The organism is Streptomyces sp. NPDC090083 (genome assembly GCF_044747445.1).
Classification (GTDB): Bacteria; Actinomycetota; Actinomycetes; order Streptomycetales; family Streptomycetaceae; genus Streptomyces.
Genome location: NZ_JBIVED010000001.1, coordinates 230,117 through 287,061, shown reverse-complemented (window position 1 = coordinate 287,061; position 56,945 = coordinate 230,117). Strand labels below are relative to the sequence as shown.

The 56,945-nt window shown below is 71.7% G+C and carries 49 protein-coding genes and 1 tRNA gene (2 of these 50 running past the window's edge); 33 read left to right on the top strand and 17 right to left on the bottom strand.

Features of this window, described 5'->3' with window-relative positions:
* Positions 1-1,108: the 3' portion of a ribonuclease inhibitor gene (locus tag ACIPTO_RS01185; protein WP_401188335.1), read on the top strand. Its footprint begins 17 nt before the window's first position; only the last 1,108 of its 1,125 coding nucleotides appear in the window; its start codon lies beyond the left edge, outside the window; it ends in the stop codon at positions 1,106-1,108.
* Here ACIPTO_RS01185 and ACIPTO_RS01180 read toward each other — a convergent pair.
* Positions 1,086-2,924 (bottom strand): AAA family ATPase, encoded by a 1,839-nt coding sequence (locus tag ACIPTO_RS01180; RefSeq protein ID WP_401188334.1) that lies wholly within the window; start codon positions 2,922-2,924, stop codon positions 1,086-1,088. The two genes, ACIPTO_RS01185 and ACIPTO_RS01180, sit on opposite strands and share 23 nt — an antisense overlap.
* On the bottom strand, positions 2,925-4,328 hold the full coding sequence (locus ACIPTO_RS01175; RefSeq protein WP_401188332.1) for a hypothetical protein: 1,404 nt from the start codon (positions 4,326-4,328) through the stop codon (positions 2,925-2,927). It abuts the gene before it with no gap.
* A 90-nt stretch (positions 4,329-4,418) separates the two neighbouring features.
* On the opposite strand from ACIPTO_RS01175, the gene ACIPTO_RS01170 reads away from it, so the two are divergent.
* A tRNA-Trp gene (locus ACIPTO_RS01170) sits at positions 4,419-4,494 on the top strand.
* 25 nt (positions 4,495-4,519) lie between these two features.
* Here the strand turns inward: ACIPTO_RS01170 and ACIPTO_RS01165 are convergent.
* The 4 genes from ACIPTO_RS01165 to ACIPTO_RS01150 form a co-directional block, all read right to left on the bottom strand.
* The gene (locus ACIPTO_RS01165; RefSeq protein WP_401188330.1) at positions 4,520-5,368 is read right to left on the bottom strand and encodes a hypothetical protein; all 849 of its coding nucleotides are present in this window, start codon (positions 5,366-5,368) and stop codon (positions 4,520-4,522) included.
* A 73-nt stretch (positions 5,369-5,441) separates the two neighbouring features.
* Positions 5,442-6,416: an acyl-ACP desaturase gene (locus ACIPTO_RS01160; RefSeq protein ID WP_366311113.1), complete on the bottom strand. Its 975-nt coding sequence runs from the start codon at positions 6,414-6,416 to the stop codon at positions 5,442-5,444.
* A 215-nt stretch (positions 6,417-6,631) separates the two neighbouring features.
* Positions 6,632-7,408: a dimethylargininase gene (gene ddaH / locus ACIPTO_RS01155; protein ID WP_366311111.1), complete on the bottom strand. Its 777-nt coding sequence runs from the start codon at positions 7,406-7,408 to the stop codon at positions 6,632-6,634.
* A 133-nt stretch (positions 7,409-7,541) separates the two neighbouring features.
* A complete protein-coding gene (locus ACIPTO_RS01150; protein ID WP_401189656.1) occupies positions 7,542-9,161 on the bottom strand; it encodes an ABC-F family ATP-binding cassette domain-containing protein in 1,620 nt (539 codons plus the stop codon).
* Between the two features lie 360 nt (positions 9,162-9,521).
* On the opposite strand from ACIPTO_RS01150, the gene ACIPTO_RS01145 reads away from it, so the two are divergent.
* Positions 9,522-10,367 carry an isocitrate lyase/phosphoenolpyruvate mutase family protein gene (locus ACIPTO_RS01145; protein WP_401188326.1) on the top strand — a complete coding sequence of 282 codons (846 nt, stop codon included), beginning with the start codon at positions 9,522-9,524 and terminating at the stop codon, positions 10,365-10,367.
* 1 nt (position 10,368) lies between these two features.
* Here the strand turns inward: ACIPTO_RS01145 and ACIPTO_RS01140 are convergent, their stop codons facing one another.
* Positions 10,369-10,785 (bottom strand): SsgA family sporulation/cell division regulator, encoded by a 417-nt coding sequence (locus tag ACIPTO_RS01140; RefSeq protein ID WP_366311105.1) that lies wholly within the window; start codon positions 10,783-10,785, stop codon positions 10,369-10,371.
* A gap of 239 nt (positions 10,786-11,024) precedes the next feature.
* Between ACIPTO_RS01140 and ACIPTO_RS01135 the strand changes: the two genes are divergently transcribed.
* The 3 genes from ACIPTO_RS01135 (at position 11,025) to mmpA (ending at position 13,127) form a co-directional block, all read left to right on the top strand.
* Positions 11,025-12,119: an oxidoreductase gene (locus tag ACIPTO_RS01135; protein WP_401189655.1), complete on the top strand. Its 1,095-nt coding sequence runs from the start codon at positions 11,025-11,027 to the stop codon at positions 12,117-12,119.
* Positions 12,120-12,198: 79 nt separating this feature from the next.
* Complete coding sequence (locus tag ACIPTO_RS01130; protein WP_401188323.1) at positions 12,199-12,888, top strand: endonuclease V; 690 nt, start codon at positions 12,199-12,201, stop codon at positions 12,886-12,888.
* 101 nt (positions 12,889-12,989) lie between these two features.
* Positions 12,990-13,127 carry a morphogenic membrane protein MmpA gene (gene mmpA / locus ACIPTO_RS01125; RefSeq protein ID WP_366311101.1) on the top strand — a complete coding sequence of 46 codons (138 nt, stop codon included), beginning with the start codon at positions 12,990-12,992 and terminating at the stop codon, positions 13,125-13,127.
* 316 nt (positions 13,128-13,443) lie between these two features.
* Here mmpA and ACIPTO_RS01120 read toward each other — a convergent pair whose 3' ends face one another.
* Positions 13,444-14,622, bottom strand: a complete 1,179-nt coding sequence (locus ACIPTO_RS01120) for a saccharopine dehydrogenase NADP-binding domain-containing protein (protein WP_366311100.1) — start codon at positions 14,620-14,622, stop codon at positions 13,444-13,446.
* Between the two features lie 303 nt (positions 14,623-14,925).
* On the opposite strand from ACIPTO_RS01120, the gene ACIPTO_RS01115 reads away from it, so the two are divergent.
* The 3 genes from ACIPTO_RS01115 (at position 14,926) to ACIPTO_RS01105 (ending at position 19,615) form a co-directional block, all read left to right on the top strand.
* Positions 14,926-16,113, top strand: coding sequence for a CaiB/BaiF CoA transferase family protein (locus ACIPTO_RS01115; RefSeq protein ID WP_401188319.1), 1,188 nt, complete (start codon positions 14,926-14,928; stop codon positions 16,111-16,113).
* Positions 16,114-16,124: 11 nt separating this feature from the next.
* Positions 16,125-17,339 (top strand): acetyl-CoA C-acetyltransferase, encoded by a 1,215-nt coding sequence (locus tag ACIPTO_RS01110; protein ID WP_401188316.1) that lies wholly within the window; start codon positions 16,125-16,127, stop codon positions 17,337-17,339.
* A 98-nt stretch (positions 17,340-17,437) separates the two neighbouring features.
* Positions 17,438-19,615: a 3-hydroxyacyl-CoA dehydrogenase NAD-binding domain-containing protein gene (locus tag ACIPTO_RS01105; protein ID WP_401188314.1), complete on the top strand. Its 2,178-nt coding sequence runs from the start codon at positions 17,438-17,440 to the stop codon at positions 19,613-19,615.
* Positions 19,616-19,634: 19 nt separating this feature from the next.
* Here ACIPTO_RS01105 and ACIPTO_RS01100 read toward each other — a convergent pair whose 3' ends face one another.
* Entirely contained in the window at positions 19,635-20,366 is a 732-nt protein-coding gene (locus ACIPTO_RS01100) for a MerR family transcriptional regulator (protein WP_366324392.1), read from the bottom strand.
* Positions 20,367-20,446: 80 nt separating this feature from the next.
* Between ACIPTO_RS01100 and ACIPTO_RS01095 the strand changes: the two genes are divergently transcribed.
* Both ACIPTO_RS01095 and ACIPTO_RS01090 read left to right on the top strand, forming a co-directional pair.
* Positions 20,447-20,926: a macro domain-containing protein gene (locus tag ACIPTO_RS01095; RefSeq protein ID WP_401188312.1), complete on the top strand. Its 480-nt coding sequence runs from the start codon at positions 20,447-20,449 to the stop codon at positions 20,924-20,926.
* 110 nt (positions 20,927-21,036) lie between these two features.
* Positions 21,037-21,948 (top strand): PfkB family carbohydrate kinase, encoded by a 912-nt coding sequence (locus ACIPTO_RS01090; protein WP_401188310.1) that lies wholly within the window; start codon positions 21,037-21,039, stop codon positions 21,946-21,948.
* Between the two features lie 77 nt (positions 21,949-22,025).
* Here the strand turns inward: ACIPTO_RS01090 and ACIPTO_RS01085 are convergent, their stop codons facing one another.
* Positions 22,026-23,513, bottom strand: a complete 1,488-nt coding sequence (locus tag ACIPTO_RS01085; protein ID WP_401188307.1) for a M1 family metallopeptidase — start codon at positions 23,511-23,513, stop codon at positions 22,026-22,028.
* 222 nt (positions 23,514-23,735) lie between these two features.
* Between ACIPTO_RS01085 and ACIPTO_RS01080 the strand changes: the two genes are divergently transcribed.
* Complete coding sequence (locus ACIPTO_RS01080; RefSeq protein WP_401188304.1) at positions 23,736-25,685, top strand: Xaa-Pro dipeptidyl-peptidase; 1,950 nt, start codon at positions 23,736-23,738, stop codon at positions 25,683-25,685.
* 152 nt (positions 25,686-25,837) lie between these two features.
* Here the strand turns inward: ACIPTO_RS01080 and ACIPTO_RS01075 are convergent, their stop codons facing one another.
* On the bottom strand, positions 25,838-26,800 hold the full coding sequence (locus tag ACIPTO_RS01075; protein WP_401188302.1) for an FAD-dependent oxidoreductase: 963 nt from the start codon (positions 26,798-26,800) through the stop codon (positions 25,838-25,840).
* Between the two features lie 111 nt (positions 26,801-26,911).
* Here ACIPTO_RS01075 and ACIPTO_RS01070 point away from each other — a divergent pair, with 111 nt between their 5' ends.
* A complete protein-coding gene (locus ACIPTO_RS01070; RefSeq protein WP_401188299.1) occupies positions 26,912-28,555 on the top strand; it encodes an ABC-F family ATP-binding cassette domain-containing protein in 1,644 nt (547 codons plus the stop codon).
* Between the two features lie 176 nt (positions 28,556-28,731).
* On the opposite strand, the gene ACIPTO_RS01065 is transcribed toward ACIPTO_RS01070, so the two are convergent.
* Both ACIPTO_RS01065 and ACIPTO_RS01060 read right to left on the bottom strand, forming a co-directional pair.
* Positions 28,732-31,122: a Tex family protein gene (locus ACIPTO_RS01065; protein ID WP_401188297.1), complete on the bottom strand. Its 2,391-nt coding sequence runs from the start codon at positions 31,120-31,122 to the stop codon at positions 28,732-28,734.
* Positions 31,123-31,215: 93 nt separating this feature from the next.
* Entirely contained in the window at positions 31,216-32,085 is an 870-nt protein-coding gene (locus ACIPTO_RS01060) for an SCO6745 family protein (RefSeq protein ID WP_366324407.1), read from the bottom strand.
* A 113-nt stretch (positions 32,086-32,198) separates the two neighbouring features.
* Here ACIPTO_RS01060 and ACIPTO_RS01055 point away from each other — a divergent pair, with 113 nt between their 5' ends.
* Positions 32,199-33,149, top strand: a complete 951-nt coding sequence (locus ACIPTO_RS01055; protein ID WP_366324409.1) for a GlxA family transcriptional regulator — start codon at positions 32,199-32,201, stop codon at positions 33,147-33,149.
* A 121-nt stretch (positions 33,150-33,270) separates the two neighbouring features.
* Positions 33,271-33,906: a DJ-1/PfpI family protein gene (locus tag ACIPTO_RS01050; protein ID WP_401188293.1), complete on the top strand. Its 636-nt coding sequence runs from the start codon at positions 33,271-33,273 to the stop codon at positions 33,904-33,906.
* Here ACIPTO_RS01050 and ACIPTO_RS01045 read toward each other — a convergent pair.
* Entirely contained in the window at positions 33,896-34,654 is a 759-nt protein-coding gene (locus ACIPTO_RS01045; RefSeq protein WP_401188290.1) for an enoyl-CoA hydratase/isomerase family protein, read from the bottom strand. The two genes, ACIPTO_RS01050 and ACIPTO_RS01045, sit on opposite strands and share 11 nt — an antisense overlap.
* A 204-nt stretch (positions 34,655-34,858) precedes the next feature.
* Between ACIPTO_RS01045 and ACIPTO_RS01040 the strand changes: the two genes are divergently transcribed.
* A complete protein-coding gene (locus ACIPTO_RS01040) occupies positions 34,859-35,404 on the top strand; it encodes an ATP-binding protein (RefSeq protein WP_366324639.1) in 546 nt (181 codons plus the stop codon).
* 6 nt (positions 35,405-35,410) lie between these two features.
* Here ACIPTO_RS01040 and idi read toward each other — a convergent pair whose 3' ends face one another.
* The 3 genes from idi to galE form a co-directional block, all read right to left on the bottom strand.
* On the bottom strand, positions 35,411-36,004 hold the full coding sequence (gene idi, locus ACIPTO_RS01035; protein WP_366324415.1) for an isopentenyl-diphosphate Delta-isomerase: 594 nt from the start codon (positions 36,002-36,004) through the stop codon (positions 35,411-35,413).
* Positions 36,005-36,211: 207 nt separating this feature from the next.
* A complete protein-coding gene (locus ACIPTO_RS01030) occupies positions 36,212-37,150 on the bottom strand; it encodes a cation diffusion facilitator family transporter (protein ID WP_401188286.1) in 939 nt (312 codons plus the stop codon).
* A 173-nt stretch (positions 37,151-37,323) separates the two neighbouring features.
* Entirely contained in the window at positions 37,324-38,295 is a 972-nt protein-coding gene (gene galE / locus ACIPTO_RS01025; RefSeq protein ID WP_401188283.1) for a UDP-glucose 4-epimerase GalE, read from the bottom strand.
* A 277-nt stretch (positions 38,296-38,572) separates the two neighbouring features.
* Here galE and ACIPTO_RS01020 point away from each other — a divergent pair, with 277 nt between their 5' ends.
* The 17 genes from ACIPTO_RS01020 to dxs all read left to right on the top strand — a co-directional run.
* On the top strand, positions 38,573-40,363 hold the full coding sequence (locus ACIPTO_RS01020; RefSeq protein ID WP_366324421.1) for a DUF5941 domain-containing protein: 1,791 nt from the start codon (positions 38,573-38,575) through the stop codon (positions 40,361-40,363).
* Complete coding sequence (locus ACIPTO_RS01015) at positions 40,360-41,112, top strand: sugar phosphate nucleotidyltransferase (protein ID WP_401188279.1); 753 nt, start codon at positions 40,360-40,362, stop codon at positions 41,110-41,112. Before ACIPTO_RS01020 ends, ACIPTO_RS01015 begins: the two co-directional genes overlap by 4 nt.
* The gene (locus ACIPTO_RS01010) at positions 41,100-42,161 is read left to right on the top strand and encodes an iron-containing alcohol dehydrogenase family protein (RefSeq protein WP_366324424.1); all 1,062 of its coding nucleotides are present in this window, start codon (positions 41,100-41,102) and stop codon (positions 42,159-42,161) included. The genes ACIPTO_RS01015 and ACIPTO_RS01010 overlap by 13 nt, the downstream gene beginning before the upstream one ends.
* Positions 42,139-42,918, top strand: a complete 780-nt coding sequence (locus tag ACIPTO_RS01005; RefSeq protein WP_401188275.1) for a CDP-alcohol phosphatidyltransferase family protein — start codon at positions 42,139-42,141, stop codon at positions 42,916-42,918. Before ACIPTO_RS01010 ends, ACIPTO_RS01005 begins: the two co-directional genes overlap by 23 nt.
* Before the next feature lie 32 nt (positions 42,919-42,950).
* Positions 42,951-43,796, top strand: a complete 846-nt coding sequence (locus ACIPTO_RS01000; RefSeq protein ID WP_366324641.1) for a glycosyltransferase — start codon at positions 42,951-42,953, stop codon at positions 43,794-43,796.
* Positions 43,797-43,947: 151 nt separating this feature from the next.
* Positions 43,948-44,877 carry an ABC transporter permease gene (locus ACIPTO_RS00995; protein WP_366324428.1) on the top strand — a complete coding sequence of 310 codons (930 nt, stop codon included), beginning with the start codon at positions 43,948-43,950 and terminating at the stop codon, positions 44,875-44,877.
* A complete protein-coding gene (locus tag ACIPTO_RS00990) occupies positions 44,870-45,676 on the top strand; it encodes an ABC transporter ATP-binding protein (protein ID WP_401188273.1) in 807 nt (268 codons plus the stop codon). Before ACIPTO_RS00995 ends, ACIPTO_RS00990 begins: the two co-directional genes overlap by 8 nt.
* A gap of 387 nt (positions 45,677-46,063) precedes the next feature.
* Entirely contained in the window at positions 46,064-46,966 is a 903-nt protein-coding gene (hpnC, locus tag ACIPTO_RS00985) for a squalene synthase HpnC (RefSeq protein WP_366324432.1), read from the top strand.
* Entirely contained in the window at positions 46,963-47,913 is a 951-nt protein-coding gene (gene hpnD, locus ACIPTO_RS00980) for a presqualene diphosphate synthase HpnD (protein ID WP_366324433.1), read from the top strand. The genes hpnC and hpnD overlap by 4 nt, the downstream gene beginning before the upstream one ends.
* Positions 47,913-48,053 carry a DUF6380 family protein gene (locus tag ACIPTO_RS00975; RefSeq protein ID WP_401188269.1) on the top strand — a complete coding sequence of 47 codons (141 nt, stop codon included), beginning with the start codon at positions 47,913-47,915 and terminating at the stop codon, positions 48,051-48,053. The genes hpnD and ACIPTO_RS00975 overlap by 1 nt, the downstream gene beginning before the upstream one ends.
* Positions 48,050-49,480, top strand: coding sequence for a hydroxysqualene dehydroxylase HpnE (hpnE, locus tag ACIPTO_RS00970; RefSeq protein ID WP_401188266.1), 1,431 nt, complete (start codon positions 48,050-48,052; stop codon positions 49,478-49,480). The genes ACIPTO_RS00975 and hpnE overlap by 4 nt, the downstream gene beginning before the upstream one ends.
* Positions 49,480-50,607 (top strand): polyprenyl synthetase family protein, encoded by a 1,128-nt coding sequence (locus ACIPTO_RS00965; protein WP_366324437.1) that lies wholly within the window; start codon positions 49,480-49,482, stop codon positions 50,605-50,607. Before hpnE ends, ACIPTO_RS00965 begins: the two co-directional genes overlap by 1 nt.
* A gap of 112 nt (positions 50,608-50,719) precedes the next feature.
* Entirely contained in the window at positions 50,720-52,726 is a 2,007-nt protein-coding gene (gene shc, locus ACIPTO_RS00960) for a squalene--hopene cyclase (protein WP_366324439.1), read from the top strand.
* Entirely contained in the window at positions 52,726-53,367 is a 642-nt protein-coding gene (locus tag ACIPTO_RS00955) for a 1-hydroxy-2-methyl-2-butenyl 4-diphosphate reductase (RefSeq protein ID WP_401188262.1), read from the top strand. Before shc ends, ACIPTO_RS00955 begins: the two co-directional genes overlap by 1 nt.
* Before the next feature lie 5 nt (positions 53,368-53,372).
* Positions 53,373-54,395 carry an adenosyl-hopene transferase HpnH gene (gene hpnH / locus ACIPTO_RS00950; RefSeq protein WP_266766523.1) on the top strand — a complete coding sequence of 341 codons (1,023 nt, stop codon included), beginning with the start codon at positions 53,373-53,375 and terminating at the stop codon, positions 54,393-54,395.
* 4 nt (positions 54,396-54,399) lie between these two features.
* Positions 54,400-55,557, top strand: a complete 1,158-nt coding sequence (ispG, locus tag ACIPTO_RS00945; protein WP_366324443.1) for a flavodoxin-dependent (E)-4-hydroxy-3-methylbut-2-enyl-diphosphate synthase — start codon at positions 54,400-54,402, stop codon at positions 55,555-55,557.
* A gap of 26 nt (positions 55,558-55,583) precedes the next feature.
* Positions 55,584-56,945 carry the 5' portion of a 1-deoxy-D-xylulose-5-phosphate synthase gene (gene dxs / locus ACIPTO_RS00940; RefSeq protein WP_401188258.1) on the top strand. It continues 546 nt past the right edge of the window, so the window shows 1,362 of its 1,908 coding nt (coding positions 1-1,362); it begins with the start codon at positions 55,584-55,586; its stop codon lies beyond the right edge, outside the window.

Genomic DNA, 56,945 nt, shown 5'->3' with positions numbered 1-56,945 from the left:
GGCCGGCGAGCGCCTCGACTTCGCGGTCGGTACGGCGCTGCCCGACGGCCGACTCGACCTGTGCAAGCAGGAGCTGGGGGCCGAGGGTGCCGCACTGGTCTCGGCCGCGCTGGCCCAAGGACCCTCTCCCGTACGGCACTTGCTGCTGGGCACCGACGGGCTCGGGGACGCGGGGGCCGAGGCCGTGGCCGGGGTGAGCGGTGAGGTCGAGACGCTCTACCTCGGCTGCAACGGGATCACGGCCGGCGGCGCCTGCCGGATCGCCGACCAGCTGCGCGCCTCGCCGCAGGTCGTCACCGGTGTGTGGCTCAAGCGCAACCCGCTGGGCAGCGGAGGCGGCCGGGCGGCGGCCGAACTCATCGCGTCCGCACGGTCGTTGCGCACCCTCGACCTCGTGCAGACCGGGCTCGACCCGGCCGGGGCGGCCGTCCTCGCCGACGCGCTGCTCGCCGCCGCCGACAACGGACGCCGGATCGAGCGCCTCTTCATCGGCGGCAACCCGCTCGGCGCGGAGGGCACCGCGCCGCTCGCCGCCGTCGTCGCGGCCGGCGCCGTCGACGAACTCTACGTATCCGCAGCGCAGTTGGGGGACGCGGGCGCCCTTCTCCTGGCCGACGCCCTGGAACGCGCCCCCTACGGACGGCTCGTGCGGCTGTCGGTCGCCAGCAACGGCATCGGTCCGCGGGCCGCGGCGCGGCTGGTGACGGCGGCCACCGCGGCCGGGGTCGCGCTGCTGGACCTCGGCCGGGTGCGGGCGGCGGCCGTGCTCGGCGCGGCCGACAACCACGTCGATCTGCCCGCCGCCGAAGCCATCGCCGGGGCCCTCGTGGCCGCCGAGCACCGCCTCGGCCACCTCGTCCTGTCCCACACCGGGATGCGCAGCCGCGAGGCCCACCGGCTCCTCGACACGGCACCCCGCGCGCTCACCCCCACCCGCTTCGTCCTCGGCCAGGGCATCGCCGCCAGCATCAAACGCCGCCTGGAGACCCTCACCGCCCACGTCCCCCGGCCCGCGCTCGCCCCCGATGTGGCCGCCGTTCGCAGCGTGCACCGCACGGCGCGGCCGGGAGAGGGCGAGCACGGGGTCAGCGACGCGCCAGGCCGGTGAAGACGTCGGTCCAGAACCGCTGTTGCTGAGCCGACGCCCCCACCAGATACGTCGCCCGGAGCTTCGCCGGCAGCAGCGCCACCATGCGGGCCACCACCGCGCGGTGCTTCTTCAGCTGGGACAACTCGGCGTTCGCGAGGATCTGGTGGACCACGTCGCTGTCGTCGGCGCCCTCGTCGGTGTGCTCGGCCGCACGGCGCAGCCGGGCCTCCCAGGCGTCCGCGTCCCGCGCGAGTTCCCGCAGGCCCGTGACCGGGCGGCCCCTGAAGCGGTCGATCAGCGCGGTGAGCGGCACGGGCGCGTACTCGCCGTCGCCGAGGTAGACCGTCGCCATCTCCAGCGGCAGGCCCCGCCGGTGCAGCTTGATGAGCCGCTCCAGCGTGCGCTTGGTGATCCAGGCGCGGCCGTCGTCGTCGATGTCGTGCTTCCACCACTCCAGCACCGTCTCCGCGTCCGCGCCGTACCGCGCGAGCAGCCACTCGTTGGCCGGGATGTCCTCCGGCTCGACCGTCAGCGAGGCCGTGAACCGTGTCGCCTGGGCGATGTTGTTCCGCGAGACCAGGAGTTTGCGGCCCAGGTGGTACGGCGGGTTCTGGACGGCTATCTGCGCCCGGAGGTTCTCGATCCGCCGGCCGGCGAGCGACCACTCCTGGGTGATCTCCATGAGCTTGGCGAACGCGGCCTTGTCCTTGGGGCGGTTGTACTCGTCCCACACGATCGCCTTCGGCCCGGGGCCGGTGAAGTTCGCGGCCAGCAGGGTGTCCAGGGTGCCGTCCGCCGACGGGATCGGCGCGCACAGGTCCTCGACGTTCGTCACCGGCAGCGAGAAGTACAGCGGGTCCCGGCCCAGGCCCGCGCGCACGGTCTCCCTGACCAGCTCCGTCTTGCCGCATCCGGGCGGCCCCTGCAGCAGCACCGTCCAGCGGTTGCGCAGCGCGGCCCGGACCACCTGGCGCACCGGGTCGGGGATCGTGGCCGGGTTGGGTACGCCCAGGGCCTCGGCGACGCGGTCCAGGACTTCCGCCGTGCGGTTCTGTCCGGGTCTCCCGTCCGCGCCCGGCTCGGCGAGACGCAGCCGCTCGCCGTCGATCAGGGGCAGGCCCCAGCGGAGCGGGAGGCCCTCCTTCGCGTTGGCCAGGACGTGGTCCAGCGTGCGCGGGGAGAGCAGCTCGCGCAGCGCGGGCGAGAGGGAGGCCCAGACACCGAACACCGGACCGAGGTCCCAGGGGCGGTACTTGGCGGCCAGGTGCTCGCGCCAGGACGTGTCGTTCGCCGTGATCCGCATCGTGACCATGCGGTCGAGCAGCGCGAGGTCGCCGCGTCTGGCCGAGGTCTCGGACAGCGACTCGTTGTCCGTGAGGAAGACCCCGACGCAGCCCAGGGCACGCAGATCGTGCTCGCCGAGCGTCCAGTCGCAGGCGACCTGCATCAGCTGCGACTGGATGGTGTCGCCCGCCTGCAGCGAGTCGTCGATGAGCAGCACGAACGGCGTGCCCGGCTTCAGCTGGTCCATCACCAGCTGCCGCAGCACCAGTTCACCGGTCTCCGGGTCCCGCACCGGCGCGTTCACCAGCAGGTCGTCCGGCGTCAGGTTCGCCGCCGGGACGTACACCAGCGCGGTGCCCGGGTGGGCCCTGCCGATGTGCGAGAAGAACGTCGCCGTCTTGCCGATGCCGTGCTCGCCGAAGATCTGCCCGGTCTGCCCCATGTCGATCATCGCGTCGATGAACGACTCCAGACGCGACGGCTCGGCCCGCCCGCGCCCGGTCGCCGGGGCTGCCGACCGCTCTGTCTCCCGCGCTGTCTCCGTGGTCATCTACCGCGATCCTGTCGTGACGCGATGGCAGTCCATCGCGGGGTGGTGCGTCTCGGGCCAGTCGCTGCCGCCCTCGGTGATCAGCCAGATCCACTTGTCCGGCTCGGCGGGCGTGATCGGCGGGGCGTATCCGTCCGTGAGGACGACCACCGCGTCCGGGATGACGTCGAACCGCCGGCCGCCCACCTCCGCGCGTCCCTCCACGTAGTCCGCGACTGCCTGGAAGCTCGTGCCGCCACCGCCGTAGACCCGCTCGCCCGGCCGGAACGGCATCACCACCGCGTCGAAGGACAGCCAGTGCGCCTCGACGCCGTCGATGCGGCCGACGAGTTCGGTGAGCCAGGCGATCACCTGGTGGGGCATCGAACCCGAGGTGTCGTAGGCGATGACGAGGACCTTGTCGCGGACCGGGCCGCGGCGGGAGAGCATCGGGTCCTGGCCGAGGGCCGCGAGGAGGGCGCCGCGCTTCTTCGGGTACACCAGCCGCTCGCCGTCGCGCAGTTTCGAGCCGAGGACGTCGACCAGCCAGCGCTGCCACCAGTGGACCGTACGCGTGCGTGCCGTCTCGCCGCGCAGGACGCCCGCTCCGAGGTTCCCCCAGATCCGGCCGGCCCGCGCCGAGCCCTCCTCCGTACGGCCCATCAGGTCGAGCAGCTCCCGCTCCGCGCCCGTGTGTCCGCGCCGGGCCGCCAGCAGGGAGTTCAGCAGCGCGGACGACGTCACCGCGTCCACCGTCTCCTGGTCGGCCGGTACCAGGCCGTCCACCAGGTGCACGCACAGGTGCCGCTCCGGGACCGGAGGGTGCCGCATGCGCTTCAGCTCGCCGTACACCTTCATGTCGGTCGCGACGAACTCCTCATACGCCACCGGCTCCAGGTCGTGCGCGGTGAGGTCCTCGTGGTACAGCCGGTGGATCTCCCGGGGGTCGACGCCCGTCGGCCGGCCGTCCAGCAGGGGCAGGCCGGTGCGGCCGAGGCGGACCAGGGCGACATGGTTGATGGAGACCTCGGCGGCCAGCTCGAAGACCGGGTCGTCGCGCAACTCCGGATCGGCGAACAGATGGCGCTGCACCAGATGCCTGGCCTCGTGGAAGAGCACGAACTTCACGCCGTCCAGGCCGAGTCGGACGAAGAAGTCCGGGTTGAAGAGCAGCAGGCAGGAGCCGTCGCCCGAGGCGACCACGGCCGCCGTGTCCACCGCCGTCGTCGGGATCTGATGATGGCACTTCGCGTACAGCCAGGACGCCACCGCCGACTCCGTCAGCCCGAAGTCCAGCAGTGCCGCCTCTTTCAGCCGCCGCGCCTCGGCGACCGTCGCCGGGTCCGCGGGGCGGTACCCCTCCAGCGCCCTGCGGTCGGCCAGATCGACCACAGGGGCGCGCCGGCCCCGCTCCCCGTACGCCATGTCACGCCCCCCCGCGCCGTGTTTCCCCCGTGCCTCAATTGGTACCAGGCCGCACTGACATCGGGCCAAGGCATTACGCTCGCCTCAAGGGCGGGGCCGTAGCGCAGAGGCAGGCGCACTGGTCTCCAGAACCGGGACACGCTGGTTCGAATCCAGCCGCCCCGCCCCCCCTGCCGGTCGCCCGGCCCGGCTCAGGCGACCGCGCCCGCCGTCACCACCAGCTCCACCGTGTTCCCGTGGAACGTGTTGATCAGCTGCGCCAGCACCGACCAGGCGTCCTCGTGGCCGGCCAAGTGCTCGCGCACGAGCGGGCGCAGGGCGTCCTCGGCCTCGGACACGCGCGCGGGGAACAGCAGCCGACCGGTGGACAGCACCTTCAGGACCTGTGCGGCGGGGCCCCAGGCGGTCGCGTAGTCGGCGGGGCCGTCCAGCACGCCGGCCTCCTCCACGCGGCGGGTGAACTTGCGGTGGGTGCCGAACCGCGCGCGCAGCGCGGGTGGGCAGTCCGGGCGGACGGACAGCGCCCAGCGCGCGTAACCGGGCAGCGGGCGGTCCCCGTCCGCCTCCAGGACGGCCTGCCAGTCGGAGCGCTCCAGGACCATCGTCGCGGCCGTCCGCGCGGACTGCATGGAGGTGCCCTCGCGCAGGGCACCGACCAGGCCGAAGCGGGTGTAGTTCTCGGGGACCGGCGGTTCCGGTTCGCTGCCGAGGCCGTCGACCACGGTCAACGGCCCCTCGCGGCCGGGGCCGAACGGCACGCCTCGCAGGATGGCCCGGCGCATCGCGTTGTCCGCCGACACATGGCGCCAGACACCGAGGTTCAGGTCCGGATCGTCCTCCTCCAGAACCCACAGCAGCACGGAGGCCGGCACGGGAGTCCTCGTCCAGGACCACATCTCGACGTTGCGCCGTGCCTCGGGAGTCCGCTCGGGATCCGGCTCCGGGAGGCCGATCCGGCGCCGTATCCGCGCGGCGTCCCCGCTGTCGATCAGGCCGAGCAGGAAGCCGACCGCCGCCCCCGACGCGCTGTTGTCATGCATGGCGGCATGATGCCGCAGGCCGGCCGTGTCCCGCACCGGTGATTCGGTCGCCGGTGCGGGAGGCCGGGACGGGTCAGGCGCTCGCGCGGGCCGCCATGCGGGCCTTGCGGATCGCCAGCTTCTCGTCGAACCTGGCGGCCTCGGAGTCCAGGCCGCCCATGTAGAGGGCGATCTCCTCCTGCGCCTGGCGGCCCTCGGGGCCGAGACCGTCGACGTCCATGACCTTCAGGAAGCGCAGAACGGGCTGGATGACGTCGTCGTGGTGGATGCGCAGGTTGTAGACCTCGCCGATGGCCATCTGCGCGGCGAAGCGCTCGAAGCCGGGCATGCCGTGGCCGGGCATCCGGAAGTTGACGAGGACGTCGCGCACGGCCTGCATCGTGAGGTCGGGGGCCAGCTCGAACGCGGCCTTCAGGAGGTTGCGGTAGAAGACCATGTGCAGGTTCTCGTCGGTCGCGATGCGCGCCAGCATGCGGTCGCAGACCGGGTCGCCCGACTGGTGGCCGGTGTTGCGGTGCGAGACGCGGGTGGCCAGCTCCTGGAAGGCGACGTAGGCCACGGAGTGCAGCATCGAGTGCCGGTTGTCCGACTCGAAGCCCTCGCTCATGTGCTGCATGCGGAAGGCTTCCAGCTTGTCCGGGTCGACCGCGCGGGAGGCGAGCAGGTAGTCCCGCATGACGATGCCGTGCCGGCCCTCCTCCGCCGTCCAGCGGTGCACCCAGGTGCCCCAGGCGCCGTCGCGGCCGAAGAGGGAGGCGATCTCGTGGTGGTAGCTGGGGAGGTTGTCCTCGGTGAGGAGGTTCACCACGAGGGCGATGCGGCCGATCTCGGTGACCTTGGACTGCTCCTTGCCCCAGGCCTCGCCGTCCTCGAAGAAGCCGGGGAAGTTACGGGCGTCGCTCCACGGGACGTACTCGTGCGGCATCCAGTCCTTGGTGACCTTGAGATGCCGGTTGAGTTCGGTCTCGACGACTTCTTCCAACGCGTACAGCAGCTTGGCGTCGGTCCAGACTGCGGGGCTGCCGAGGTGCGGGGAAGTGATCGTCACGGGGACTCCAGGGGGACGCGGTGCACAACCGAACAAACCGGCGAGCGGGGCCGGTGGTTGCAGAACTTACGGAATCGTAGGCTACGAAACCGTAGGTTACGAGACCGTAGGTTAAGGGTGCTGTAAAGATCGCTGTTCAGGTCGCCTCTCCGGGGAATCCCGGGCCACCGCAGGAGTCCAGGTCCCGGCGCCGAACGGGCGGTTCGATCACCCGGTCAGGCGTACAGGTCCCGGAGCCGAACCGAGAGGCACGTCACACATCCTTCGAGTTTCTCGAACTCGCTGATGTCCACCACGACCGGCTCGTGGCCGAGATCGCTCAGCAGATCGGCCGTCTTGGGCGCGCTCGCCGCCATCAGCAGCTTGTCGCCGCCGAGCAGCACCACATGGGCGCCGGCCTCCTCGGGCACCGACAGGAAACGCGGGAAGAGCGAGGGCCGGTCCACCTTCGGGATGTGTCCCAGCACCGTGCCGTCGGGCAGCGCGGTGACCGCCGACTTCAGGTGCAGCACCTTGCTCACGGGCACGCTGACCACCCGTGCCCCGAGCGGCTCGAACACGGCCCGCAGCTGCTGCACGCCGGCCGCGTTCGTCCGCCCGCCCCGGCCGACGTAGATCGTGTCGTCGACCTTGAGGACGTCACCGCCCTCCAGGGTGCCCGGCTCCCAGACCCAGTTCACCGAGCAGCCGAGCCGGGCCACCGCCTCCTCGACCCCGCCGGTCTCCTCGCGCCGGGACTCGGCGCCGGGCCGGGCGATCAGCGCCACGTTCCTGTACATGACCACCGCGTCCTCGACGAACACGGAGTCGGGGCAGTCGTCGGCCGGGTCCACCTCGACGGTCTCCCAGCCGTGCACCCGCAGCGCGTGCGTGTACGCCTCCCACTGCTCAAGGGCCTGCTCGACGTCGACCTTCTCCCGCTCGATGTGCGTGACCAGGCCTTCGGCCAGGCGCGGGCTGGGGCGGCGGACGAGCGCCTTCTTGCTGGGCACGAGCGGGACTCCGTATCGGCGGGATCGTTTCGGTGCCGTTGTCGCGGCACCGGTTGGCCATCATGCGTCACCCGTCCGTGCCGACAAAACCCCTGCCGTGAGGATGTGGCCCTCCTGAGATGCGCCCGGGACCTCAGGCCGGGTCCGCCACCTCCTCCGGTGTGATCGTCCGCAGCTCCCCGTCCAGCAGCAGCCAGCGGGTGATCCCGATCGACTCCAGGAACGGCAGATCGTGACTGGCCACGACCAACGCCCCCTCGTACGACTCCAGCGCCGAGGTCAGCTGCCGCACGCTCGCCATGTCGAGGTTGTTCGTCGGCTCGTCCAGCATCAGCAGCTGCGGGGCGGGCTCCGCGAGCATCAGCGCGGCCAGCGCGGCCCGGAAGCGCTCGCCGCCGGACAGGGTCGCCGCCTGCTGGTCGGCGCGGGCGCCCCGGAACAGGAAGCGGGCCAGCCGCGCCCTGACCCGGTTGTTGGTGGCACCCGGCGCGAAGCGGGCCACGTTCTCCGCCACGCTCAGCCCGTCGTCGAGGACGTCGAGCCGCTGCGGCAGGAAGCGCAGCGGCACATGGGCCACCGCCTCGCCCGCCACCGGCTCCAGCTCACCGGCGATCGTGCGCAGCAACGTCGTCTTGCCCGCGCCGTTGCGCCCGATGAGCGCGATCCGCTCCGGCCCGCGCAGATCGAGACCGCCCGCCCGCGCGCCGTGGGCGAGTTCGAGGTCCATGAGGGTGAGGACCTGCCGGCCCGGCGGCACGGCGGTGTACGGCAGGTCGACGCGGATCTCGTCGTCGTCCCGTACGGCCTCCACCGCCTCGTCGAGCCGCTCCTTCGCGTCGGCGAGCCGCTCCTCGTGCAGGATGCGGTGCTTGCCCGCGGACTCCTGGGCGGCCCGCCTGCGCGCCCCCATGACGATCTTCGGCTCGCGCTTCTGCTCGAACATCTTCTGTCCGTACTTTCGGCGCCGGGCCAACTTGACCTGGGCGTCGGACAGTTCGCGCTTCTGCTTGCGGAAGTCCGCCTCGGCGACGCGCACCATCCGCTCGGCGGCGTCCTGTTCGGTACTGAGGGCCTCCTCGTAGGCGGAGAAGTTCCCGCCGTACCAGGTGATCTCCCCGGCCCGCAGATCGGCGATCTGGTCGACCAGGTCGAGGAGTTCACGGTCGTGGCTCACCACGATCATCACGCCCGGCCAGGACGCGACGGCCGCGTACAGCCGCTTGCGCGCGTACAGGTCGAGGTTGTTCGTCGGCTCGTCGAGCAGCAGGACGTCCGGCCTGTCGAGCAGCAGCGCGGCCAGCCGCAGCAGGACCGACTCGCCGCCCGACACCTCGCCGATGGTGCGGTCCAGGTCGATGTGCCCGAGGCCGAGTTCACCGAGGGTGGCGAGCGCCCTCTCCTCCACGTCCCAGTCGTCGCCGAGGGTCTCGAAGTGCTCCTCGGAGGCGTCGCCGGCCTCGATGGCGTGCAGCGCGGCGCGCCGTGCGGCGATGCCGAGGGTCTCGTCGACGCGCAGGGCGGTGTCGAGGGTGACGCTCTGCGGGAGGTGTCCGACCTCGCCCGCGATCCGCAAGGTGCCTTCGGCCGGGACGAGTTGACGGGCAATCAGTTTCAACAGGGTCGACTTGCCGGACCCGTTGACGCCGACCAGTCCCGTTCGGCCGGGACCGAAGGCGACGTCCAGGTCCTCGAAGACAGAGGTGCCGTCGGGCCACGCGAAGGAGAGGGAGGTACAGGTGACGGAGGTATGCATGAGGGCCTCGCGGTGCTTGATGCGGTCGGTGGCGGACGCGTAGCGAGACACCGCGAGGCGGGAGAGAGGTCCCGGGGGCAGAGGGAAAGGCCCTGTTCCGGAGGACGGCTCGTACGCCGAGGTCGTACACGACGGACACACCTCAGGGGTGTGTGACGCGGTGTCTCAGAACCTCAGACGAGCAACGTCCTACTCCTATCGACGGCAACAGAACCGACGCCAACGCTACGGACGCCTCCGGAAGCCTGTCAACGCATTAAACGGGCGCCCCCGCCCCTCCGCGCGGCAGCGCGCGCCCCGCCACGTCGATGTCGCATTCCTGCCAGCCCGAGGGTGCCGGAGGCTGCTTGAGTGGGCCGTATGACGAACCAGAACACCCTCCGCGACCGCGCCCTCGCCTTCCGCGCGCTGCATGTGCCGGGACGTCCGCTCGTCCTGCCGAACGCGTGGGACGCCGCGAGCGCCCGCATCGTCGAGGACACGGGCGCGGCGGCCGTGGCGACCACCAGCGCGGGCGTCGCCTGGGCGCTCGGCGTCCCGGACGGCGACCTGCTGGGCCGGGAGCGGGCCGTGGCGGCGGTCGCCCGGATCGCCGCGAGCGTCGCCGTACCGCTGAGCGCCGACATCGAGAGCGGCTTCGCCGAGGACCCGGCGGGTGTCGCCGACACGGTCCGCGCGGTGCTCGCCGCGGGCGCGGTGGGCGTGAACATCGAGGACGCGCTCTACGGGAGCGATGCCGACGCCGTGGGCGCCCTGCGGCCCGTCGCCGAGCAGGCCGAGCGCATCGCCGCCGCCCGCGAGGCCGCCGACGCGGAGGGAGTGCCGCTGTTCGTCAACGCGCGCATCGACACGTTTCTGCGGGGCGCCGGGGGAGTGGACGCGACCCTGGAGCGGGCCGCCGCGTTCCGGGCCGCGGGAGCCGACGGGATCTTCGTCCCCGGGACCGTCGAACCGGGAACGGTCAAGGAACTCGCCGACGGGATCGACGCACCGCTCAACGTGCTCGTCGGCCCGGGAGCGCCGCCGGTCGCCGAACTGGCCGCGCTGGGCGTCGCGCGCGTGAGCGCGGGCTCCAGCGTCGCGCTGGCCGCGTACGCCGTGGTGCGCCGTGCCGCGCGGGAGCTGCTGGACACGGGAACCTACGGCGAGCAGACCGGAGGACTCGGCTACGGCGAGCTGAACTCGCTGCTGGAGCAGGGGCGTTAGCTCAGCAGGCGTCCCGCATCAGCTCGGCGAGGTCGTGGTCCAGGTCGAGCTGGAGGTGTTCGAGACCGGCGGGCACCAGCTCGCCGGTGGCCTGGAGGAAGCGGCGCACCTCCGACGAGTGGATGTGCACGACGGCGGTGCCCTCCGGGGCGTGGAACTCCAGGACGGTGCGGTCGAAGCCGTAGGGCCGCACCCGGACGTCGCCCTGGCCCTCGGGGCGGTGCAGGCCGGCCGCGAGGAGTTCCCTGGCGAAGGTCCAGCAGACCTCGACGCCCTCCAGGGTGGCCGGCGCCGGGAAGGTCATCCGGACGGCGAACGGGTCCCGCCGGTCGTAGTGCAAGGTGGCGGGGATGCTCGGCATCCGTGGTGCTGCGGCGACGAGACGGGCCTCTACGGGCTGCTCGATGACGATGGACAACGCCTTGCTCCCTTGTGTGACGCGGTGCTGCTGCGGTGACGGCCGGACGGTCTCCCGAAAAGATTCCGGAACGGACCCCGGAGTGGATTGGTCCGCACTGGAAGAGACGCCGGAACGGGCCGATCCGTGCACATGAATTTCGAGTGACCTCTGTCACCGCCGCCCATACACGCCCAAGGCGGACGCGGGCAGCTGGACGGCCCCCGGGGAGTGGGCTAGCTTCGCCCGCCATGAGGCGCATGGGGATGACGCGACGGACGGGACGTACGTACCGGGGCATGGCGGTGGCCATGGCGTGCGGGGCGGCACTGGCCGCGCTGACCGCCGTACCGGCGCAGGCGCGGGACACGGCGCACCGGGCTCCGCACTGGGAGCCGAAGGACAGCGGGGCCGCCGGCGTGCGGTTCCGGGGGCTCTCGGCGGTCAGCCGGAACACCGCGTGGGTGGCCGGCACGGCGGGCACCGTGCTGCGCACCACCGACGGCGGGGCGAGCTGGCGGAACGTCTCGCCGCCCGGCACCGCCGACCTCCAGTTCCGTGACGTCGAGGCCTTCGACGCGCGGCACGCGGTCGTCCTGGCGATCGGCGAGGGCGAGACGTCCCGCGTCTACCGCACCGACGACGCCGGAGCGACCTGGACGGAGTCCTTCCGCAACACCGACGCGAACGCCTTCTACGACTGCATGACCTTCTTCGACAGCCGCCACGGCCTCGCGATGAGCGACCCGGTGGACGGCAGGTTCCGCATCCTGTCCACCGGCGACGGCGGACGCTCCTGGACGGTGCTGCCCACCACCGGGATGCCGGCCGCGCTCGACGGCGAGGCGGGCTTCGCGGCGAGCGGGCAGTGCCTGGTGAGCTCGGGGCCCCGGGACGTGTGGCTGGCCACCGGCGGGGGCGCACGCGCGCGTGTCCTGCACTCCGCGGACCGCGGCCACACCTGGACGGCGTCCGACACGCCGATCCCGGCCGGTGACCCCGCGCGCGGGGTGTTCGCCCTCGCCTTCCGCGACCGTACGCACGGCCTCGCGGTCGGCGGCGACTTCACCGCGGGCGCGCCGTCCCCGCGGGCGGCGGCCGTCACCGGCGACGGGGGCCGCACCTGGCGTCCCGCCACGACCCCGCCGCCCGCCTACCGCTCCGGCGTCGCCTGGCTGCCCCGCAGCCGCACCACGGCCCTCGCGGTCGGCCCCACGGGGACGGACCTCACGACCGGCGCGGGCCGCACCTGGAGGACCGTCGACACCGGCTCGTACGACACCGTGGACTGCGCGCCCGACCGGGGCTGCTGGGCGGCGGGGGAACTCGGCCGCGTGGCGCGGCTGGAGAACTGAGGAGCGGGGACCGGGCGGGGTCACCACGGACCCCGCCCGAGCATCCCGTCCCCGGGCTCCCCGTACGCTCGGCACCACCATGACGACCGTAGACATCCCCGCGGGCTGGCCCGCGACCGAGGAACAGGCCCGCGCCGTGCAGGACGAGTTGCGGGAGCGGGTGGTGACGGACGAACCCGGGCCGCCGCCGGGCACCGGACACGTCACGGGAGTCGACGTCGCCTACGACGACGAGCGGGACGTGGTGGTGGCCGCGGCCGTCGTGCTGGACGCGGCCGGCCTCGCCGTCGTCGCCGAGGCCACAGCGGTGGGCCGGGTCTCCTTCCCTTATGTACCGGGGCTGTTGGCCTTCCGCGAGATCCCCACGGTGCTGGCCGCCCTGGAGGCGCTGCCCTGCCCGCCGGGCCTGGTCGTGTGCGACGGCTACGGTCTCGCCCACCCCCGCCGCTTCGGCCTCGCCAGCCACCTCGGCGTCCTCACCGGCCTGCCCACGATCGGCGTCGCCAAGAACCCCTTCACCTTCACCTACGACGATCCCGGCAGCGCGCGCGGCTCCTCGTCGCCGCTCCGCGCGGACGCCGGGGAGGTGGGCCGGGTCCTGCGCACCCGGGACGGTGTGAAGCCGGTGTTCGTCTCGGTCGGCCACCGGGTGACCCTGGACAACGCCTGCGCCCACACCCTCGCGCTCACTCCGGAGTACCGCCTCCCGGAGACGACCCGCAGGGCGGACGCGCTGTGCCGGCGGGCGCTGCGGGAGGCGACCGCGTGAGCCTCCGGGAGCGGGTCTCCGCGTACGTGATCCGAGTACCTGGCGCGATCTGAGTACCTGTACGGATGCGACGACAGCCGCGTGGCCGACAGGCTGTCCGCATGACAACTCACCGTTCCCCGAAGCCCGTTGCCCACCCGAGCCAGCCCGTCGAGCGCGCCGTGACCATCGCGCTCGTCCTGTCGGTGGCGGCGGGCTTCGCCTGGATCGGCGGCATGATCTACACGCTGTGGCCGTGAAGCCGGGGTGCGCGGCCTAGGGAAACACACGAGCCCCACACCGCAACGAAGGGTGTGAGGCTCGGACTTGAGCGCCGGGCAGGCCTTGCACCTGCATTTCCCCGCGGGAAGCGAGGCGTCTTTCCTTGGACCACCGACGCGCGACCCGACTCCGGATGTTCCGGCGACCGGCTCATGATCCAGCATATCCCATGCCGGAGACCAGTCCGAACTCCCTTGCGGGAGGGGCCAGTACGGGGTCCGGCGCAACTCCCGCCGGGTGAACGGCGTCCAGTCGATGCCGCGTCGCGCGGTCAGGCGCGGGCGGCCGGCAGTCTCACCGGGTCGCGGCCACCCGGAACGTGATGCCGGCGGCGCGGAGCCGTTCGATCAGGGTGTTGCCCATGGCCGCCGCTGTCGTCACCTGGCCCGCGGTGGGCGGGAGTTCGTCGAGGGCGAGGGAGAGGGCCGACTCGGCGAACATCTTGGCCGTCTCGTCGTAGCCGGGGTCGCCGCCCGCGACCTCGGTGAAGACCCGTCGGCCGCCGCCCTCGCCGACGAACTTCACGGAGAACCAGCTCTTGGCGCGCTTCTCGGGGCTCGGTCCGTCGCCGGGCTTCAGCCGGCCGGACAACCAGCGCCGGGCGGGCGGGAGTTGGGCCGCGGTGAACAGGGCACCGGCCGCCGTGACCCCGCCGAGCGCCATCGGGAGGTGCCGTGCGGCCGCGTAGTGGCGGTAGCGGAAGTCGGGGCCGTAGCGGTCCAGGGCCTTCGCGGACCGCTGGACGATCTGCGGGTCGATGGTCGGCAGGGGGACCGCCCAGGAGCCGATCTCCCCGGCGAACCGCGGTGCCCCCATGGGCGCTTCGGCCCGGCGGCCCACCAGGCGCGGTTCGTGGCGGCGCCGCTCCCGGGCCGCGGCCAGCAGGTGCCGGCCGCGCGCGAACTGGTTCAGGGCGCTGCCGAACGTGCCGCCGGAGAACATCGCGTCGGCGGTCACGAAGCCGTCCACCGTCAGGGGCACCCCTTCCGGAAGCTGCTGGACCGTGAAGTACGCGCCCAGGTCGTGCGGGATCGAGTCGAAGCCCGCGCAGTGCACCAGCCGTGCCCCGGTCTCCCGCGCGCGTGCGTCGTGGCGGACGTAGGTCAGGTCGACGAACTCCGGCTCGCCGCTGAGGTCGAGATAGTCGGTGCCGGTGTCCGCGCAGGCGGCGACGAGGTCCTCGCCGTAGGTCACGTAGGGGCCGACCGTCGTGGCCACCACGCGCGCGTGCTCGGCGAGTTCGCGCAGCGAGGACGGGTCGGAGACGTCGGCGCGCAGGACGCCCGCGGCCGTGCCCCGGGGCAGCCGTTCGCGCAGCCGCTTCAGTTTCAGCTCGTCCCGGCCGGCGATCGCCCAGCGCAGGCCCTCGGGCGCGTGCGCGGCGAGGTACTCCGCGGTGAGCGCGCCGACGAAGCCCGTGGCTCCGAAGAGCACGATGTCGTAGGGACGGTCCGTCCTGTTCAGCCTGCTCATGACACTCCTGTCCCGCAGCTCGTGCCGCTGTCGGTGGCTGAGGCTAGCGTGAAGGGCGCGGAGTTCGACGACGAGCCCGGAGGTATGAGGTGGCCGTGCGCAGGAACGCCTTGGAGAAGCGGGCGAAAACACGCGAGTTCGCCCGCGGGCTGCCCGGCGGGTGGCCGCCGGCGTCGGCACCGGCGGTCGCGGGTGACGGCGGGTACGGTGGCTAAGCGCTTGCTCGCCCAGGTCTTGTGCCGAGCGGAACGCGTTCTTTAGCATCATCGGTGTTACATCGGTTGTGTCACAGCTGGGGGCTGGATGACAGCGGCAACGACGCCCGGGCACGGCCCGCTCTCCGGCGTGCGCGTCGTCGAACTGGCCGGGATCGGCCCCGGCCCCTTCGCGGGCATGCTCCTCGCCGACCTGGGCGCCGACGTCGTCCGCGTCGACCGGCCCGGCGGCCCCGCACTCGGCGTGGCTCCCGAGTACGACATCACCAACCGGAACAAGCGCTCGGTCCTCGTCGACCTGAAGTCACCCGAAGGCCCCGCGCGCGTGCTCGACCTCGTGCAACGCGCCGACATCCTCATCGAGGGCAACCGCCCGGGCGTCACCGAACGCCTCGGCGTCGGCCCCGACCCCTGCCTCGCCCGCAACCCCCGGCTCGTCTACGGCCGGATGACCGGCTGGGGCCAGGACGGCCCCCTCGCCCGGCGCGCCGGGCACGACATCGCGTACATCGCGCTCACCGGCACCCTCGGCATGATCGGCAGCCCCGGAGAGCCCCCGCCCGCCCCCGCCAACCTGCTGGGCGACTACGCGGGCGGCGCCCTGTACCTCGTCGTCGGCGTCCTCGCCGCCCTGCACCACGCGCGCGCGACCGGCACCGGCCAGATCGTCGACGCGGCCATCGTCGACGGCACCGCCCACCTCTCCGCGATGATCCACGGCATGCTCGCGGCCAGCAGCTGGCAGGACCGGCGCGGGGCCAACCTCCTCGACGGCGGCTGCCCGTACTACGGCACCTACGAGACCGCCGACGGCGGGCACATGGCGGTCGGCGCCCTGGAGCCGCAGTTCTACGACCGGTTCGTCGACCTCCTCGGCCTCGCCGACCTCGCCGACGCCCGCCGGGACTGGACCCGCTGGGGCGAACTGCGCGAGGCGGTCGCGGCCCGCTTCCGCAGCCGTACGCGAGACGAGTGGACGGACGTCTTCGCGGGCACGGACGCCTGCGTGGCGCCCGTGCTGTCGCTGCGCGAGGCCCCGCACCATCCGCACCTCGCCGCACGCGGCACATTCACCGAGCACGGCGGGATCACCCAGCCCGCCCCCGCGCCCCGGTTCTCCGCCACGCCCACCGCGGTGCGCGGCGGACCCGCCCAGCCGGGCGCCGACACCTCCGGCGTGGCCCGCGACTGGGACGTGCCCGGACTCGTCGACGCCGCGGAAGACTCCCGTCGAGCCGCAGAAGATCTTCACCGAGCCGTCGAAAACCCTCATTGAAAGGCTTGTCAGTGAGCACCGAAGCGTATGTCTACGACGCGATCCGCACCCCGCGCGGGCGCGGCAAGGCGAACGGATCCCTGCACGGCACGAAGCCCATCGACCTGGTCGTCGGACTCATCCACGAACTCCAGGGCCGCTTCCCCGACCTGGACCCGGCCGCGATCGACGACATCGTCCTCGGGGTCGTCAGCCCTGTCGGGGACCAGGGCTCCGACATCGCGCGGACCGCGGCCATCGCCGCCGGACTGCCGGACACGGTGGCCGGCGTCCAGGAGAACCGCTTCTGTGCCTCGGGTCTCGAAGCCGTCAACATGGCCGCCGCCAAGGTGCGTTCGGGCTGGGAGGACCTCGTCCTCGCCGGTGGCGTCGAGTCGATGTCCCGGGTGCCGATGGCCTCGGACGGCGGGGCCTGGTTCAACGACCCGATGACGAACCTCGCCGTCAACTTCGTGCCCCAGGGCATCGGTGCCGACCTGATCGCCACGATCGAGGGGTTCTCCCGGCGCGACGTGGACGAGTACGCGGCCCTCTCGCAGGAGCGCGCGGCCACCGCCTGGAAGGAGGGCCGCTTCGACCGGTCCGTCGTCCCGGTCCTCGACCGCAGCGGCCTCGTCGTCCTCGACCGGGACGAGCACCCGCGCCCCGGCACCACCGCCGACTCCCTCGCCGGGCTGAAGCCGTCCTTCGCGGACATCGGCGAACTAGGCGGCTTCGACGCCGTGGCCCTGCAGAAGTACCACTGGGTCGAGAGGATCGACCACGTCCACCACGCGGGCAACTCCTCCGGCATCGTCGACGGCGCCTCCCTCGTCGCCATCGGCTCGAAGGAGGCCGGCGACCGCCACGGCCTCACCCCGCGCGCGCGGATCGTCTCCGCGGCCGTCTCCGGCTCCGAGCCGACCATCATGCTCACCGGACCAGCGCCCGCCACCCGCAAGGCCCTCGCCAAGGCCGGGCTGACCATCGACGACATCGACCTCGTCGAGATCAACGAGGCCTTCGCCGCGGTCGTCCTGCGCTTCGTACGGGACATGGGCCTGTCCCTGGACAAGGTCAACGTCAACGGCGGCGCCATCGCGCTCGGCCACCCGCTCGGCGCCACCGGAGCGATCATCCTCGGCACGCTCGTCGACGAACTGGAGCGCCAGGACAAGCGCTACGGCCTCGCCACGCTGTGCGTCGGCGGCGGCATGGGCATCGCGACGATCGTCGAGCGCATCTGAGACCCCGGCGGCCACCGGAGCCCTCCCGTGGACACCGGAGCAGCTCCGGGCCACCCGAGGCCCGCGCGGCCATCAGAGACTTCTACGGAGAACCCCTCATGACCGAGAGCACCACCATCCGCTGGGAACAGGACGACACCGGCGTCGTCACCCTCGTCCTCGACGACCCGAACCAGTCCGCGAACACCATGAACGCGGCCTTCCGCGACTCCCTCACGGCGATCGCCGACCGCCTGGAGGCCGAGCGCGACTCCATCCGCGGCATCATCGTCACCTCCGCCAAGAAGACCTTCTTCGCCGGCGGCGACCTGCGCGACCTGATCCGTGTCACCCCGGACACCGCCCAGGAGTTCTTCGACGGCGGCCTCGCCGTCAAGCGGAACCTGCGCCGCATCGAGACCCTCGGCAAGCCCGTCGTCGCCGCGATGAACGGCGCTGCCCTGGGCGGCGGTTTCGAAATCGCCCTCGCCTGCCACCACCGCGTCGCCCTCGACGCGCCCGGCTCCAAGATCGGCTGCCCCGAGGTCACCCTCGGCCTCCTCCCCGGAGGCGGCGGAGTCGTCCGCACCGTACGGCTGCTGGGCATCGCCGACGCCCTGCTGAAGGTGCTCCTCCAGGGCACCCAGTACAGCCCGCGGCGCGCCCAGGAGAACGGCCTCGTCCACGAAGTGGCCGCCACCCCGGACGAGTTGATCGCCAAGGCCCGCGCCTTCATCGACGCCAACCCCGAGTCGCGGCAGCCCTGGGACACGCCCGGCCACCGCATCCCGGGCGGCACCCCCGCCCACCCGAAGTTCGCTGCCAACCTGCCCGCCTTCCCGGCCAGCCTGCGCAAGCAGACGGGCGGCGCGCCCTACCCGGCACCGCGCAACATCCTCGCCGCCGCCGTCGAGGGCGCCCAGGTCGACTTCGAGACCGCCCAGGTCATCGAGACCCGCTACTTCGTCGAACTGGCCGTCGGCCAGACCTCGAAGAACATGATCCAGGCGTTCTTCTTCGACCTCCAGGCCGTCAACTCCGGCGCCAACCGCCCCCAGGGCGTCCCCTCGCGCCCGGTCCGCAGGGCCGCCGTCCTGGGCGCCGGGATGATGGGCGCCGGCATCGCGTACGCGTGCGCCCGCGCGGGCATCGACGTCGTCCTGAAGGACGTCACCCCGGAGGCGGCGGCCAAGGGGAAGGCGTACTCCGAGAAGCTCTGCGCCAAGGCCGTCTCCCGCGGCCGTACGACACAGGAGAAGGCGGACGCGCTGCTCGCCCGCATCACGCCCACCGCCGACCCGCAGGACCTCGCGGGCTGCGACGCGGTGATCGAGGCCGTCTTCGAGGACACCTCGCTCAAGCACAAGGTGTTCCAGGAGATCCAGCACATCGTCGAGCCCGACGCGCTGCTCTGCTCCAACACCTCCACCCTCCCGATCACCGCCCTCGCCGAAGGCGTCGAGCGGCAGGGCGACTTCATCGGGCTGCACTTCTTCTCGCCGGTCGACAAGATGCCCCTGGTCGAGATCATCAAGGGCGGGCGCACCGGCGACGAGGCGCTCGCGCGCGCCTTCGACCTGGTCCGCCAGATCAAGAAGACCCCGATCGTCGTCAACGACTCGCGCGGCTTCTTCACCTCACGGGTGATCGGCCAGTTCATCAACGAAGGCGTCGCGATGGTCGGCGAGGGCATCGAGCCCGCGTCGATCGAGCAGGCCGCCGCCCAGGCCGGCTACCCGGCCAAGGTCCTGTCCCTGATGGACGAGCTGACACTCACGCTCCCGCGCAAGATCCGCAACGAGTCCCGGCGGGCCGTCGAGGAGGCGGGCGGCACCTGGCCCGGCCACCCCGCCGAGGCCGTCATCGACCGCATGGTCGACGAGTTCGGCCGCCCCGGACGCAGCGGCGGCGCGGGCTTCTACGACTACGACGAGAACGGACGGCGTGCCGGGCTGTGGCCGGGCCTGCGCGAGCACTTCACCCGTGACGGCGCGGAGATCCCCTTCCAGGACATGCAGGAACGCATGCTGTTCTCCGAGGCGCTCGACACGGTCAGGCTCCTGGAGGAGGGCGTGCTGACGTCCGTCGCGGACGCCAACATCGGCTCCGTCTTCGGCATCGGCTTCCCCGGCTGGACCGGCGGTGTCCTCCAGTACATCAACGGCTACGAGGGCGGCCTGCCCGGCTTCGTGGCACGCGCGCGTGCGCTCGCCGAGCGCTACGGGGAGCGGTTCACGCCGCCCGCGCTGCTGGTGGAGAAGGCGGAGAAGGGGGAGGGCTTCAGCGACGCGCGCTGAGGCACGTGCCGCGAGTGGCTCAGCCGTCCCGGTCCTCCGGCGACTCCTTGAGCCACTCGCGGAGCTCCTCGCGCAGCGACCGCTGAAAGGTCGTCAGAAGAGCCTGCACGACCAGGGGTTGCATGTGCGCGGACAGCGATCTCACGTCCTGCGCGGCCCGTTGGGAGACCTCCCCGCGCAACACCTCGGACAACGCGCGGGCCGCCGCCCGGGAATGCTCGATGAGCACGTTCCGGGACGCGAGGATCGCCTCCTGGGAGACCGGTACGTCGAGCAGCTGCACACCGAGCCGCAGCAGCCCCGAGTCGACACGGTACGAGGCCCCGTCGGCCTCGCCCTCCGCCCCGGCCTCGACCACGCCCATCGCGACGAGCCGCTCCACGTCCTCCTCGCCCAGCGTCCGCCCCGCCCGCCGCTCCAGCTCCCGCCGGTCCAGCGTCTCCGTGCCCTCCGGCGCCCACGACGCGACCACCGCGCGGTGGATCGCGAGGTCGTGCGCGCTGAGATCCGGCGGCAGCTGTGCCACGTAGCGCTCGATCGCGGCGAGGGTCATGCCCTGCTGCTGCAACTCCTCGATCAGCGCGAGCCGCGACAGGTGCTCCTGCCCGTAGTGCCCGACCCGCCGCGCTCCGATCACCGGCGGCGGGAGCAGCCCCTTGGTGCCGTAGAACCGGACCGTGCGGACCGTGGTACCCGCCCGCGCGGCCAGTTCGTCGATCGTGAGCGTCGGCTCCCCGGTGTCGGTCGTCATGTGCAGCAGTATCGCTGTCTCACCACCACTGTGAAACCACGCCGGGGCCGTTGTCAGTGCCGCCGTCTACGGTGGTCGGCATGGGGGAGATCAACTATGTCCGGGGTGACGCGACCGTTCCGTCGGTCAAGGGCGTCAAGGTGATCGCGCATGTCTGCAACGACATCGGCGGCTGGGGCAAGGGCTTCGTGCTGGCCCTGTCTCGCCGCTGGCCGGAGCCGGAGAGGGCGTACCGGGCGTGGCACCGGGACCGCGCTTCCAACGACTTCGGCCTGGGCGCGGTCCAGCTCGTCCGGGTCGAGCGCCACGTGTGGGTGGCCAACATGATCGGCCAGCACGGGACGCGCACAGGCAGCAAGGGCGTCCCCGTGCGTTACGAGGCGATCGGCACCGCGCTGACGGACCTCGCCGAGCGGGCCGCCGGACTCGACGCGTCCGTCCACATGCCCCGCATCGGGTGCGGGCTCGCGGGCGGCAGATGGTCACGCGTCGAACCGCTGGTCACCGAGAGACTGGTGGACCGGGGGATCGCGGTGACCGTGTACGACCACGGGGACTGACGGGCCCGAACCGGCGTGCGCGGGACGGGACTTGCGGGGTTTTCTGCAAGTGCTTGCACCGCGCCGCCGGTGACTGCTTGACTCGCTGCCCGTATCCGAGAGGGAGAGCCATGAGCCGCGACATCGACGTCCTCGTCCTCGGCGGCGCCGGAGTGGACACCATCGTCCACGTCCCCCAGCTACCGCTCCCGTACGCCGACAGCTACATGATCGACCCCGGCATCCGCACCCGCGCCGGACAGACCGGCGACTTCGTGGCCCTGGGCCTCGGCGCGCTCGGCCTGCGCACGCACCACCTGGACATGCTGGGCGCCGACCCCGAGGGCGACCTGGTCCGCGCGCTGCACCGCGACCACGCCATCCCGCTCACCGACGTCCCGCAGCCGGCCGGCACCAAGCGCGCGGTCAACCTCGTGGGCCCCGACGGCCGACGCCTCTCCCTCTACGACGCGACCCGCACCCACCCCGACGACCGCCTCCCGGAACCCACGGTCCGCGCCCTCGCCACGCGAAGCCGGCACGCCCACGTCTCCATCACCCAGCCCTGCGCCCACGCCCTCCCGCTGCTGCGCGCGTCCGGCCTGACGATCTCGACGGACCTGCACAACTGGGACGGCAAGGACCCCTACCAGGAGGAGTTCGCGCACGCGGCGGACATCGTCTTCCTCTCCACCGCCGCCCTGTCCGGCAGCCCCGAGCGCACCATGCGAGCCATCGCCGAACACGGCCGCGCCGACCTGGTCGTCGCCACCGCCGGAGCGGAGGGCGCCTACCTCCTCGCCGACGACGAGCTGACCCGCGTCCCACCCGTCACCCCGCCCTCCCGGCCCCTCGACTCGAACGGCGCGGGAGACGCCTTCGCCGCGGCCTTCCTCTACGGCTGGCTCAACCGCGAGACCCCGCAACGCGCCGCCCTGTACGGCGCGGTCGCGGGGGCCCATGCGTGCACGGTGCCGTCCACGGAGACGGCCCCGATCACCCGCGGCGAACTCCTGTCACGGGCCGGGGGCGGTGCCGTCTAGGGGCGCGGGGAACCGCGAGACCAGCCATGATCGGCCCGCGGTTCCCGCACCACTGCATCACTGCACCACGCGGACGGTCAGTGCACGTCGTTCGTCGCCGCGATCTTCTTCCACGACCTGGGCTGCACCGGAACCCCGGAGGTCTGCGCGACGGCCGCGCTCCGGGCCGCCGGAGCCGCGGGCTTGGACGGCTGGAACAGCCAGGTGTCGAAGAGCGCGGCGAGCGACTTGCCGGAGACCTGCTCGGCGTAGGCCCGGAAGTCCGCCACGGACGCGTTGCTGTAGGCGTGCTCCGTGGGCCACCCCTTCAGAATGGCGAAGAACGCGTCGTCACCGACCTCGTTGCGCAGTGCCTGGATGGCCAGCGCCCCCCGGTCGTAGACGGGCAGTTCGAACTGGTCGTCCGGACCGGGGTCGCCCGGCGCGATCGTCCAGAACGGGTCGTCCGCCGGATGCGAGGCGTACACGTAGTCGGCGAGCTGCTGCGCCGTCCCCTCGCCCTCGTGCTCGGACCACAGCCACTGCGCGTACCGGGCGAACCCCTCGTTGATCCAGATGTCCTTCCAGCCCTTCAGCGACACGTCGTCGCCGTACCACTGATGGGCCAACTCGTGCACGACGACCGAGGTGTTGGCGCCGTTCGCGAACTGCTTCGGGCTGTAGTAGACGCGGGTCTGGGTCTCCAGCGCGTACCCGGTGGTCGTGTTGGGCACGTACCCGCCGGCGGTGCTGAACGGATACGGCCCGAAGTAGCCGCTCAGCCAGTCGACGATCTCTCCGGTCCGCTCGACACTCGCCCGCGCGGACCCGTCGTTGTCGCCGAGGTCCTTGCTGTAGGCGTTGATGACGGGCACACCGCCGTCCGAGGTGCTGGTCGTGATGTCGAACCTGCCGAGGGCCAGCGTGGCCAGGTAGGTCGCCTGCGGCTTGTTCTGCCGCCAGTTGTAGCGGGTCCAGCCGAGCTGTGAACTCGTCGACTGGAGCGTGCCGTTGGAGATCGCCTGGGTGCCGTCCGGCACCGCCACCGACACGTCGTAGGTGGCCTTGTCGCTGGGGTGGTCGTTGCTCGGGAACCACCACCACGCCGACTCGGGCTCGTCCGCCGCCACCGCGCCGTCCGGCGTGCGGTGCCAGGTGGTGAAGCCGTACGCGCTCTTCGTGGACGGCACCCCGCTGTAGCGGACGACGACCGTGATCGGTGTGTCCTTGGGCAGCGGGATCCTCGGGGTGATCTCCAGCTCGTGCTGGCCCGAGGTCGCGAAGGTCGCCCCGGCGCCGTTGACCCGGACCTCGCTGACGTCGAGGAGGAAGTCCAGATCGAACCGCGACAGGTCCTGCGTGGTCTTCGCGAGGATCGTCGCCGTACCCGTCAACTCGTCGGTGGCGGGCTGGTACCGGAGCCGCAGATCGTAGTGCGAGACGTCGTATCCGCCGTTGCCGTAGAACGGGTAGTAGGGGTCGCCGATGCCCGGAGCGCCGGGGGAGTAGCTTGCCGCCGATGCCGGGATCGCCAGCATGAGGGAGGCCGCCGCGAGGGCGCCCGGCGCGATGATTCTGCGGTGCACGAGAACTCCAAGTCGTAGGGCTCCGGTACGAGATGAGGAGCCATGGGGGGCCACGAAGGTCGAAGTGCCGTAGGTTTCGGTCCACCGAGTCTGTCCGGAGGCTATTCACTCCCTGTGCCCCCGCGCCTGTCCACGGCCCCACCTGTCACACGATCGCCATTCGGCCGTCACGACCCCGAGTGCCTCTTCCTGCACGGGAGTTGGCCGATGTACCGTCCGCGCATGCCGAAACGCACGAGCTTCACGATCTGGAGATCGCTCGCGACCGCGGCGATCGCCGCCCTCCTGGCCGCCTTCCTCACCCCGGCGACGGCCCAGAGCGCCCCGCAGGAGAGCCGGCCCGTCTACTCCTACGCGAACGCGGTCCGCGAGGCCGTCTGGGTGGACACCGGACTCGACGGCGACGGCGACGGGAAGACCGACCGGGTCGCCGTCGACATCGTCCGGCCGAGCGAACCCGCCCGCCAGGGCCGGAAAGTCCCCGTCATCATGGACGCCAGCCCCTACTACTCCTGCTGCGGACGCGGCAACGAGAGCCAGCTGAAGACCTACGACGCGAGCGGCAACGTTGTCCAGATGCCGCTGTTCTACGACAACTACTTCGTGCCGCGCGGCTACGCCTTCGTCGGCGTCGACCTCGCCGGCACCAACCGCTCCGACGGCTGCGTCGACGTCGGCGGACGCTCCGACATCCAGTCCGCCAAGGCCGTCGTCGACTGGCTCAACGGCCGCGCCAAGGCGTACACGACCCGCACCGGAACCGTGCGCACACAAGCGAGTTGGACCAACGGCAGGACCGGCATGATCGGCAAGAGCTGGGACGGCACCATCGCCAACGGAGTGGCCGCCACCGGCGTCAAGGGCCTGAGGACGATCGTCCCGATCAGCTCCATCTCCTCCTGGTACGACTACTACTTCGCCCAGGGCGCCCCGCTCTACGACTCCGGCCCCGACTGGCTGTCCGACGCCGTCGAGAGCCCCGGCGCACAGGCCGGCTGCGCGGCCGTACAGCGGAAACTCGTCGACGGCGCCCCGCGCACGGGCGACTGGACCCCGCTGTGGACCGAGCGCGACTACGTGAAGGACGCGAGCAAGGTCAAGGCGAGCGTGTTCCTCGTGCACGGCATGCAGGACCTCAACGTCCGCACCAAGAACTTCGGCCAGTGGTGGGACGCCCTCGCCAAGAACGGCGTCGAGCGCAAGATCTGGCTCTCCCAGACCGGCCACGTCGACCCCTTCGACTACCGGCGCGCCGACTTCGTGGACACCCTGCACCGCTGGTTCGACCACGAACTCCTCGGCTACGACAACGGGATCGACCGCGCGCCGATGGCCGACATCGAACGCCACCCCGACCAGTGGGTCACGTCGGCGACCTGGCCGCCGCGCGGCACCGCCACGATCACCCTCCACCCGGCGCAGGGCAGCCGGCCGGGCGTCGGCACACTCGGCCTGCGCACCGGCTCGGGCACCGAGACGTTCACCGACAACCCGCGGGAGAGCGAGACCGACTGGGCCGCCGCGATCGACCGGCCGACGTCGGACAAGGCGGGTTTCGTCACCGGGCCCCTCACCGGGGACCTGCGTCTGTCGGGCTCCTCGAAGGTGACGGTCACCGCCACGCCCACCACGTCGACGGCCCATCTCTCGGCCGTACTCGTGGACGTCGGACCCGACACCATCCGGGACTACGCCGACTCGGCCGAGGGCATCACCACGCTCACGAACCGCACTTGCTGGGGTGAGAGCACCGCCGGCGACAGTGCCTGCTTCCTCGCGACCCAGACCAAGACCGAGGCCGTCGACTACAACGTCGTCAGCCGCGGCTGGGCCGACCTCGGCCACTACGCCTCCGCGACGAAGGGCGTACCGCTGACCCCGGGCAAGGCGTACACCATCACCCTCGACCTCGCGGCGACCGACCACGTCGTCCCGGCCGGCCACCGCCTCGCCCTGATCGTCGCGGGCACGGACAAGGACCTCATCGACCCGCCGTCCACCACCCCGACCCTCGCCCTCACCCTGTCCCGAACCTCGGCCCGACTCCCGCTCGTCGGCGGCGAATCGGCGTTCAGGAAGGCCACGGCGGGCACCCGTTCCGCGGCCCCCGCGTCCACGCCCCTGGACGGCGTACGAGCACCGCGATCCGCACAGCGGGTACCGGGGAACTGACCGGCGGCGGTACGGCAGTACGGCAACACGGCAGTACGGCTTGACGGTTTGACCGGAACGGCGGAGCGAAGGTGCTCCGCCGTTTCGCGTTCCGCGGGCGGGAGTGATGGCGTGCGGGGCCTACGGGCGGAGCGGAGCGGGCCGCGCCGGGTTCATCGGCCCGCACTCACTCCCACCAGGTCCGCCGCCTCCCGCGCACACCCCCACGCGACGGTGATCCCGGCCCCGCCATGACCGTAGTTGTGCACCAACGCCCTTCCCCCGCCCAGTACTTCACGCTCCAGCCGGACCGAGGGCCGCGTCGGCCGCAGCCCCACCCGGTGTTCCAGGACGCGGGCCCCGGCGATCTCCGGACGGAAGGCCGCGCAGCGGGCGATGATCGCCTCGGCGGTCGCGGGGTCGGGCGTCATCGACCAGGCGTCCTCCTCGGCGGTGCCGCCCAGGATGAGACCGCCCGGCTGCGGGAAGAAGTACGTGGACGTGTCCGCCGAGTGGCCGACCGACGTCAGCCAGGTCGTGATCCCCGGGTTCTCCACGACGACCAGCTGCCCGCGCACCGGCCGCACCGAGTGATCGGGCACCAGGTCGAGGGAGTCCAGCCCGGTGCAGTTGACCACGACGGACGCCGGCACCTCCCTGAGATCGGCCACCGACGCCTCCTCGACGGTCCCGCCCAGGTTCAGGAACCGGTCGCGCAGCCAAGGGAGATGGACCGACATGTCGATCAGCGGCAGCCGGGCCCACAGCCCGCCGCCCGCGAACTCCTCGGCCCGCGCCTCCCGCAGCCCCGGCACCCGGGCCGCCCACGACCCCAGCTCGTCCAGCCGGGTCTCACCCTGTACACCCTCGACCAGCCGTACGCCCGTCTCCTCGGGCCGCGCCGCCAACTCCTGGTACACGACGAGCGATTGGAGCGCCCACTCACCGACCAGCGGCTCCGGCTCGATCCGGTACGGCCACCACAGCGCGCCCGCGACCGCCGAGGTCGTCAGCTCGACCGGCTCCCGTGTCCACACCCGCACCCGCGCCCCGCGCTCCGCCAGTACGACGGCCGTCGTCAGTCCGATGACGCCGCCGCCGACCACGATCACATCGCCACTCATGCCGGTCTCCATGCGCGGACGGTAGCGGACCGGGCCGTGCGCTGCCGAGCCCCCACCGCTCCCGGGCCCGCGAGCTCACCTCGCGGTGCCGGGTGCGCCGGACCGATTAGGATCGGCGGTCTGATGACTGCCACTCTCGTCGCCAAGAATCTCGCCGCCGGACACGGCGACCGCGCCCTCTTCACCGGACTCGACCTCGTCGTCGCCCCCGGTGACGTGATCGGCCTCGTCGGCGCCAACGGCGCGGGCAAGTCCACCCTGCTGAGGATGCTCGCCGGTCTGCTCGCACCGGAGGAGGGCGAACTGCGTCTCTCCCCGCCGGCCGCGACCGTCGGCCATCTCCCGCAGGAGCCGGAGCGCCGCCCGGGCGAGAGCGTGCGCGCCTTCCTCGCGCGCCGCACGGGGGTCGCCGAGGCCCAGCGGATCATGGACGAGGCCACGCAGGCACTGGTGGACGGCGCACCCGGCGCCGACGACGCGTACTCGGCGAGCCTGGAGCGCTGGCTCGACCTCGGCGGCGCGGACCTCGACGAACGGGCCGAGGAGACCGCCGACACCCTGGGGCTCGCCGTCGACCTGGACCAGCCGATGACGTCCCTGTCCGGCGGCCAGGCGGCGAGAGCGGGCCTGGCCTCGCTGCTGCTCTCCCGCTACGACGTCTTCCTGCTCGACGAGCCCACCAACGACCTGGACCTCGACGGCCTGGAGCGCCTCGAACGCTTCGTCTCCGGCCTCCGCGCGGGCACGGTCGTCGTCTCCCACGACCGCGAGTTCCTCACCCGCACGGTCACCAAGGTCCTCGAACTCGACCTGGCCCAGAACCGGATCAACCTCTACGGCGGCGGCTACGAGGCGTATTTGGAGGAGCGGGAGGTCGCGCGGCGGCACGCCCGCGACGACTACGAGGAGTACGCCGACAAGCGCTCGGCGCTCCAGGACCGGGCGCAGATGCAGCGCGGCTGGATGGACAAGGGCGTCAAGAACGCCCGCCGCAAGGCGAACAACGACAACGACAAGATCGGCCGCAAGTTCCGCAGCGAGGCGAGCGAGAAGCAGGCGGCGAAGGCCCGGCAGACCCAGCGCATGATCGAACGCCTCGACGTCGTCGAGGAGCCCCGCAAGGAGTGGGAGCTGCGCATGGAGATCGCGTCCGCGCCCCGCTCGGGCTCGGTCGTGGCGAGCCTGCGCGACGCCGAGGTACGGCGCGGCGACTTCGGCTTCGGACCGGTGTCCCTCCAGATCGACTGGGCGGACCGGGTCGCGGTGACCGGCGCGAACGGCGCGGGCAAGTCGACGCTGCTCGGCGCGCTGCTCGGCCGGATCCCGCTGGACGCGGGGCACGCGACGCTCGGCTCGGGCGTCCTGGTCGGCGAGGTCGACCAGGCCCGCCAGTTGTTCCACGGCACGGAGTCCCTGCTCGACGCGTTCTGCGCGGCCGTCCCGGACACCGAACCGGCCGAGGTCCGCACCCTGCTCGCCAAGTTCGGCCTCAAGGCGCACCACGTGATGCGCCCCGCCGCGACCCTGTCACCGGGGGAGCGGACGCGCTCCGCCCTGGCCCTGCTCCAGGGCCGGGGCGTCAATCTCCTGGTCCTGGACGAACCCACGAACCACCTCGACCTGCCGGCGATCGAGCAGTTGGAGTCGGCGCTCGACGCGTACGAGGGGACGCTGCTGCTGGTCACGCATGATCGGCGGATGCTGGACGCGGTGCGGGTGACCCGGCGGCTGGAGGTCGCGGACGGGAAGGTGACGGAGGCGCGGTAGCGCTTCGGTCGCGCCGTTCCCCGCGCCCCTGTTTCCAGGGGCGCGGTCCGCGGGGTGTCGTGATTCCGACGGCTCCTCTTCGTCGCCGCCGAGCGTCTTCACCCCAGGGGCCCGGGGAACCGCGCGACCAGCCACAACGGACCCGCAGCTCCCCACCACCTCACCGGCACGAACCGTCAGCGCTTGCCCTTCTTGCCCTGGTCCAGCAACCCGGCCTTCCGCAGGGCGTCGGCCATCGCGCTGTTGGCCGGCGGAGCAGCCGCCTGCCGCGAACCGCCGCCGCCCTGGCCGCCCTGACGCTGCTGGCGTTGCTGCGGCGGACGCCCACCGCCCTGCTGCCGGCGTTCGCCGCCGCCCTGCTGGCGCCGCTCCCCGCCGGAGGCCGCCGCCTCGTCGTCCAGGCGCAGGGTCAGGGAGATCCGCTTGCGCGGGATGTCGATGTCGAGGACCTTCACCTTGACGATGTCGCCGGGCTTGACCACGTCACGCGGGTCCTTGACGAACGTCCTGGACAAGGCGGACACGTGCGCGAGGCCGTCCTGGTGGACGCCGATGTCGATGAACGCCCCGAACGCGGCGACGTTCGTGACGACGCCCTCCAGGACCATCCCCGCGGTCAGGTCGGAGATCTTCTCGACGCCGTCCTTGAACGTGGCCGTCTTGAACGCGGGCCGGGGGTCGCGCCCCGGCTTCTCCAGCTCCTTGAGGATGTCGGTTACGGTGGGCAGACCGAAGGTCTCGTCCACGAACTCCGTCGGCTTCAGCGAGCGCAGCACCGACGTGTTGCCGATCAGCGACGCCACCTCGCTGCCCGCGCTCTTCACCATCCGCCGGACGACCGGGTACGCCTCGGGGTGCACGCTGGACGCGTCGAGCGGGTCGTCGCCGCCCCGGATGCGGAGGAAGCCCGCGCACTGCTCGTACGCCTTCGGGCCGAGCCGTGCCACGTTCTTCAGCTGCGTGCGCGAGGTGAACGGGCCGTTGGTGTCGCGGTGCGACACGATGTTCTCGGCGAGGCCGGAGGTGATGCCGGAGACGCGGGAAAGCAGCGGCGCGGAGGCGGTGTTGACGTCCACGCCGACGCCGTTCACACAGTCCTCGACCACCGCGTCCAGCGAGCGCGACAGCTTCACCTCGGACAGGTCGTGCTGGTACTGGCCGACGCCGATCGACTTGGGGTCGATCTTCACCAACTCGGCCAGCGGGTCCTGGAGTCGGCGCGCGATGGAGACCGCGCCGCGCAACGACACGTCCATGTCCGGCAGTTCCTGCGAGGCGAACGCGGAGGCCGAGTACACGGACGCGCCGGCCTCCGACACCATCACCTTCGTGAGGTTCAACTCCGGGTGCTTCGTGATGAGTTCACCGGCGAGTTTGTCGGTCTCGCGGGACGCCGTGCCGTTGCCGATCGCGATCAGGTCGACCGAGTGCTGGGCGGAGAGCCGGGCCAGCTTGGCGAGGGCGTCGTCCCACTTGTTGGCCGGCACGTGCGGGTGGATCACGTCCGTGGCCACGACCTTGCCGGTCGCGTCGACGACGGCCACCTTCACGCCCGTACGGAAACCGGGGTCCAGGCCCAGCGTGGCGCGGGTGCCGGCCGGGGCGGCGAGCAGCAGGTCCCGCAGGTTCGAGGCGAAGACGTTGACCGCCTCGTCCTCGGCGGCCGTGCGCAGCCGGAGCCGCAGGTCGATGCCGAGGTGCACGAGGATGCGGGTGCGCCAGGCCCAGCGGACCGTGTCCTGGAGCCACTTGTCACCGGGGCGGCCCCGGTCGAGGACCTGGAAGCGATGGGCGACCATCCCCTCGTAGGACGAGGGGCCCTCGGTGGCCTCCTCGGGCTCCAGGACGAGGTCGAGGACCTCCTCCTTCTCGCCGCGCAGCATCGCGAGGATGCGGTGCGAGGGCAGCGCGGTGAAGGGCTCCGAGAAGTCGAAGTAGTCGGAGAACTTGGCGCCCGCCTCCTCCTTGCCGTCCCGCACCTTCGCGGCGAGCCGTCCGCGTCCCCACATGCGCTCACGCAGTTCGCCGATGAGGTCGGCGTCCTCCGAGAACCGCTCGGTGAGGATCGCGCGGGCCCCGTCCAGGGCGGCCTGCGGATCGGCGACGCCCTTGTCGGCGTCGACGAACGCGGCGGCGGCAGCCAGCGGTGCCACGCTCGGGTCGCCCAACAGGCCCTCCGCTAGCGGCTCCAGACCGGCTTCGCGGGCGATCTGCGCCTTGGTGCGCCGCTTGGGCTTGTAGGGGAGGTAGATGTCCTCAAGGCGCGCCTTGGTCTCGGCGCCCCGGATCTGCGCCTCCAGCTCGTCGGTGAGCTTGCCCTGCTCGCGCACCGATTCGAGGATCGCGGTCCGCCGCTCCTCCAGCTCCCGCAGATAGCGCAGCCGCTCCTCGAGCGTGCGCAGCTGCGCGTCGTCGAGCATCTCGGTCGCTTCCTTGCGGTAGCGGGCGATGAAGGGCACCGTCGACCCGCCGTCGAGCAGCTCGACGGCGGCCTTCACCTGCCGCTCCCGTACGCCGAGCTCCTCGGCGATCCTGCCTTCGATGGACCCTACGAGGGGTGTCGTCACGCCCGTACCGCCTTCTCCACTGAGGTTGCGCGGCAATTGTGGCAGGTGGCACCGACAACCGGGGATCAGGGCGCTGTCCTGCGGGTCCTTTCGCTAGCTCTTGCCGAGCAGATCCCGGGGAAACGCCCCGGCGGCGAGCGCGTGCCGCGCGAACCCGGTGGCCAACTCGGTCAGACGTACGACCCCTTCGGCGCCCAGGTGTGCGTACGGCGCCCGGTCCAGCCGGTCGGTCTCCGACTCGATCCCGGCCCGCAGGGCGACCCCGGCCTCGGTCAACTCGCCGTCCCCGTCGAGCAGTCCGCGCGCGCGGAGCCGTTCCGTGGTGGCGTCCCATTCCTCCTGGTTCCAGCCGCGGGTGCGGAACACCCACTTCGGGGTCGTGCCCCTGCCCGTCGCGGTGTGGGTGACCACGGCCTCCAGGCCGTCGAGTCCGGCGGACAGCAGGGCGGCCAGATGGCCGTCGCCGCGGTGCTCGCGCAACAGCGTGGCCGCGTGGAAGTAGGCGAGGTGCGGCTCCTCGGGGACCGGCAGGTCGGCGTACGCCGCGTACAGGGGGCGGGCCGGGCGGGTGCACGCCTCGGTGGCCCGCAGCGCCAGCCGTGCGGCCTCCGCCATCTCCTCCGACGCCACGACGTCCTCGCCGAGCAGCCGCCGAAGGGTCGCGTCGACGGCACGCGCGCGTGCGTGAAGGCACTGCTCCGGGGAAGCGGTCTCCCAGACGGCGGGCACGTGCCGGGCCACCAGGTCGTACTTGTAGTTGTAGAAGGCCGCCGTCAGGGTGCCGGGGCCGACCGCGCCCATGGCCGCCGCGCGGACGGCGAAATTGACGGCCCCGGGGTGGGTGATTCCGAGCGCGCCGAACTCCTTCCCCAGGTCGGGCGAGAAGTAGAGCGTGGCGTGCAGGGAGTTGAGCGCGTTGTGGCAGCGGCGCCCGGCACGGGGATCTACGGCGGCAGTAGTCATGCCCCTCACGTTACTGACTGGTCGGTAAGACATGGAAGCGCGGATACCGCATGGCAGGAAAGGTGGGGTATCTGTCGTTGCGGCCATCACCCGGGGCACGAAGAATCGACGGTATGCGAACCGTCCTGATGGTCCTCTTCGACGACGTCCAGAGCCTCGACGTCACGGGTCCCGCGGAGGTCTTCGCGGGCGCCGAGGCGCAGGTCCCGGGGACGTACCGCATCCGTACGGCCTCCCTGGACGGCGGCCCGGTGCGCACCTCCGGCGGTCTGACCGTCGTACCGGACTCGTCCCTCGCCGACGCGCCCGCCCCGCACACCCTCCTCGTCCCCGGCGGCCCGGGCACCCGCGGCCCCGACCCGCGCGTGACCGGCTGGCTGCGCGCGCACGGGCCGCGCGCGGAGCGGCTGGTCTCCGTGTGCACCGGGGCGATCCTGCTCGCCGAGGCGGGCCTCCTGGACGGCCGCCGGGTCACCACGCACTGGGCGTACTGCGCGAAACTCGCCCGCGACCACCCCGCCGTCGAGGTCGACCCCGACCCGATCTACGTCCGCGACGGCCACGTCTCGACGTCGGCCGGCGTCACCTCGGGCATCGATCTGGCCCTGGCCCTGGTCGAGGAGGACCTCGGCCGTGACACGGCCCTGGCCATCGCCCGCCACCTGGTCGTCTTCCTGCGCCGCCCCGGGAACCAGGCCCAGTTCAGCGCCCAGCTGGCCGCGCAGACGGCCCACCGGGAACCCCTCCGGGAGGTCCAGCAGTGGATCACCGAGCATCCCGGCGGCGACCTGAGCGTGGAGACCCTGGCCGCCCGCGCCCGCCTCTCGCCCCGCCACTTCGCCCGCGCCTTCCGGTCCGAGACCGGCATGCCTCCCGGCCGCTACGTCGACCGCGTCCGCCTCGAACACGCCCGCCGCCTGCTGGAGGACACCGCCGACGGCATCGAGGAGATCTCCCGGGCCAGCGGCTACGGCACCCCCGAATCCATGCGCCGGGCCTTCCTGAAGGCCGTCGGGACACCTCCGGCGGAGTACCGCCGCCGCTTCCACCCGGCCACCGGCTGAACGCCGGACGGGGACAGCGCCCCGTCAAGGACGCGGGGAACTGCGCGGCCGGCCGCGACGGGCCCGCAGTGCGTGAACCACCTGAACCACATCCGGCATCCACCGAACAGGAAAGGTCCTGATGCAGATCGCCATCGTCCTCTTCGACCGCTTCACCGCCCTGGACGCCGTCGGCCCCTACGAGACCCTCGGCCGCCTCCCGGACGCGGAGACCGTCTTCGTCGCCGAGCGGACCGGCCCCGTCCGCAACGAGAGCGGAAACCTGGCACTCGTCGCCGACCGCACCCTCGCCGACGTGCCCGCCCCCGACATCGTGGTCGTCCCGGGCGGCCCGGGGCAGACCCCGCAGATGGAGAACGCGGCCCTCCTGGACTGGCTGCGCACCGCCGACGTCACCAGCACCTGGACGACCTCGGTCTGCACGGGCTCCCTGCTGCTGGCCGCCGCCGGGCTGCTCGACGGGCGCCGGGCGACCTCCCACTGGCTCGCTCTGGAGCAGCTGAAGCGGTTCGGTGCCGAGCCGACGGGGGAGCGGGTCGTGACCGACGGGAAGTACGTCACCGCGGCCGGGGTCTCCTCCGGCATCGACATGGGACTCACCCTGCTCGGCCGGATCGCCGGTGACGAACACGCCCAGGCCGTACAGCTGTTGACCGAGTACGACCCGCAGCCGCCCTACGACGTGGGGTCCCCGCAAAAGGCTCCCGCGCACCTCGTCGAGAGGTTCCGGGCGAACAGCCGGTTCCTCATGACGTAGTCCCGGAACCGGTCCAGGTGAAGCGCGGCTCCCGGCGCTCCAGGAACGCGGCGACGCCCTCCGCGGTGTCGCCGCTGCCGCGTGCCTGGGCGGCCCAGTAGGCGTCCCTGTCCGTACGGCCGTCGGCGAACTCCTTCGCCGACGCCTGGGTCAGCTGCGAGCGGGAGACCAGCACCCGGGTGAACTCCGCGACCCGCTTGGCGAGTTCGCCCTCGGGCAGCAGCTCGTCGACGAAGCCCGTGCGCAGCGCCCGCTCCGCGTCGATCAACTCGCCCGAGAACAGCAGGTACTTGGCGGTCCCGGGACCGACCAGCGACACCAACCGCCTGGTCGCGGAGGCCGGATACACGATCCCGAGCTTCGCCGGGGTCACCCCGAACAGCGCGCCCTCCTCCGCGAACCGCAGATCGCAGGCCGCCGCCAACTGCGCCCCGCCGCCCACACAATGCCCCCGCACCGCCGCCACCGTGGGCTTCGGGAACGCCGCGAGCGCCTCCTCCGCGAGCACCGACAGCGCCTGCGCCGCACCGGGCTCCGAACGCAGCGTCGAGATGTCGGCCCCGGCGCAGAACGTCCCGCCCTCACCGGTCAGCACGAGCGCCCGTACGGCCGGATCGGCGGCCAGCGTGTCGAGCAACGGCGGCAGCGACCGCCACATCTCGGCGGTCATCGCGTTGCGCTTGCCGGGGTGGTGGACGACGACGGTGGCGACCGAGTCGGTGACGTCGTGCAGCAGGCGGGGCTCCATGGGCCGGATGCTACGTACAACCCGAAGAGTTCGCGAAGTCGGTACGAGTCGGACAGAGGCGGTCTCTTGGTCGACCGGTCCCCGCAGCAACGATCGGAAAGCGTCCGATACCTGCTGACTTCTGTTCAGTCATCCGGGGTGGCGCGGGTCGATGCCAACACTCGTCGTGTGGTGACAATCGAGCGCAAGGGTGGCGACCGGACGATGGAGAACCGCGGGCGTGGGTCGGCCCCGCGCCCAGAAGGCGGCAGAGACGATCCCCCGGATCCCGGACCGGATCCCGCTCCCGCCCCGGATCCCGCCTCCGCCCCGCCGGGCCCGCTGCCGTACGAGGGAGTCTGGCGGTTCACCGCCTCCGCCGTCGACGTCTCCGTCCCGCAGGCGCGGCACGCCGTGCGGGACCTGCTCCTCCGGCAGGGCGTGCCCCTCTCGGACGACGTGCTGCAGGGGCTGCTGCTGATCGTCTCCGAGCTGGTCACCAACGCGGTCCGGCACGCGGCGCTGCTGTCGCCGGTCCTCGCCGTGGAGGTCGCCGTGGGGGCCGAGTGGGTGCGGGTGTCCGTCGAGGACAACCACCCCTACCGCCCGACCGCCCTGGTGGCCGACCACGACGAGACCGGCGGCCGGGGGCTGCTGCTGGTGCGCGAGGTGACCCGGGAGGCGGGCGGGGTGTGCGACGTCGAGCACACCGCGAGCGGCGGCAAGGTGATCTGGGCCGCCCTGCCGCTCACCCGCGCGCAGCTGCCGTAGCGCCGCTCACCAGCCCGCGGACGGGCCCGTCAGCTCCCTGACCGCCGGACGGGCCGCGTCCAGCACCGTCATGAACCAGGACGAGAACGGGTCCTTCGCGTGCCGCTCCGCCAGCTCGGCGGCGGTCACGAACGCGGTCGTGCCCACCTCCTCCGGGTCGGGCCGCAGCGCGGACTGCACCATGCCGACGAAGAGGTGGTTGTACTCCTGCTCCACCAGACCGGAGTCCGGGTCCGGGTGGTTGTAGCGGACCGTGCCCGCCTCGGCGAGCAGCGTCGGGGACACGCCCAGCTCCTCGTACGTCCGCCGGGCGGCCGCCGCGAAGGGCGCCTCGCCGGGGTAGGGGTGGCCGCAGCAGGTGTTGGACCACACGCCGGGGGAGTGGTACTTGGCGAGCGCCCGCTGCTGGAGGAGGAGCCGGCCCTGCTCGTCGAAGAGGAAGACGGAGAAGGCGCGGTGCAGCTGCCCCGGCGGCTGGTGGGCGGCGAGCTTCTCGGCGGTGCCGATCGTCACGCCGTCCTCGTCGACCAGTTCGAGCAGGATCGCTTCAGCGGTGCCGTTCGACGAGCTGTGCGTCGCGGTGGCAGGTGTGGTCGGCATACCCATCCTTCACATCGGTCCTCGGGCCAAGTCTGCCGTACGCATCAGGCACTCTCGGCAGTTCATCGTGCCCGGCGCGGCGACTGGGGAACCGTCCGGGGGTGGGTCCGCGGCCGTACGGACAAGGGTGTTCGCCGGACGGGCGCACTCCGTCGGAACCGGTCGAATCCTGTCGGTCCGGGGGCCCGGACGAGCACCGCCCGGGTGTCAGTGGCAGAGCTTCGCCTCGTGCTCCGCGTGGCCGCGGGGCTCCAGCTGGAAGGTGCAGTGCTCCAGGTCGAAGTGGTCGCCGAGGCAGCCCTGGAGTTCGTGGAGCATCTTCTCGTTGCCGATGGCGTTCAGCACGTCCGAGCGGACGACGACGTGCGCGGAGAGCACCGGCATGCCCGAGGTGATCGTCCACGCGTGCAGATCGTGGACGTCCTCGACGCCGTCGAGCGCCAGGAGGTGCGCGCGCACCTCCCGCATGTCGACGTCCTTGGGGGCCGACTCCAGGAGGACGTCCAGGGTCTCGCGCAGCAGCTTCAGCGTGCGGGGCACGATCATCAGGCCGATGGCGAGGGAGGCGACCGGGTCGGCGGCCTGCCAGCCCGTGGTCAGGATCACCACGGCCGAGACGATCACCGCGAGCGAGCCGAGCGCGTCCGCGGCGACCTCGAGGAAGGCGCCCCGCACGTTCAGGCTCTCCTTCTGGCCGCGTACCAGCAGCGTGAGGGAGATCATGTTCGCGACCAGGCCGATCAGGCCGAACACGACGGTCAGCCCGCCCTCGGTGTCGGCGGGCGTGACGAACCGCTGGACCGCCTCGTACAGGACGTAGCCGCCGACACCGAGCAGCAGCAGGCAGTTGGCGAGCGCGGCGAGGATCTCCGCGCGGGCGTAGCCGAAGGTGCGGTTGCCGGACGCCGGGCGGTTCGCGAAGTGGATCGCGAGGAGGGCCATGCCGAGGCCCAGCGCGTCCGTCGCCATGTGGGCCGCGTCCGCGATGAGCGCGAGGGAGTCCGCGAGCAGCCCGCCGACCACCTCGACCACCATCACGGTGATCGTGATCCCCAGCGCGACGCGCAGCCTGCCCCGGTAGGCGGCGGCCGCCGTACCGGTGCCGGGGGCACCGTGAGCATGCCCGTGGTCGTGCCCTGCCCCCATGGGAAGCCGCCCTCCTGATCACCGCTCCGGATCACTGCTCCGGTCCCTGCTCCGGTCCCTGCTCCTGATCACAGTGAACTACGGGTGGGGGGTATCCGGCAACGCGGTACTGAACACCGTTGTCATATGCGCTGACCTGCGCAAACGAACCGCAGGCCAGGGTGGAGCGGGGCTCAGCCGCCGTGGTGCGCCTGCCACCCGCGCCATGCCGACTCGACCATCTCCCGCACCCCGCGCCGGGCCGTCCACCCAAGCTCCGCGGCGGCCCGGTCGGCGGACGCGACCGCGCGCGGGGCGTCACCGGGACGCCGCCCCTCGACGACGGCGGGCCGCCGGTCCCCGGTGACCTCGCCGATCACCGTGACCAGCTCGCGGACCGAAACCCCTTCCCCGCGGCCGATGTTGACCGTCAGGTCGCCGCCCGCGTCCCCGCCGGCCAGGCGCCGGGCCGCCGCCAGATGCGCCTCGGCGAGATCGGCCACGTGGATGTAGTCACGGACGCAGGTGCCGTCCGGGGTCGGATAGTCGTCGCCGAAGATCCGCGGGGCCTCGTCCCGGGTGAGCCGGTCGAAGACCATGGGGACGATGTTGAAGACCCCGGTGTCCGCCAGCTCCGGCGCCGCGGACCCCGCCACGTTGAAGTAGCGCAGGCACACCGTGCCGATGCCGTGCGCCGCGCCCGCCGCCCGGACCAGCCACTCGCCGGTGAGCTTGGTCTCGCCGTACGGGTTCACCGGCGCGCACGGGGTGTCCTCGGTGATCAGGTCCGTGCCCGGGTCGCCGTAGACCGCCGCCGAGGACGAGAACACGAACCGCCGGACGCCGGCCTCGGCGACCGCGTCCAGGAGGGCCGCCAGGCCGCCCACGTTCTCGCGGTAGTAGTACGTCGGCCTTGCCACCGACTCGGCCACCTGCTTGCGTGCCGCGAGATGCACGACCCCGGTCACCCCGTGCTCGGCGAACACCCGCTTCAGCAGGCCGCCGTCCAGGGACGAACCGCGCACGAGCGGGACGGCCGCGGGGAGTCGCGCGGGGTTGCCCGCGGAGAGGTCGTCCAGGGCGACGACGCGCTCTCCGGCGTCCGCCATGGTCCGTGCCACATGGGCCCCGATGTATCCGGCTCCGCCGGTGATCAGCCAGGTCATGGGCGTTCACCCTATGTCGGTACGGAGAGGGCCTCCGCTATGTCCCGCGATGCCCGGTCTGGCGGGTGCGGTTTGTCGGCCGGGGCCCGAATCCCTGATGATGATCTCGGCGGAGGCGCTGACAGACCGTGTTGATCAGGCCATGAACGGCCGGTGAACACGGGCTTGAGAGCATCCGATAGCCTCTGCCGACACGCCGCCCGGGTGTCACCCGACGGGCGCCACCACCATGCACATGACCGGCGCCCGCGCGTCGGCACTCAGGGAGTGAGTTCGGTTGTCGACCGCCATCCTCACCGGTCAGCCGGTCCCCGGATCGACGATCGAGGCCGATCTCACCTCGCTCGGCTTCGACGTCCGGACCGCCGCCGACACCATCGAGGCGGAGACGCTTCTCGCGGCCGTCCCCGGTGACCGGCGCGTCGCCGTCGTGGACGCCCGCTTCGTCGGCCACCTGCACGCACTGCGCCTCGGCCTCACCGACCCGCGTTTCCCGCTCGCCGCGGTACCGGGCGCCGTCACCGCCCAGCCGGCCGGCCGCCAGGCGCTGACCCGCGCGGTCGCCCGCGAGCACACGGCCGGCGGCGGCACGGACCTCCTGGACGACCTCGCCGACCGTGTCGTCACCGCCCTCGACGCCGACGGCTGCGCCGTGCACCGCCCCGAGCTGGGCAGTCTCGTCGCCACGGTCCCCACCGACCCGCAGGCCCGCAACGAGGCACGCCAGGCCGTCGCCGCCGTCGACGACGAGGCCGTACGCCTGAAGTCGGCCGTCAAGTCCCGCGACGGCTTCTTCACCACGCACTTCATCAGCCCGTACTCCCGCCACATCGCCCGCTGGTGCGCCCGCCACGGCCTCACCCCGAACCAGGTCACCACCGCGTCCCTGCTCACCGCGCTGATCGCGGCGGCCTGCGCGGCCACCGGCACCCGTCCCGGCTTCGTCGCGGCCGGCGTCCTGCTGATCGCGTCCTTCGTCCTGGACTGCGTCGACGGCCAGATCGCCCGCTACGCCCTGAAGTACTCGACGCTCGGCGCCTGGCTCGACGCCACGTTCGACCGGGCCAAGGAGTACGCCTACTACGCGGGCCTCGCGCTGGGCGCGGCCCGGGGTGGCGGCAGCGACGACGTGTGGGCGCTCGCGCTCGGCGCGATGATCCTGCAGACCTGCCGGCACGTCGTGGACTTCTCGTTCAACGAGGCCAACCACGACGCCACCGCCAACACCAGCCCCACCGCCGCCCTCTCCGACAAGCTCGACAGCGTCGGCTGGACGGTCTGGGTGCGCCGGATGATAGTTCTGCCCATCGGCGAACGATGGGCGATGATCGCCGTCCTCACGGCCGTGACGACCCCCCGCATCACCTTCTACGTCCTCCTCGTCGGCTGTGCCTTCGCGGCGACGTACACGACGGCCGGCCGGGTGCTGCGCTCGCTGACCCGCAAGGCCCGGCGCACGGACCGGGCGGCACAGGCACTGGCCGACCTCGCGGACAACGGCCCGCTGGCGTCGTTCGCGGCCCGCCTGAACCCCGGCCGCCTCGGTGCGCCGCTCCTCCTCGCGCTCGTCGGCACGGCGGTCCTCGTCGGCTCCCTCTTCTCCGGCGTCACCTGGGCCCCCGTGGCGGGCGCCCTCGTCTACGCGGTCGCCGCCGGGCAGGCCCTGTCCCGCCCCCTCAAGGGCGCCCTCGACTGGCTGGTCCCCCCGGTCTTCCGGGCCGCCGAATACTGCACCGTGCTGATCCTCGCGGCCGAAGCGAAGGTGAACGGAGCACTTCCGGCGGCTTTCGGCCTGGTGGCCGCCGTCGCCTACCATCACTACGACACGGTGTACCGCATCCGCGGCAACGCCGGGGCGTCCCCGGCCTGGCTGGTGCGCGCCATCGGGGGGCACGAGGGGCGGACGCTGCTCGTCACCGTTCTCGCCGCCGCACTCACCGCGTCGCAGTTCACGGTCGCGCTCACGGTCCTCGCCGTGGCCGTGGCCCTGCTGGTGCTCTTCGAGAGCATCCGCTTCTGGGTGTCCGCAGGGGCGCCCGCCGTACACGATGAAGGAGAACCCGCATGATCGGCCTCGTGCTGGCGGCCGGCGCCGGACGGCGTCTGCGCCCCTACACCGACAGCCTTCCCAAGGCTCTGGTGCCGGTGGGCCCCGCGGGCATAGAGGGCGAACCGACGGTCCTGGACCTCACCCTCGGCAACTTCGCCGAGATCGGTCTGACCGAGGTCGCGATCATCGTCGGCTACCGCAAGGAAGCCGTCTACGAGCGCAAGGCGGCCCTGGAGGCGAAGTACGGCCTCAAGCTCACCCTCATCGACAACGACAAGGCCGAGGAGTGGAACAACGCCTACTCCCTCTGGTGCGGACGTGACGCCCTCAAGGACGGCGTGATCCTCGCCAACGGCGACACCGTCCACCCGGTCTCCGTCGAGCGCACGCTGCTGGCCGCCCGCGGCGACGGCAAGAAGATCATCCTCGCGCTGGACACCGTCAAGTCCCTCGCGGACGAGGAGATGAAGGTCGTCGTCGACCCCGCCAAGGGCATGACGAAGATCACCAAGCTGATGGACCCGGCCGAGGCGACCGGCGAGTACATCGGCGTCACCCTCATCGAGGGCGACGCCACCGCCGACCTGGCCGACGCGCTCAAGACCGTGTGGGAGACCGACCCCCAGCAGTTCTACGAGCACGGCTACCAGGAACTGGTCAACCGCGGCTTCCGCATCGACGTCGCCCCGATCGGCGACGTCAGGTGGGTCGAGATCGACAACCACGAGGATCTGGCCAGGGGACGGGAGATCGCGTGCCTGTACTGACCCGGCTGATCCCCTCGCCCGTCGTCGTCGACATCCGCGCGGGTGCCCTCGACGACCTGGCCTGCGTCCTCGCCGACCAGCGCATCTCGCACTCCGGCCGGCTCGCGGTCGCCGTCAGCGGCGGCTCGGGTGCCCGGCTGCGCGCGCGCCTGGAGCCGAGCCTGCCCGGCGCCACCTGGTACGAGGTCGGCGGCGGCACCCTCGACGACGCGATCCGGCTGGCTGGCGACATGAAGGCGGGCCACTACGACGCGGTCGTGGGCCTCGGCGGCGGCAAGATCATCGACTGCGCCAAGTTCGCCGCGGCCCGCGTCGGCCTGCCCCTGGTCGCCGTACCGACGAACCTCGCGCACGACGGCCTGTGCTCGCCGGTCGCCACCCTCGACAACGACGCGGGCCGCGGCTCCTACGGCGTGCCGAACCCGATCGCCGTCGTCATCGACCTCGACGTGATCCGCGAGGCACCGGTTCGCTTCGTGCGGGCGGGCATCGGGGACGCGATCTCCAACGTCTCCGCCATCGCGGACTGGGAGCTCGCCAACCGCGTCAAGGGCGAGAAGATCGACGGGCTCGCCGCGGCCATGGCCCGGCAGGCGGGCGAGGCCGTCCTGCGCCACCCCGGCGGGGTCGGCGACAACGCCTTCCTCCAGGTGCTCGCCGAGGCGCTGGTCCTCACCGGTGTCGCCATGTCGATCTCCGGCGACTCCCGGCCGGCCTCCGGCGCCTGCCACGAGATCAACCACGCCTTCGACCTGCTCTTCCCCAAACGCGCCGCCGCCCACGGTGAGCAGTGCGGACTGGGCGCGGCCTTCGCGATGTACCTCCGCGGGGCCCACGAGGAATCGGCCTCCATGGCCGAGGTGCTGCGCCGGCACGGACTGCCGGTCCTGCCGGAGGAGATCGGCTTCACGGTGGACGAGTTCGTCCGCGCCGTGGAGTTCGCTCCGGAGACCCGCCCCGGGCGCTACACCATCCTCGAACACCTCGACCTGAAAACCGACCAGATCAAGGACATCTACGCCGACTATGTCAAGGCCATCGGTAGCTGAACTCCGTCCCGTCGTCCACCCCGCAGGGGTGAAGGACCGGCGCAGCGGTGAGCACTGGATGGGACGCCTCTACATGCGTGAGGTGTCCCTGCGGGTCGACCGCTACCTGGTGAACACCAGGGTCTCGCCCAACCAGCTCACGTACCTGATGACCGTCTTCGGCGTGCTCGCCGCCCCGGCGCTGCTGGTGCCGGGGATCACGGGCGCGGTGCTGGGCGTGGTGTGCGTCCAGATGTACCTGCTGCTGGACTGCGTCGACGGCGAGATCGCCCGCTGGCGCAAGCAGTACTCCCTCGCGGGCGTCTACCTCGACCGCGTCGGCGCCTACCTGACCGACGCCGCCGTGCTGGTCGGCTTCGGGCTGCGCGCCGCCGACCTGTTCGGCAGCGGCCGTATCGACTGGCTGTGGGCGTTCCTCGGGACGCTGGCCGCGCTCGGCGCGATCCTGATCAAGGCCGAGACCGACCTGGTCGGCGTCGCCCGCCACCAGACCGGCAAGGCGCCCGTCCAGGAGTCCGCGTCCGAGATGCGGTCCTCCGGGATGGCGCTGGCCCGCCGGGCCGCGTCCCTGCTGAAGTTCCACCGGCTGATCCTCGGCATCGAGGCGTCCCTGCTGATCCTGGTCCTGGCGATCGTCGACCAGGTCCGCGGCGACCTGTTCTTCTCGCGGCTCGGCGTCGCCGTACTGGCCGGCATCGCGCTGCTCCAGACCCTGCTGCACCTGGTGTCGATCCTCGCGTCGAGCAGGCTGAAGTGAGCGGCCTGAAGGTCGGCGCGGTGATCATCACCATGGGCAACCGCCCCGACGAACTGCGGGCGCTGCTCGATTCGGTCGCCAAGCAGGACGGCGACCGGGTCGAGGCGGTCGTCGTCGGCAACGGCTCGCCCGTCCCGGACGTCCCCGAGGGCGTCCGGACCGTGGAGCTGCCCGAGAACCTCGGCATCCCCGGCGGCCGGAACGTCGGCCTTGAGGCCTTCGGGCCCGCCGGTCGAGATGTCGACATAGTGATGTTCCTCGACGACGACGGGCTCCTCGCCCAGCACGACACCGCCGAGCTCTGCCGGGAGGCCTTCACCGCCGACCCCCGCCTCGGCATCATCAGCTTCCGCATCGCCGACCCGGAGACCGGCATCACCCAGCGCCGGCACGTCCCGCGCCTGCGGGCCTCCGACCCCATGCGCTCCTCCCGGGTCACCACCTTCCTCGGCGGCGCCAACGCCGTCCGCACGAAGGTCTTCGCCGAGGTCGGCGGCCTCCCGGACGCGTTCTTCTACGCCCATGAGGAGACCGACCTCGCGTGGCGGGCCCTCGACGCCGGCTGGATGATCGACTACCGGGCCGACATGGTGCTGTTCCACCCGACCACCGCGCCCTCGCGGCACGCGGTCTACCACCGCATGGTCGCCCGCAACCGGGTCTGGCTGGCCCGCCGCAACCTCCCCGCGCCCCTCGTCCCCGTCTACCTCGGGGTGTGGCTGCTGCTCACGCTCCTGCGCCGCCCCTCGCGCCCGGCCCTGCAGGCCTGGTTCGGCGGGTTCAGGGAGGGCTGGAGCACCCCGTGCGGGCCGCGCCGGCCCATCCGCTGGCGTACCGTGTGGCGGCTGACCCGGCTGGGCCGTCCTCCGGTGATCTGACCGGCTCGCCGGGCGGCTGACCGGGTGCCCGGCACCCGCACGCCCCCCGGACCGTATCCCTCGTCGGATACGTGTCGCGTTCTGTAGCACAATTCCGTAAGACGAACGCAAGACGATCGTAAGACGCATCCAAAGATGAGGGCTTCCACTCTTGAGTGAGACAACGCATGACGGCGGAATCGCGGTGAGCCCGCGCCCGTCGCCCGACGCAGGCCTCACGGCGGCACAGCTCGCCGCCAAGTACGGGCTGTCCGTGAGCGGTGCCCGCCCCGGACTCGTCGAGTACGTCCGGCAGCTCTGGGGCCGCCGGCACTTCGTCCTGGCCTTCTCTCAGGCGAAGCTGACGGCCCAGTACAGCCAGGCCAAGCTCGGGCAGCTCTGGCAGGTGGCGACCCCGCTGCTGAACGCGGCCGTGTACTTCTTCATCTTCGGAGTCATCCTGAAGGCGTCCCGGGGCATGTCCCGTGACGTGTACATCCCGTTCCTGGTCACGGGCGTGTTCGTGTTCACCTTCACGCAGAGCTCGATCATGGCGGGCGTGCGGGCGATCTCCGGGAACCTCGGCCTGGTGCGCGCGCTGCACTTCCCGCGCGCCTCGCTGCCGATCTCGTTCGCGCTCCAGCAGCTCCAGCAACTGCTGTTCTCGATGACCGTGCTGTTCATCATCGTCATCGGCTTCGGCAGCTACCCGGGCCTGTCCTGGCTGCTGATCTTCCCGGTGCTGCTGCTCCAGTTCCTCTTCAACACCGGGCTCGCGCTGATCGTCGCGCGGATGGGCGCCAAGACCCCGGACCTCGCCCAGCTGATGCCGTTCATCCTGCGCACCTGGATGTACACGTCGGGCGTCATGTTCTCCATCAGCAAGATGATGGAGGGCCGCTCCGAGGTGTTCGTCCGCCTGCTCCAGGTGAACCCGGCCGCCATCTACATGGACCTGATGCGCTTCGCGCTCATCGACGGCTACGGCGCGTCGAACCTGCCGCCGCACGTGTGGGCCATCGCCACCTTCTGGGCCGTGGTCCTGTTCGTCGGCGGCTTCGTGTACTTTTGGAAGGCTGAGGAGCGGTACGGCCGTGGCTGAGCAGAACACCGAACGGAACCTTGCGGACGGCGACCAGGGAGACCTGATCCCCACCGTCGTCGCGGACGAACTGCACATCGTCTACCGCGTGCACGGCGCCAAGACCGGCAAGGGCAGTGCCACATCGGCCCTCAGCCGCATAGTCAAGCGCGGCGAGGAGCGCGGGGTGCGCAAGGTGCACGCCGTCAGGGGCGTCTCCTTCGTCGCCTACCGGGGCGAGGCCGTCGGCCTGATCGGCTCGAACGGCTCCGGCAAGTCGACGCTGCTGCGCGCCATCGCGGGCCTCCTCCCGGCGGAGAAGGGCAGGGTCTACACCAACGGCCAGCCGTCCCTGCTGGGCGTGAACGCGGCCCTGATGAACGACCTCACCGGCGAGCGGAACGTCATTCTGGGCGGCCTCGCCATGGGCATGTCCCGTGAACAGGTCAAGCAGCGCTATCAGGAGATCGTCGACTTCTCCGGTATCAACGAGAAGGGCGACTTCATCACCCTCCCGATGCGCACCTACTCCTCGGGTATGGCGGCCCGGCTGCGTTTCTCCATCGCCGCCGCCAAGGACCACGACGTCCTGATGATCGACGAGGCGCTGGCCACCGGCGACCGCAAGTTCCAGGTCCGCTCCGAGGCGCGGATCCGTGAACTGAGGAAGTCCGCGGGCACGGTGTTTCTCGTCAGTCACAACAACAAGTCGATCCGCGACACGTGCGACCGAGTGCTGTGGCTGGAACGCGGCGAACTCCGGATGGACGGCCCGACCGACGAGGTTCTCAAGGAGTACGAGAAGTTCACGGGCAAGTAGTGCGCTCGCATAGGGGCCGCAAAGGCCCATAACGCTTCCCAGGGCCCCGCCGGAACTGCTCCGGTGGGGCCCCGCGTCTGCAAAGGAAACGTCAACTCGGCCTCGCCCAAGGAATCTTGACGCCAATCGGTGTGTTGTTGTGATGTGCAGGACACCCCGAGGAAGCTCGATGCGTTGTACAACGTAAGCTGTACCGGTGCCGAATAGCGGCAAGTGGGGCGATAATGCGCGACACCCTTCTTCGGGTATCCGTGCGGACGACTGGGCGGCGTGTCCGAAATAGTGTGTATTGGGTCGGCAGTGTAGAACGGGAGATGTGACGGCAATGGCTACGGAAACTCCCCAGCTCACCGAAGCATGTGCCGTCCCCGCCCCTGGCAGTGAGCGGTGACGGGAAGCGGCGAAGCCGGCACCGGCGATCCGGAGCGCGGCACACTCGACAAGGCCGCGGGTGAGAACTTCCCCGTGGCGCCTTTCTTCCTGCCCCGGGCCTGGCGCACCGACCTCATGGCGGTGTACGGATTCGCCCGTCTCGTCGACGACATCGGCGACGGCGACCTGGCCCCCGGCGGCGCCGACGCGCGCCTGCTCGGCGTTGCACCCGCGGAGGCCGAGGACCGCCTGGTCCTCCTCGACGCCTTCGAGGCCGACCTCCACCGCGTCTTCGACGGCACCCCGAGCCACCCGCTGCTGCGCCGCCTGCAGCCCACCGTCCGCCGCCGCGCGCTGACCCCCGAGCCCTTCCTCGGCCTGATCGCCGCGAACCGCCAGGACCAGCTCGTCACGCGCTACGAGACCTACGACGACCTCCTCGCCTACTGCGAGCTGTCCGCCAACCCCGTCGGCCGCCTGGTCCTCGGAGTCACCGGCACCGAGACCCCCGAGCGGGTCCGGCTGTCCGACGCGATCTGTACCGCACTTCAGATCGTCGAACACCTGCAGGACGTGACCGAGGACCTCGGCCGCGACCGCATCTACCTGCCCGCCCAGGACATGAAGCGCTTTCACGTCCAGGAAGCGGATCTCGCCACGCCCTCCGCGGGCGCGTCGGTGCGCGCACTGGTCGCCTACGAAGCAGAACGCGCCCGCGATCTCCTGAATGAAGGCGCCCCCCTGGTGGGTAGCGTCCACGGCAGATTGAAGCTGCTGCTCGCGGGGTTCGTGGCGGGGGGGAGGGCGGCGATCCGGGCGATCGTCGCCGCCGAATACGACGTACTTCCCGGCCCGCCGAAGCCCGGCAAGATCCAGTTGCTGCGTGAGGCGGGCGTGACTCTGCGAGGAGAGGGGTGATCCGGACCGTGGAGTCTGCACCGCACATGTCCGCGCCGGTACTCGCCGCCTACAGCTACTGCGAGGCCGTCACCGGACAACAGGCACGGAACTTCGCCTACGGCATCAGACTGCTCCCGGCGCCCAAGCGCCGGGCCATGTCCGCGCTGTACGCGTTCTCCCGGCGTGTCGACGACATCGGCGACGGCACGCTGGAGACCGAGGTGAAGGCGGCGCGCCTGGAGGACACCCGGGCGCTGCTCACCCGGGTCCGCGAGGGCAAGGTCGAGGAGGACGACACCGATCCGGTCGCGGTCGCCCTCGCGCACACGGCCGAGGCCTTCCCGGTCCCGCTGGACGGCCTGGACGAGCTGATCGACGGCGTCCTGATGGACGTACGCGGCGAGACCTACGAGACGTGGGACGACCTGAAGGTCTACTGCCGGTGTGTCGCGGGCGCGATCGGGCGGCTCTCGCTCGGCGTGTTCGGCACGGAGCCCGGCGCGCGCGGGGTCGAGCGCGCCCCGGAGTACGCCGACACGCTGGGGCTCGCGCTCCAGCTCACCAACATCCTCAGAGACGTCCGCGAGGACGCCGAGGGCGGCCGGACCTATCTGCCCGCCGACGACCTCGCGAAATTCGGCTGCTCGGCCGGGTTCGACGGGCCGACGCCACCCGAGGGCTCCGACTTCGCGGGTCTCGTCCACTTCGAGGTGCGACGGGCCCGCACCCTTTTCGCCGAGGGCTACCGGCTGCTCCCCATGCTCGACCGCCGCAGCGGCGCCTGCGTCGCCGCCATGGCCGGAATCTACCGCCGGCTGCTGGACCGCATCGAGCGCGAGCCGGAGGCCGTCCTGCGCGGCCGCGTCTCCCTGCCCGGCCGCGAGAAGGCCTACGTCGCGGTGCGCGGCCTGTCCGGCCTGGACTCCCGGCACGTCACGCGGAGGACGCTCAGGAGGCGCGCCTGATGGACGGAGTGGGCCGAGGCGATGTCACCGGAGGAATGCGGCAGGCAACCCTCCGGTGCGGAGCGGCGTCCCTGACTGCAACGGTCCGCCGTGGCTGGTTCGAGTGCCTCGGCGGGCGCGCAGGGGGGAGTGCACGATGAGCGACGGGACGCGGGCCGACGGGCTGCCCGCCGGTCCGGCGACGGGACAGGCCGGCCGGCATGCCGTCGTCGTCGGCGGCGGACTCGCCGGCATCACCAGCGCGCTCGCGCTGGCCGACGCCGGAGTCCGCGTCACCCTGCTCGAAGGCCGCCCGCGCCTCGGTGGGCTCGCCTTCTCCTTCCAGCGCGGCGAGCTGACCGTCGACAACGGACAGCATGTCTACCTGCGCTGCTGCACCGCCTACCGCTGGTTCCTCGACCGCATCGAGGGCGCCGCGCTCGCTCCGCTGCAGGATCGTCTCGACGTGCCCGTACTCGACGTGAACCGCCCCGAGGGACGCCGGCTCGGCAGACTCCGGCGCGACGCGCTGCCCGTGCCGCTGCATCTCGGGCGCAGCCTCGCGACGTACCCGCACCTCTCGCTCGGCGACCGCGCGAGAGTGGGCCGTGCCGCGCTCGCGCTCAAAGGGCTCGATCTCGCCGATCCGGCCCTGGACGCGCAGAACTTCGGCACCTGGCTGACCGCGCACGGTCAGTCGGCACGCGCCGTCGAGGCACTGTGGGACCTGGTCGGGGTCGCCACCCTCAACGCGGTCGCGGGCGACTCCTCGCTCGCCCTGGCCGCGATGGTGTTCAAGACCGGTCTGCTCTCCGACCCGGGCGCGGCCGACATCGGCTGGGCACACGTCCCGCTGGGCGAACTGCACGACCGGCTCGCCCGCAAGGCGCTCGACTCCGCGGGCGTGCGCACCGAAGTCCGTACACGCGTCACCTCCCTCTCTCAAGACGGGAACGGAGGCTGGAGCGTTCACTGCCCCGGCGAGACGATCGAGGCCGACACCGTCGTCCTCGCCGTACCGCAGCGCGAGGCACACGAACTGCTGCCCGACGGAGCCCTCGACGACCCCGGGCGACTGCTCGCCATCGACACCGCGCCGATCCTGAACGTCCACGTCGTCTACGACCGCAAGGTGCTCGCCCGCCCGTTCTTCGCGGCGCTGGGCACCCCGGTGCAGTGGGTGTTCGACCGGACCGACGCGTCCGGGCTGAAGGACGGCCAGTACCTGGCGCTGTCCCAGTCCGCCGTGCACGACGAGATCGACGAGCCCGTGGCGGCGCTGCGGGAGCGCTACCTCCCCGAACTGGAGCGGCTGCTGCCCGGTGCGCGCGGCGCCGAGGTGAAGGACTTCTTCGTGACCAGGGAGCGCACGGCGACGTTCGCTCCCGCCCCCGGCGTCGGACGGCTGCGGCCCGGCGCCCGCACCAAGGCCCCCGGCCTGTACCTGGCCGGAGCATGGACCGCCACAGGGTGGCCCGCGACCATGGAGAGTGCGGTCCGCAGTGGGGTGAGCGCGGCGGACGCCGCCCTCGCCGCCCTGGGCCGGCCCCGCCCCCGTCACCTCTTCGAGTTCGAGGAGGCGGCGTGATGCTCGACCAGCATGCGGCAGGTCCCCGCACCCCCGGTCGCACGACAAGAGGAGAGACTGTGCCCACTGTGCCCCCGGCCGAGACGGCTGCCGACGCGGTGGACGTGTCCGCGCTCCTGGAGCGCGGCCGGACCCTTGCCACACCGGTGCTGCGGGCTGCCGTGGACCGGCTGGCTCCCCCCATGGACACCGTCGCCGCCTACCACTTCGGCTGGATCGACGCCGAGGGCAAGCCGGCGGACGGTGACGGCGGCAAGGCCGTGCGCCCCGCGCTCGCCGTGCTCTCCGCCGAGGTCACCGGCGCCGCGCCCGAGACCGGCATCCCCGGCGCCGTCGCCGTCGAACTGATCCACAACTTCTCGCTGCTGCACGACGACCTGATGGACGGCGACGAGCAGCGCCGCCACCGGGACACCGTCTGGAAGGTGCACGGCCCCGCCCAGGCCATCCTCGTCGGCGACGCCCTCTTCGCGCTGGCCAACGAGGTCCTGCTGGAACTCGGCACCGTCGAGGCCGGCCGCGCCACCCGCCGTCTCACCACCGCGACCCGCGCCCTCATCGACGGCCAGGCGCAGGACATCTCCTACGAGCACCGCGACCGCGTCAGCGTCGAGGAGTGCCTGGAGATGGAGGGCAACAAGACCGGCGCCCTGCTCGCCTGCGCCTCCTCCATCGGGGCCGTCCTCGGCGGCGCGGACGACCGCACCGCCGACGTCCTGGAGAAGTACGGCTACCACCTCGGCCTGGCCTTCCAGGCCGTCGACGACCTCCTCGGCATCTGGGGCGACCCGGAGGCCACCGGGAAGCAGACCTGGAGCGATCTGCGCCAGCGCAAGAAGTCCCTGCCCGTGGTGGCGGCGCTCGCGGCGGGCGGACCCGCCTCGGACCGGCTCGGCGAGATCCTCGCCGCCGACGCCAAGAGCAGTGACTTCGAGAACTTCTCCGAGGAGGAGTTCGCGGCCCGCGCCGCGCTCATCGAGGAGGCCGGCGGCCGCGCGTGGACCGCCGAAGAGGCACGCCGTCAGCACACCATCGCCATCGAGGTCCTCGACACCATCGACATGCCCGACCGGGTTCGGGCACGGTTCACGGCGCTCGCGGACTTCGTCGTCGTACGAAAGAGATGATCACTATCGGTCGAATAGCCCTCGCGTAGTCGCCGGCCGGTGCCGCGAACGAACGAGCACCGGCCGACGGCGGACCCACAGCAGAGACATGCCACTGCACGAAGGGGAAGCCATGACAGCGACGACCGACGGAAGCACCGGGGCCATGCCTCCCCGTGTTGCCGCGGCCAGCGAAACCGACATCAACACCCCCGTGGCGGCCGGGGTGCACGACGCCGCCGCACTCGCCGTACAACGCGCCACCGACTTCCTCCTCTCCCGGCAGGACGCCCAGGGCTGGTGGAAGGGCGACCTCGAGACGAACGTCACGATGGACGCCGAGGATCTGCTGCTCCGTCAGTTCCTGGGCATCCGCGAGGAGTCGACGACCCAGGCCGCCGCCCTGTACATCCGCGGCGAACAGCGCGAGGACGGCACCTGGGCGAGCTTCTACGGCGGACCCGGTGAACTCTCCACCACCATCGAGGCGTACGTCGCCCTGCGGCTGGCCGGCGACGCGCCGGACGCACCGCACATGGCGAAGGCGTCCGCCTGGGTCCGGGAGCGGGGCGGTATCGCCTCGGCCCGTGTCTTCACCCGGATCTGGCTCGCGCTGTTCGGCTGGTGGAAGTGGGACGACCTGCCCGAACTCCCGCCGGAACTCATGTACTTCCCGACCTGGGTACCCCTCAACATCTACGACTTCGGATGCTGGGCCCGGCAGACCATCGTGCCGCTGACGGTGGTCTCCGCGAAGCGGCCGGTGCGGCCCGCGCCCTTCCCGCTCGACGAACTGCACACCGACCCGGAGCATCCGAACCCGGTCAAGTCCCTTGCCCCGGTGGTGAGCTGGGACGGCGCCTTCCAGCGACTCGACAAGGCGCTGCACCTCTACCGCAAGGTCGCCCCGCGCAAGCTGCGCCGGTCCGCGATGAACGCGGCGGCCCGCTGGATCATCGAGCGGCAGGAGAACGACGGCTGCTGGGGCGGCATCCAGCCGCCCGCCGTGTACTCGGTGATTGCCCTGCACCTGCTGGGCTACGACCTCGAACACCCCGTGATGCGCGCGGGACTTGAGTCGCTGGACCGGTTCGCGGTCTGGCGCGAGGACGGGGCCCGGATGATCGAGGCCTGCCAGTCCCCGGTGTGGGACACCTGCCTCGCGACCATCGCGCTCGCCGACGCGGGCGTGCCCGCCGATCACCCCCAACTGGTCAAGGCCGCCGACTGGATGCTGGGGGAGGAGATCGTCCGCCCCGGCGACTGGGCGGTCAAACGGCCCCAACTGCCGCCGGGCGGCTGGGCGTTCGAGTTCCACAACGACAACTACCCCGACATCGACGACACCGCCGAGGTGGTGCTCGCGCTGCGCCGGGTCAGACATCACGACCCGGACAGACTGGACCGGGCCGCCGGACGCGCGGTCCGCTGGAACCTCGGCATGCAGTCGAAGAACGGCGGCTGGGGCGCCTTCGACGTCGACAACACCAGCCCGTTCCCCAACCGGCTGCCGTTCTGCGACTTCGGCGAGGTCATCGACCCGCCGTCGGCGGACGTCACCGCGCACGTCGTCGAGATGCTCGCCGTCGAGGGCCTCGCCCACGACCCGCGCACCCGGCGCGGCATCGAGTGGCTGCTCGCCGAACAGGAGCCGGACGGCTCGTGGTTCGGCCGCTGGGGCGTCAACTACGTCTACGGCACCGGGTCCGTCGTACCGGCGCTCGCGGCGGCCGGTATCCCCGGCTCGCACCCGGCGATCCGGCGCGCGGTCGGCTGGCTGGAGACCGTGCAGAACGACGACGGCGGCTGGGGCGAGGACCTGCGCTCCTACAAGTACGCCAAGGAGTGGAGCGGCCGGGGCGCCTCGACCGCCTCGCAGACGGCCTGGGCGCTGATGGCCCTGCTCGCGGCGGGGGAGCGGGACTCCAAGGCGGTGGAGCGCGGTGTGGAGTGGCTCGCGACGACCCAGCGGGAGGACGGGTCCTGGGACGAGCCCTACTTCACCGGCACCGGCTTCCCGTGGGACTTCTCCATCAACTACCACCTCTACCGGCAGGTCTTCCCGCTCACCGCGCTCGGCCGCTTCGTGCACGGAGAACCGTTCTCCCAGCCCGCCTGCTCCCCGGCCGAGGGGGGCTGATGAGCCCACAGCCCGCCGGACCGCCGCTGCTGATCGCCTGCGCGCTCGGCATCGAGCACCTCGCCCTGCGCGCGGGCGACCGCTCCGGCGCCGACGGGCCGGTCACCTTCCTCAGGACGGGGATGGGGCCACAGGCCGCCGAGGAGGCCGTCTCCCGGCGCCTCGCCGACCCGGCGCTGGCCGAGGCCGCCGTACTGGCCACGGGTTTCTGCGCCGGACTCGCCCCCGGTATGCACCCCGGCGACCTCGTGGTCGCCGGGGAGACCAGGGAGGCGCGCGGAACCGTTCCGTGCGTCGGTACCGAGCTGCTCGTCAAGGAGCTCGCCTGGGCGCTGCCCGGACGTGCCGTCCACACCGGTCCTCTGACCGGCTCCGATCACATCGTCCGCGGACAGGAACGGTCGGACCTGCTCGCGACCGGCGCGATCGCGGTCGACATGGAGTCGGCGGCCACGCTGCTGAGCGCCGTGCGTACGGGCGCGCGCCCGGTTGCGGCCGTACGGGTGGTCGTGGACGCTCCTGAACATGAACTCGTCCGGATCGGCACGGTGCGCGGTGGAATATCGGCTTTCCGCGCTCTTCGATCCGTTCTTCCCGCTTTTTTCGAATGGCACCGTTCTTTGCTGCTCCCCCGGAGGTGAGCCAGATGGCCATGCCGCTGCGCCAGTCCATCAAGGTCGCTACATATTTGGCCGAACAGAAGCTCCGCAAGAGGGACAAGTTCCCCTTGATCGTGGAGCTGGAACCTCTCTTCGCATGCAACCTGAAGTGCGAGGGCTGCGGCAAGATCCAGCACCCGGCGGGCGTGCTCAAGCAGCGCATGCCGGTGGCGCAGGCCGTCGGGGCGGTGCTCGAATCCGGTGCTCCGATGGTGTCCATCGCGGGCGGTGAGCCCCTGATGCACCCTCAGATCGACGAGATCGTGCGGCAGTTGGTGGCGAAGAAGAAATACGTCTTCCTCTGCACCAACGCGATGCTGCTCCGCAAGAAGCTGGACAAGTTCACGCCCTCGCCCTACTTCGCCTTCGCGGTGCACATCGACGGGCTGCGTGAGCGGCACGACGAGTCCGTCGCGAAGGAGGGTGTGTTCGACGAGGCGGTGGAGGCGATGAAGGAGGCCAAGAAACGCGGCTTCCGGGTCACCACCAACTCGACCTTCTTCAACACGGACACCCCGCAGACCATCATCGAGGTGCTCAACTTCCTCAACGACGACATCAAGGTCGACGAGATGATGATCTCGCCCGCCTACGCCTACGAGAAGGCGCCCGACCAGGAGCACTTCCTGGGCGTGGCGCAGACCCACGAGCTGTTCAAGAAGGCATTCGCGGGCGGCAACCGCCGCAAGTGGCGGCTGAACCACTCGCCGCTCTTCCTGGACTTCCTGGAGGGCAAGGTCGACTTCCCGTGCACGGCCTGGGCGATCCCGAACTACTCCCTCTTCGGCTGGCAGCGCCCCTGCTACCTGATGAGCGACGGGTACGTCCCGACGTACCGGGAGCTGATCGAGGACACCGACTGGGACAAGTACGGCCGCGGCAAGGACCCGCGCTGCGCCAACTGCATGGCGCACTGCGGCTACGAGCCCACCGCCGTCCTCGCCACCATGGGCTCCCTCAAGGAGTCCCTGCGGGCCATGCGCGAGACCGTCGCGGGAAACCGCGACTGACGCCATGACCGCTGTGTCCCTGGGCGTCCCCGAGATGCCGGTCCGGCCGATCGCCCCGCGGCGTGTGTCGCGGCAGATCCAGGTCGGGCCGGTGGCGGTCGGGGGCGGGGCCCCCGTCTCGGTCCAGTCGATGACGACGACGCGTACGTCGGACATCGGCGCCACCCTCCAGCAGATCGCCGAACTCACCGCGTCCGGCTGCCAGATCGTCCGCGTCGCCTGCCCCACGCAGGACGACGCGGACGCGCTGGCCACCATCGCGCGCAAGTCGCAGATCCCGGTGATCGCCGACATCCACTTCCAGCCGAAGTACGTCTTCGCCGCGATCGAGGCCGGGTGCGCGGCGGTTCGCGTGAACCCCGGCAACATCAAGCAGTTCGACGACAAGGTCAAGGAGATCGCGCGGGCCGCGAAGGACCACGGCACGCCGATCCGGATCGGGGTCAACGCCGGTTCCCTGGACCGCCGTCTGCTCCAGAAGTACGGCCGGGCGACGCCCGAGGCGCTCGTCGAGTCGGCCCTGTGGGAGGCGTCCCTCTTCGAGGAGCACGGCTTCCGCGACATCAAGATCTCCGTCAAGCACAACGACCCCGTGATCATGGTCAACGCCTACCGGCAGCTGGCCGCGCAGAGCGACTACCCGCTGCACCTCGGGGTCACCGAGGCCGGTCCCGCCTTCCAGGGCACGATCAAGTCGGCGGTCGCCTTCGGGGCGCTGCTCGCCGAGGGCATCGGCGACACCATCCGGGTGTCGCTGTCCGCCCCGCCGGTCGAGGAGGTCAAGGTCGGCCTCCAGATCCTGGAGTCGCTGAACCTCAAGCCCCGGCGGCTGGAGATCGTCTCGTGCCCGTCCTGCGGGCGGGCCCAGGTCGACGTCTACCGGCTGGCCGAGGAGGTCACCGCGGGACTGGAGGGCATGGAGGTGCCGTTGCGCGTCGCGGTCATGGGCTGCGTCGTCAACGGACCCGGTGAGGCGCGGGAGGCGGACCTCGGGGTCGCCTCCGGCAACGGCAAGGGCCAGATCTTCGTCAAGGGCGAGGTCATCAAGACCGTGCCCGAGTCGAAGATCGTGGAGACCCTCATCGAGGAGGCGATGAAGATCGCCGAACAGATGGAGCAGGACGGCGTCGCGGCGGGGGAGCCGGCCGTCACCGTGAGCTGAACAGCACGGACCGAAGGGGGCCCGACGTGACGATCCTGGAGAGCATCCGCCAACCACGCGACCTGAAGTCGCTGTCCGAGGCGGAACTGGGCGAACTGTCCGAAGAGATAAGGGAGTTCCTGGTCCACGCGGTGGCCAGGACCGGCGGTCACCTCGGACCCAACCTGGGCGTGGTGGAGTTGACCGTCGCGCTCCACCGCGTCTTCGAGTCCCCGGCCGACCGCATCCTGTGGGACACCGGCCACCAGAGCTACGTGCACAAACTCCTGACGGGCCGTCAGGACTTCTCCAAGCTGCGCGGCAAGGGCGGCCTGTCCGGCTACCCCTCGCGCGAGGAGTCCGAGCACGACGTCATCGAGAACAGCCACGCCTCCACCGCGCTCGGCTGGGCCGACGGTCTCGCCAAGGCCCGCCAGGTGCAGGGCGAGAAGGGCCATGTCGTCGCGGTCATCGGCGACGGCGCGCTGACCGGCGGCATGGCCTGGGAGGCGCTGAACAACATCGCCGCCGCCAAGGACCGGCCGCTGATCATCGTCGTCAACGACAACGAGCGCTCGTACGCGCCCACCATCGGCGGCCTCGCCAACCACCTGGCGACCCTGCGCACGACCGACAGCTACGAACAGGTCCTCGCCTGGGGCAAGCGCGTCCTGCTGCGCACCCCGGTCGTCGGCAACACCGTCTACGAGTCGCTGCACGGCGCGAAGAAGGGCTTCAAGGACGCGTTCGCCCCGCAGGGCATGTTCGAGGACCTCGGCCTCAAGTACGTCGGCCCGATCGACGGACACGACATCGGCGCCGTCGAGTCCGCGCTGCGCCGCGCGAAACGCTTCCACGGCCCGGTCCTCGTCCACTGCCTCACCGAGAAGGGCCGCGGCTACGAACCCGCCCTCGCCCACGAGGAGGACCACTTCCACACCGTCGGCGTGATGGACCCCCTCACCTGCGCACCCCTCGCCCCTTCCAACGGCCCTTCCTGGACCAGCGTGTTCGGCGACGAGATCCTGCGCATCGGGGAGGAGCGCGACGACGTCGTGGCCATCACCGCGGCCATGCTGCACCCGGTCGGCCTCGGCAAGTTCGCCGCGAGGTTCCCCGACCGGGTGTGGGACGTGGGCATCGCCGAGCAGCACGCGGCGGTGTCGGCGGCGGGCCTGGCGACCGGCGGGCTGCACCCCGTCGTCGCCGTCTACGCCACCTTCCTCAACCGGGCCTTCGACCAGCTCCTGATGGACGTGGCCCTGCACCGGTGCGGGGTGACGTTCGTCCTGGACCGCGCCGGGGTGACCGGAGTCGACGGAGCGTCGCACAACGGCATGTGGGACATGTCCATCCTCCAGGTCGTGCCGGGGCTCCGCATCGCCGCCCCGCGCGACGCCGGCCAACTC

What these genes read in the sequence shown, in the direction of transcription:
- shc (WP_366324439.1), top strand. Translation starts at nt 50,720, where the DNA reads ATGACAGCGACGACCGACGGAAGCACCGGGGCCATGCCTCCCCGTGTT.
- ACIPTO_RS01100 (WP_366324392.1), bottom strand. Translation starts at nt 20,366, where the DNA reads ATGACGACCGACACCGGGGAGCCGACGCTCACGATCGACGAACTGGCC.
- ACIPTO_RS01045 (WP_401188290.1), bottom strand. Translation starts at nt 34,654, where the DNA reads ATGGAGCCCCGCCTGCTGCACGACGTCACCGACTCGGTCGCCACCGTC.
- ACIPTO_RS01120 (WP_366311100.1), bottom strand. Translation starts at nt 14,622, where the DNA reads ATGAGCAGGCTGAACAGGACGGACCGTCCCTACGACATCGTGCTCTTC.
- galE (WP_401188283.1), bottom strand. Translation starts at nt 38,295, where the DNA reads ATGACCTGGCTGATCACCGGCGGAGCCGGATACATCGGGGCCCATGTG.
- hpnE (WP_401188266.1), top strand. Translation starts at nt 48,050, where the DNA reads ATGAGCGACGGGACGCGGGCCGACGGGCTGCCCGCCGGTCCGGCGACG.
- ACIPTO_RS01005 (WP_401188275.1), top strand. Translation starts at nt 42,139, where the DNA reads ATGTCAAGGCCATCGGTAGCTGAACTCCGTCCCGTCGTCCACCCCGCA.
- ACIPTO_RS01090 (WP_401188310.1), top strand. Translation starts at nt 21,037, where the DNA reads ATGAGCCGCGACATCGACGTCCTCGTCCTCGGCGGCGCCGGAGTGGAC.
- ACIPTO_RS01165 (WP_401188330.1), bottom strand. Translation starts at nt 5,368, where the DNA reads ATGCATGACAACAGCGCGTCGGGGGCGGCGGTCGGCTTCCTGCTCGGC.
- ACIPTO_RS01080 (WP_401188304.1), top strand. Translation starts at nt 23,736, where the DNA reads ATGCCGAAACGCACGAGCTTCACGATCTGGAGATCGCTCGCGACCGCG.
- ACIPTO_RS01135 (WP_401189655.1), top strand. Translation starts at nt 11,025, where the DNA reads ATGGGGATGACGCGACGGACGGGACGTACGTACCGGGGCATGGCGGTG.
- ACIPTO_RS01095 (WP_401188312.1), top strand. Translation starts at nt 20,447, where the DNA reads ATGGGGGAGATCAACTATGTCCGGGGTGACGCGACCGTTCCGTCGGTC.
- idi (WP_366324415.1), bottom strand. Translation starts at nt 36,004, where the DNA reads ATGCCGACCACACCTGCCACCGCGACGCACAGCTCGTCGAACGGCACC.
- ACIPTO_RS01055 (WP_366324409.1), top strand. Translation starts at nt 32,199, where the DNA reads ATGCGAACCGTCCTGATGGTCCTCTTCGACGACGTCCAGAGCCTCGAC.
- ACIPTO_RS01000 (WP_366324641.1), top strand. Translation starts at nt 42,951, where the DNA reads ATGGGCAACCGCCCCGACGAACTGCGGGCGCTGCTCGATTCGGTCGCC.
- ACIPTO_RS01180 (WP_401188334.1), bottom strand. Translation starts at nt 2,924, where the DNA reads ATGACCACGGAGACAGCGCGGGAGACAGAGCGGTCGGCAGCCCCGGCG.
- ACIPTO_RS00975 (WP_401188269.1), top strand. Translation starts at nt 47,913, where the DNA reads ATGGACGGAGTGGGCCGAGGCGATGTCACCGGAGGAATGCGGCAGGCA.
- ACIPTO_RS01060 (WP_366324407.1), bottom strand. Translation starts at nt 32,085, where the DNA reads ATGACTACTGCCGCCGTAGATCCCCGTGCCGGGCGCCGCTGCCACAAC.
- ACIPTO_RS01050 (WP_401188293.1), top strand. Translation starts at nt 33,271, where the DNA reads ATGCAGATCGCCATCGTCCTCTTCGACCGCTTCACCGCCCTGGACGCC.
- ACIPTO_RS01150 (WP_401189656.1), bottom strand. Translation starts at nt 9,161, where the DNA reads ATGCATACCTCCGTCACCTGTACCTCCCTCTCCTTCGCGTGGCCCGAC.
- ACIPTO_RS01175 (WP_401188332.1), bottom strand. Translation starts at nt 4,328, where the DNA reads ATGGCGTACGGGGAGCGGGGCCGGCGCGCCCCTGTGGTCGATCTGGCC.
- ACIPTO_RS01075 (WP_401188302.1), bottom strand. Translation starts at nt 26,800, where the DNA reads ATGGAGACCGGCATGAGTGGCGATGTGATCGTGGTCGGCGGCGGCGTC.
- ACIPTO_RS00965 (WP_366324437.1), top strand. Translation starts at nt 49,480, where the DNA reads ATGCTCGACCAGCATGCGGCAGGTCCCCGCACCCCCGGTCGCACGACA.
- mmpA (WP_366311101.1), top strand. Translation starts at nt 12,990, where the DNA reads ATGACAACTCACCGTTCCCCGAAGCCCGTTGCCCACCCGAGCCAGCCC.
- ACIPTO_RS01070 (WP_401188299.1), top strand. Translation starts at nt 26,912, where the DNA reads ATGACTGCCACTCTCGTCGCCAAGAATCTCGCCGCCGGACACGGCGAC.
- hpnH (WP_266766523.1), top strand. Translation starts at nt 53,373, where the DNA reads ATGGCCATGCCGCTGCGCCAGTCCATCAAGGTCGCTACATATTTGGCC.
- ACIPTO_RS01030 (WP_401188286.1), bottom strand. Translation starts at nt 37,150, where the DNA reads ATGGGGGCAGGGCACGACCACGGGCATGCTCACGGTGCCCCCGGCACC.
- ACIPTO_RS01115 (WP_401188319.1), top strand. Translation starts at nt 14,926, where the DNA reads ATGACAGCGGCAACGACGCCCGGGCACGGCCCGCTCTCCGGCGTGCGC.
- ACIPTO_RS01040 (WP_366324639.1), top strand. Translation starts at nt 34,859, where the DNA reads ATGGAGAACCGCGGGCGTGGGTCGGCCCCGCGCCCAGAAGGCGGCAGA.
- ACIPTO_RS01130 (WP_401188323.1), top strand. Translation starts at nt 12,199, where the DNA reads ATGACGACCGTAGACATCCCCGCGGGCTGGCCCGCGACCGAGGAACAG.
- ACIPTO_RS01145 (WP_401188326.1), top strand. Translation starts at nt 9,522, where the DNA reads ATGACGAACCAGAACACCCTCCGCGACCGCGCCCTCGCCTTCCGCGCG.
- ACIPTO_RS01015 (WP_401188279.1), top strand. Translation starts at nt 40,360, where the DNA reads ATGATCGGCCTCGTGCTGGCGGCCGGCGCCGGACGGCGTCTGCGCCCC.
- ACIPTO_RS00955 (WP_401188262.1), top strand. Translation starts at nt 52,726, where the DNA reads ATGAGCCCACAGCCCGCCGGACCGCCGCTGCTGATCGCCTGCGCGCTC.
- ACIPTO_RS01105 (WP_401188314.1), top strand. Translation starts at nt 17,438, where the DNA reads ATGACCGAGAGCACCACCATCCGCTGGGAACAGGACGACACCGGCGTC.
- ispG (WP_366324443.1), top strand. Translation starts at nt 54,400, where the DNA reads ATGACCGCTGTGTCCCTGGGCGTCCCCGAGATGCCGGTCCGGCCGATC.